Raw genomic sequence first — 57,671 nt, 5'->3', positions numbered from 1 at the left:
TCGTCACGCCATCGAAACGTCGAAAGCCCGCGTCGGGAGTCCGACGATCAGGTACCTCAACGCCGAGAACTCGCTCGAGGAGGCCTCCCGGCTGGTGGGCGCCTTGCCCGACGGGGCGAACCTCATCATCGACACGGTGGACGTGTTAGAACAGGCTGAACGCAGCCGCTACGTCTCGTTTCTCAACGAACTGAAGATGCAGATGCTCGAGACCGGCAGCATCGCCATCTTACACTGTCTGAAAGACGACCGGCCGGCGAACCGGTCGGCGACGACCCACCTCGCGGACATCGTCTTCGACCTGCGAACGACCGTCGGGGCGACCGAACTCGAGAACCACCTCACGATTCCGAAGTTCCGCGGGGGTGGCGCACCGACCGAAGCGATCAAACTCGAGCTCTCGAACGCCGTCGAGATCGACACCAGCCGAGACATCGCCTGAGACGGCCACCGCTCGGCCAGGATCGGAAACGTGACGCCAGTCAGAATCCCGATCAGACAGATCAAACGGCGGGACCGCTCGAAGCGAGCGCTCGTGAGCCGAGACCGGTGAAAGAACGGACAGACGTTCCGCGCGATTACTCGTCGTCGCCGATGTCCGCCTCGAGTTCCTCGACGATCTCGTCGGCGTCGATGTCTGCGTCCTCGAGTGCGTCCTCGAGACCAGCGCCACCTGCACCGCCCATGCCGCCCATCATGCCAGGCATGCCAGCGGGCATTCCCTCGATGACTTCCTGGACGATGACGCGCTCGACGTCGACCTTGCCCATGATGTCCTGGGCGATCTGCTGTTTCGAGAACATCCACTGCTGGTTCATCGCCAGCTGTGGCGTCGACTCGATGTAGAGCGTCTCCTTGTCGACGGTGACGGTCTCGTACTCGGGTTCTGCGTCCTCGTCCTCGGCGTCAGCGTCCGCCTCCTCGCTCTCGTCATCTTCCTCGTCGTTCTCGACGAGGACTTCCTCTTCGACCTGGTCGGTCTGGATCCACAGCTCCGGTTCGACGTCGAGGTACATGCCGAGTAAGCCGGCGGCGCGCTCTTCACGGTCGTCGACGATGTCGAGAACTTCGTAGTCGTACTCGACGTCTTCGCCGGCGAGCGGGTGGTTGAAGTCGACGCGGGCACGGCTGCCCAGGATGGTGACGATGTTGCCGTGCTGGCCGTTGACGTGGACGTGTGCACCGGGGTAGCGGTCGTCCTCGTCGATCTTCTCGACGCTGATCGTCTCGACGGCACTCGAGTCGTACTCGCCGAAGGCCTCGGCGGCGGGAATCGTCACCGATCCCGACTCGCCGACCTCCGTCCCGGAGATGTCCTCCTCGACGGCGGCGAAGATGTGACCCTCGCCCAGCACGACCGTCCGGGGGGCGAACTCGCGGTCGCCCGTGTCGACGCCCTCCTCTTCGGCGACCGCTGGGTCGGTCGTGTCGACTAACTGCTCGCCCTCGACGGTCCGGGCGGTGTAATCGAGTTTGACGAAGTCGCCCGCACCGAGTCCCTCTTCTTCTTCCGTCTCGGTCTCGTCGGCGTCGCTCTCCGGTGCGTCCGTTGGTTCTTCATCGGCGTCATCGGCCTGTGCCTCGAGTTCGGCCTCTTGTTCCTCGGTCATACATTGAACGTCCCGCTGTCTACATTTAAGGACGACGTTTTGGGGCCGACGGAACGACCGATTCTTACCGCTCGCTGACGTTCACGCTCACATGTACGAGGTCGAAGTGAAAGTGCGAGCGAGTCTCGCGGGGGTTCGTCGTCATCTCGAGGACCTCGAGGCGACCCCGCTCGGGACCGTCGTCCAGGCCGACACCTACTACGACGCCCCGCACCGGTCGTTCGCCGAGACGGACGAAGCGCTCCGCATTCGCCGCGAACGAGCGGCAGACGAGGACGACGAACAGGCCCGGCTCACCTACAAGGGACCGCTGGTCGACGAGCAGTCGAAGACGCGCGAGGAGTTCGAAACCGGCGTCGAACGCGGAGCGGTCCTCGCGGGCGCCCTCGAACAGCTCGGGTTCGATCCGGCCGCGACGGTGACGAAGCGACGCGAACGCTTCGCGCTCGAGGGCTACACCGTGACGCTCGACGCCGTCGAGGGCGTCGGCGAGTTCGTCGAGGTCGAGACCGAGGCGGACGAAGAGACGCTCGAGGAGGCCAGAGACGGCGCGCTCGCCGTCCTCGAGCGGCTCGGTCTCGACCCCGAGAGTCAGCTTCGCACCTCCTATCTCGAGTTACTGCTCGAGTCGTCGTGATATTACTACTAGGCATAATTTCGCGTTTTGTACTTTTCGCAAGTTATAGAAGAGCGCGTGGGTAAGCGGATACAATGACCGCGCGGAACATCCGGGTCGAACCGATCGACCGACGAGCAGTCGAGGACCAGGAGGTCGAAATCGTCGAGCGGAAAGGCATCGGCCACCCCGACTCGATCTGTGACGGCATCGCCGAGAGCGTCGCGGGGGCGCTCGCGCGAACGTATCTGGAGCGCGTCGGGAAGGTGCTCCACTTCAACACCGACGAGACCCAGCTCGTCGCCGGAGAGGCCGCACCCGCCTTCGGCGGCGGCGAGGTCGTCGACCCGATCTACATCCTGATCGTCGGCCGCGCCACCAAACACTACGAGGGGACGACCATCCCGACCGAGCGGATCGCACTCGAGGCCGCCCGCGAGTACCTCGCGACGAACCTCCCGGAACTCGAGTACGGCATGGACGTCGTCGTCGACGTCAAACTCGGCGAGGGCAGCGGCGACCTCCAGAGCGTCTTCGGCGAGGACGGCGCGACGGTGCCGATGGCCAACGACACGAGTTTCGGCGTCGGCCACGCCCCGCTCTCGGAGACCGAACGGATCGTCCTGGAGGCCGAGCGACGGCTCAACGGTGTCTACGGCGAGGACCACCCAGAACTCGGCTCCGACGTGAAGCTCATGGGCAAGCGCGAGGGCGACTCGATCGACGTCACCGTCGCCGCCGCGATGGTCGACGAACACGTCGAGGACATGGACGCCTACGTCGAGGCCGTCGAGTCGGTCCGCGAGTGCGTCGAGACGGTCGCCAGCGAGCACACAGACCGCGAGGTGACCGTCTACGTCAACACCGCCGACGACCTCGAGTCGGGGTCGATCTTCCTCACCGTCACCGGCACCTCCGCCGAACAGGGTGACGACGGCTCGGTCGGCCGTGGCAACCGCGCGAACGGACTCATCACGCCCAACCGCTCGATGTCGATGGAAGCCACCAGCGGGAAGAACCCCGTCAACCACATCGGCAAGATCTACAACCTCCTCTCGACGGACATCGCCGAGACCGTCGTCGACGAGGTCGACGGCATCCGCGACCTGCGCGTGCGCTTACTCAGCCAGATCGGCCGCCCCATCGACGAACCCCACGTCGCCGACGTCCACGTCGTCACCGCCGACGGCGTCGCACTCGAGGACGTCCGTGGCGAGATCGAGACCATCGTCGACGCCAAACTCGCCGACGTGACCGAGATCACCCGACGCGTGATCGACGGCGAACTCACGACCTTCTGAGCGCGACCGCTCGAGACCGGGGGCGACACACCGCCCGCGCGGTGCGTTCTTATACCTCGACGGTGAATCTCACGGCCAGTGACCGACGACACGCCCTCGTCTCGACACGACCGCGTCACCAGCCACCCGACACCCGGTGCGCGGAACTCGCTGGCCCACTGGACACGCGCGCGCCACCCCGCTCGCGTCGCGTTCAACTACGTGCTGGTCTGGCTCGTCAGGACCGTCCCCAGCCTCCGGCTCAGGCGCTGGCTACTGCGGAGACTCGGTGCGAGCGTCGGTCCCGGCGTCTCCTGGGGACTCGAGGCCACCCCCGACGTGTTCTGGCCCGACCTGCTCACCCTCGGCGAGGGGGCTATCGTCGGCTACGACGCGACCCTGCTCTGTCACGAGTTCCTCCAGGACGAGTACCGCACCGGCGAGGTGGTCGTCGGCGAGCGCGCGATGATCGGCGCGGGAGCGATCGTCCTCCCAGGGGTCGTCATCGGCGCTGAGGCGAGCGTCGCCGCGAACTCGCTCGTGACGCGCGACGTCCCGCCCGGGGAGACGGTCGCCGGTGTCCCCGCCGAGCCGATGGGCGAACGCGAGTGACCGGTCGGTGAGCCACCCTTTTTCTTCTCACGCACTCGAGGCGAGGGCATGAACCGACGCGCCTACCTCGCGGGGTTCGCCGCGGCCGCGGGGCTCGAGACCCTCGCCAGCGTTCGCCGGATTCGCGGCGTCGACACACGCTTCGAACTGGTCCGCCCCGAACTCGCCGTCGCCGACCCGCCCGCGGTCTCACTCGAGGGGCAGACGGCGCTCGCGCGCGGCACCGTCCAGTACGGCTCGAGTGCCTGTGGGAGCGTCGACCTGGCCCACGCAGCATACGAGCGCTCACAGGAACGGCTCGACCTGCTCGTCGTCGCGTCCGACGACACCGGATTCAGATTCGGCTGTACCGACGACCTCATCGAGACCGGCTACCGGCTCGAGGCGACGGTTCGCGGACGCCTGCGGCGGGTGACGGTGACCGAACACCACCTCTTCGGTGAGACCTACTCGACGACCGTCAGCGAGTGAGGACGCCGACCGACAGCGCCCCCTCGAGCAGCGAGAGCCCGGCCACCGAGGCGAGCGTAATCGCGACGGTCCAGCAGGCGATGCTCACGCTCATCCAGGCGAGCGTCGAGCGCGCGCGAGCGCCGAAGCCGAGCGCGAGGACCGCCGCCAGGTGGACGCCGGTCAGCACCGGAGCGAGCAGCGCGAGCCCGGGCATCCCGTAGGCGTTCCAGAGCCGGCGAGCGCGGGCGCGGCGTTTCGACTCGCTCGGCTCACCGTCACGTCGCCGCTCGAGCCACGCCGAGAGCCGGTCGTAGCCAGCGACGATGGCGTAGATCGGTGCCACGTTGCCCGCGAAGGCGAAGAGGGCGACGGGGGCGGGGTGTAAGCCGACGGCGACGGCGATCGGAATTACGGCGAGAATCTCGACGAAGGGGATCGCCGCGAAGACGAACACGAGGAGGTACTGGAGGACGACGTTCGACTCTTCGAGCCAGGTGCGGACGCCCGACCCGGACTCGAGGACGCCGGGAGCGAGGCTGAGACTCGGGAGCGCGTCGGCGGGCGCGACTGTCAGCGTGGGGTCCATCACCACCGAGTTCGTCGCCGAAGAGAAGAAAGGAGTCGATTTACGTTCGTCAGCCGCCGGTCAGTGAGAGCGCGCCGCGAGCGGCCGGATCCGCGATTAGAGCGTCGACCAGGCCGTTCGCGCCCGGCCCCAGGAGGTGAGCTTGGCGATCCAGCGGGCGGCGATGGCCTTCTTGAGCGTCTTCGCCGGGAACCCACCGAAGGTGTCGAACGGCAGCCCCTTCACGTCGTGGGCGACGGCCTTGTCGCCAACGGAGATGACGGTCCCTTTGTCGTCGAACTCCCAGGTCTTGAGTGGGCGGTTGGCGATGGCTCGAGCGATGTTTTCGCCGGCAACTTCGGCGGCCTGCCAGGCGGCCTGTGCGGTCGGTGGCGCGGGCATCTCGCCCTGGTCGATGATCGCCGAGTCGCCGATGGCGAAGACGCGCTCGTTCGAGGTCTGGAAGTTCGCCCCCGCGTTGACGCGGTTGTGCTGGTTCTCGAGGTCGACGCCGTCGAGTGCCTCGCGGCCGGTGATGCCGCCGGTCCAGACGAAGACGTCGTACTCGAGTGGCTCGCCCTCGTCGAAGTGGATGACGCCGTCTTCGGCCTCGGTGATCGGGTCGTCGGTGTGGATCGTCACGCCCGCTTCTTCGAGGAGTTTGCGCAACGCCCCCTGGATCTCGGGGTCGTTGCCGGGGAAGATCTCGTCGAGCGCCTCGACGATGTGAATCTCGAGCGGGGCGCGGTGGTTGTCGCGGAACTCGGCGATCTCACCGGCAGTCTGAATACCGGAGAGACCGGCACCGCCGACGACGATCTGGGCGGGTTCGCCGCGGGTGGCCTCCTCGCTCGCGGCCGTGATCGCGGCGTTGATCTCGAGGGCATCCTCGAGGCTCTTGAGGGTGAGCGAGTGCTCCTCGAGACCGGGAATGCCGTAGTAGGCGGTGCCGCTGCCGAGGGCAACGAGGACGTAGTCGTAGGCGACGTCGTCGCCGTCTTCGAGGTGGACGACGCGCTCGTCGACGTCGAGACCGGTGATGCGGTCTTCGATGAACGTCGTCGACGGGCCCGCAACGTCCCGGACCGGGACGGTGATGTCGGTGCGGGCGCTCGGGTCGCGGATGACGCGGTGGACTTCGTGGAGCACCAGGTGGTAGTCCGTCTCCGAGATCCACGTAATATGTGCGTTATCGTCGAGTTCCGACTGCAGCGAAGCGACCGTTCCGGCACCGGCGTATCCAGCCCCGAGAACGACGACGTTTTGGGTCATACCTCACAGTCGGAAACACTCCGATACAAAGGTGTTGAAAGCCGTATCGGTGTGCGTATCTATCACACACGGCCGGCTTTGCCACTATCTCCCGAACTCGCGGAAAGGATTGCTGGATGCGCGTACAGATCACAAGATCCGGTCGCCGAACGCGCTCGCCGTGAGTTCGCTCGCGAGTGTGGCCGTCTCGTTGTGCTGGTCGACGATCGGGTTCACCTCGACGACGTCCATCGACCGGAGGACGTTGCTGGAGTCGTCGTAGGCGGAGACCGTCTCGAGCGCCGAGTGGGCTTCCCGGTAGGTGACGCCGCCTCTGACCGGTGTGCCGACACCGGGGGCCTCCTTCGGATCGAGCCAGTCTAAGTCGAGGCTGACGTGGACGCCGTCGGTGCCGTCGGTCACGACCTCGAGTGCATCTTCGACGACGGCCGTGATGCCGCGCTGGTCGATGTCCGACATGGTGAACGCGGTCAGATCGCGCTCTCTGAGGAGATCACGCTCGTGGTCGTCGAGACTCCGCAGGCCGACGTAGGCGATGGCCGACTCGCGGACGTTTGGCGCGTAGGCCCACGGCAGGTCCGCGAACGGGCCGTGGCCCAGGACTGCCGCCAGCGGCATCCCGTGGACGTTGCCGCTTGGAGAGGTTTCGGGCGTATTGATGTCGGCGTGGGCGTCGAACCAGAGCACGCCGAGGTCCACCCCGCGCGACGCGCCGCCGATGGTGCCGATGGCCACGGAGTGATCGCCGCCGAGTACGAGCGGCGTCGCCCCCTCCTCGAGCGTCTCCGCCACCCGGTCTGCGAGTCGGATACAGACGTCTTCGACCTCGAGGATGAACTTCGCGTCGGTGCGGTCGGCGTCCGGGTCGCGCTCTTCGGCTCTCGGGACCCAGAGGTCGCCCTCGTCGGTGGGCTCGACGCCAGCACGCTCGAGTGCGTCGGCCAGTCCGGCGTAGCGGATCGCCGACGGCCCCATGTCGACGCCGCGACGGTTCGCCCCGTGGTCCATCGGTGCGCCGATGATCCGGACAGATCGCGTCATGCGTGTGGGTTCGGACGCGGGGTGCTTAACGTCCGCCGTCGATGCCGGACCCGATAGCCGTCTCCGTATCCGACGTTTGCGGGCCAAATCCAGAGACACGGTGACGGAAGGTTTAGGCGTAGACGCACCGAAACTTCGGTACTAATGATGCTGAGTGACGTGATGGAAGACTATCTCAAGGTCATCTACCAGCTTCAGCGCGGCACTGACGAGCGGATCAAGACCTCGGAGATCGCCGCCCAGCTCGAGGTCACGTCGCCGACGGTCACCAGCATGGTCGAAAAACTCGAGGAGCGAGGTCTCGTCGACCGCAAGAAGTACCACGGCGTCACCCTCACCGCCGAGGGTGAAACCGTCGCTATCGAAGTCGTACGCCACCACCGCTTGCTCGAGGCCTACCTGACCGAGCACCTCGACTACGACTGGTCGGAGGTCCACGAGGAGGCCGACCGGCTCGAACACCACATCAGCGAGGACTTCGAGGCGCGCGTCGCCGCTGCGCTCGACGACCCGGCGGTCGACCCACACGGCTCGCCCATCCCCGGCGCGGACCTACAGCCACCCGAGCCGCCGGTCGGCGACGCCGTCACAGAGTTCGAAGCGGGCGACCAGGTCGTCGTCAGAGAGGTCGCCGACCGCGACGCCGACGTGCTCTCGTACCTGGCCGACCACGGCGTCGAACCCGGCGTCGAACTCGAGATTACCGAAGTCGCCCCCTTCGGCATGGTGACCGCGCAGGCGGCAGGCCACGACGAGTCGGTCTCGCTCCCGACTGAGGTCGCGAGGCACGTCCGCGTCTCGAGTGTGACTGAAGTCGAGAGCTGAGCAGAGCAGACGGCCAGCAGACCACCAGTTCCACCGGCCGCGACGGAACAAACGTGCTGACGAACGTGGATATCTCGACCCGAAGAGCGGACAGATTGGGCCGGATCGGTACCGAGAGTGGGAAAGCCCACCGGGATTAGTTTTCGACTCGATCTAACACTCGAGAGGAAACAATTATATTTAGATGGGGCTAAAGATCCCCAATGAAGACGATACAGCCCGAATCGACGCGAGGTGGCAGTACGTGAGCGACGACCATCCACTCACGGAATCGGTCCCGAAGTGGCTGCTCGCGATCGGCCCGGTCCTGATCATCGGGATCGTCGCCATCGGTCTCTACCTGACGTGGCCGTTCAGTGATCTGGACGGCATCTCTGAGGCGAGCACGCTCGAGATTCTCTGGCTGCTGACGGTCGTTGGCGCGGTCGCCGGTATTATTCCCGTGACGATCGGGATGCTCTGGTTTCCGTACCTCAGACGGCTGGACGTGCGGGTCATCCACGGGTTCGTCGCACTCGGTGCCGGTGTCCTCGCGTTCATCGCCTTCGAGATGACCGAGGACATGTTCGAGTACGCAGGCGAGGTCGAGGGACTCTCCGTGACCGTCGGTGCCGGTGTTGGGATCGCCGTCGTCGGGGTGACGTTCGGTCTGATGTACGTCCTCAGCAACTGGCGGGAGTCGATGACCGCGCGTTCCGAAAAGAGCGGTCTCCAGATCGCCTACCTGGTGGCGTTCGCACTCGGTCTCCACAGCATCGGCGAGGGGCTGGCGATCGGTGTCTCCCTGATCAACGAGCAAGCGACGATGGTAATGTTGCTCGTCATCGGCTTCGTCATCCACAACGTCCTCGAGGGGCTGACTTGCATCGCCGCGATGGCGCGCGATCAGGTGCCGCCGCGGCTGATTCACTTCGGGGCGATCGCCGCCCTCGCTGGCGGTCCCGTCATCCTCGGTGGCTGGATCGGCAGCTTCGGCGAGACGCCACTGCTCGCGTTGGTCTTCTTCGCGGTCGCCGTCGGTGCCATCCTCCAGGCGATCGTCGAGATGGTCGGTCTCGTCAGACTCGACACCGACACACCCATCACTCGAGTCACTGCGTCGACGTTCGTCGCGGGGTTCTTCCTCATGTTCCTCTTAGAGGACGTGATCGTCGGTGGATACATCGTCCCCTGAGCGCTCGAGAGAGCGCTGTAGCGGGGGCGGGACGTACCAATGAGAAACGTTTACTACGTAGGCGGCAAATGAAAAAATCGACGGGAGTAGTCGGTCAACCCATCGGATTTAAGGAAATCTATTACGAAGCATTCCCCATGTCATCAATCGAACTCACCCCTAGCCAGAAGAAAATTTTGCGCGCCCTGACGAACTTACACAAGGCCTCCGAAGACGCCATCAAAGGCGAAGACATCGCAGAACAGGTCGACCGCAACCCCGGGACCATCCGCAACCAGATGCAGAGCCTGAAAGCCCTCCAACTGGTCGAAGGTGTCCCCGGTCCCAAAGGCGGCTACAAACCGACCGCGACCGCCTACGAAGCACTCGAGATCCAGCAGATGGACGACCCCGCGGCCGTCCCCATCCGACACGAGGGCGAGGACGTCGAGGACGTCATCGTCGAGGAGATCGACCTCTCGAGCGTCCACCACCCCGAACTCTGCCGCGCGGAGATCCACATCCAGGGCTCGATCGGCGACATCCACGAGGACGACTCGATCACCGTCGGCCCGACACCGCTGTCGAAACTCCGCATCAAAGGCAGCGTCGACGGCAAAGACGACACGAACAACATCCTCATCCTGCGCATCGACGAGATGGTCGCGCCGGCAGAAGAACCCGAGCACTGATCTCTTCGGTCTCTCGACTCAGCGGTTCGTCTCGAACCACTCGACGGCGAAGTCGACGAGCGCGCGCTGGTCGATCAGTCGCGCCGTCGCCGCACCCACCGTCCCGACGGTGACCGCCTCCGCACACTCGCGCTCGAACGCCGCACCCAGCGCGGCGAAGTCGTCGGTCGACCCGCGCGTACTCTCGTACTCGACCCAGACACGCTCGCCGTCGACCAGCACCGGCCCGCCGTCCCGGTCGGTTCCAGCCACCGAGGGGGCACGAACCTCCGCCAAGTGCAGCGACGTGTTGGTCTCGTAGCCGACACCCAGGAGGAGGATACTTCCCTCGAGGTCGAAGACGCGCGCCAGCGGCGAGCGCTCGCCGAAACGCTCCTCGAGGCTGTGGTCGGCGACGACGGATTCCGCATCGTGGCCCCACGCGGCGAACGAGACTGCCGGATGGGCGCTGCGGACCGTCTCGGGATAGGTCCTGAAACACTCGGGAACCCGGCCCATCCCGCGCGTCGGCGTGACCTCGGGGCGGTACGGCGGCATCGTCTCGCGGACGCGCTCGTGCCACGACTCGGGAATCGGTGGTTCGGCCCAGTCACCCGGATCGGTGTAGTCACTCGAGTGTGTCGGCATCACCAGCGTCCCCGACTCGGTGAGTGCGGCCTGCAGGGCGTCGACGACCGCGGGCGCACCTCCACAGACCCACCCCAGCGCGCTCAGCGAGGAGTGGACCAGGAGGGTATCGCCCACACGCACGCCCAGCGCCTCGAGGTCCTCGGTGATCGACGCGACCGTCACCGGTTCCTCGACGCGCTCGACGGCTTCGCGTTCGCTCATACACACTCCTCGCACATCACCGCTACAACGGTTTCGACTCGCTCGAGCGGACAACCCCGGCGAGTCACCGACTCCGGACAGAAATCGCCCTCGGCGGTCAGTCGCCGCTGTCGTCCGTCGCGTCGTCGTCTGCCGTCGCCTCGTCCGCTGCGTCACCGTCCGTCGAATCCGCCGACGCTTCGTCGTCGGTCTCCTCGTCCGTCGGTTCGGCGTCGCCTTCGGGTGTGCCCGCCGGAACCACGTCGACGCTCGCGACGGCGTCACCCTCGGCGACGTCCATGACGGTGACGCCCATGGTGTTGCGGCCGACGGCCGAGATCTCGCCCGCCCGCGTGCGCATGATCTGACCGCGCTCGCTCATCATGACGAGGTGGTCGTCTTCGGTGACCGCCTTGATCGCCGTGACGGGACCGTTGCGGTCGTTGGTCTTGATGTCGATCAGCCCCTTGCCGTAGCGCGACTGGGTGCGGTACGCAGAGAGGAGTGTCCGCTTGCCGTAGCCGTTTCGCGTCACCGTCAACAGCGCGCGGTCGTCGCCGCCGTCGGTCGCGACCAGACCCGCGACCGCGTCGTCGTCCTCGAGTTTGATCCCGCGGACGCCACGGGCGTTTCGCCCCATCGCGCGGACTTCGTCCTCGTCGAAACGGATGGTCATCCCGCCTTCGGTCGCGACGACGAGATCTTTCGTCCCGTCGGTGACCTCCACGTCGACGAGTTCGTCACCCTCCTCGAGACTCGCAGCGATCTTGCCGTTCGACTGGATGTTGGTGAACTCCGTCCCGGCGGTGCGTTTGACGTAGCCGTCTCTGGTGACCATCGTCACCCGCTCGTTCGGGGCGAACTCGTCGGTGTCGACGACCGCCGTGATGTTCTCGCCGTTCTCGAGGTCGAGGATGTTGACCGCGGATTTGCCGCGGGCGGTCCGGCTCATTTCCGGAATCTCGTAGGTCTTGAGCCGGTAGACCTTGCCGTGGTTCGTAAAGCACAGCAGGTAGTCGTGGGTGTTCGCCCGGAAGACGGCGGCGACGCGGTCGTCGTCTTTGACGTCCGCGCCGATGATCCCCTTCCCGCCGCGGCCCTGGGCGTCGAATGCGTCGACCGGCATCCGCTTGACGTAGTCGTCTTCGGTCATGACGACGAAGACGTCCTCCTGGGGAATGAGGTCCTCGTGGGTGACCGTCCCGTCGTCCTCGAGAATCGAGGTCCGCCGGTCGTCCCCGTACTCGGCTTTGATCTCGAGTAACTCCTCGGTGATGACCTCGAGCAGTCGCTCCTCGCTGCCGAGGATGGTCTCGAGACGGTCGATTTCGGCGGTGACCTCCTCGTACTCGGCTTCGATTTCGGCCGACTCCATCGAGGTGAGGCTGCCGAGTTGCATCCGGACGATGTGTTCGGCCTGTGGCGCAGAGAAGTCGAACGTCTCCGACAGTGCCTCTTTCGCCGCGTCGCGGTCCTCGGAGTTGCGAATGAGGTCGACGACCTCGTCGACGTTCTCGAGCGCCTTGAGACGGCCCTCTAAGATGTGTGCGCGCTCTTCGGCCTCGTTCAGGTCGTACTCGCTGCGTCTGCGGACGACTTCGCGCCGGTGGGCGAGGTACTCCTCTAGGGTCTCTTTGAGCGTGAGCACTTTCGGCTGGCCGTCGACCAGCGAGAGGTTGATGACGCCGAAGGTCCGCTCTAGGTGGTTCTCGAGCAGTTTGTTCTCGACGACGTCGGTGTTCGCACCGCGTTTGAGGTCGATGACGACGCGGACGCCGTCTCTGTCGGATTCGTCCCGGAGGTCGCTGATTCCCTCGAGGTCGCCGTCGTTGACGTCGTCGGCGATGCGCTCGACCATGCGAGCCTTGTTCGCCTGGTAGGGAACCTCGGTGATGACGATGCGGTCGCGGTCGGGTTTCCACTCTTCGACCTCGTACTCGGCGCGGACGCGGATGCGCCCGCGGCCGGTGGCGTAGGCGGAGTAGATGGCGTCACGGCCGACGATGTTCGCTCCGGTCGGGAAGTCGGGACCCTTGACGTGTTCCATCAGCCCTTCGACGGCGATGTCGGGGTCTTCGATGAGCGCGACCGTCGCGTCGATGATCTCACCCAGATTGTGCGGCGGGATGTTCGTCGACATGCCGACGGCGATGCCCGAGGAGCCGTTGACCAGCAGGTTCGGAAACGCCGCGGGGAGGACTGCTGGCTCCTGGAGGCGGTCGTCGTAGTTCGACGCGAAGTCGACGGTGTCTCTCTCGATGTCCTCGAGTAACTCCTCGGCGATGGAGGCCATGCGCGCCTCGGTGTATCGCATCGCCGCGGCGGGGTCACCGTCCATCGAACCGAAGTTGCCCTGGCTGTCGATCAGCGGATAGCGCATCGAGAAGTCCTGGGCCATCCGGACGAGCGTGTCGTAGATCGCCTGGTCGCCGTGTGGGTGGTAGTCACCCATCGTCTCGCCGACGATCGAGGAACACTTGCGGTGGCTCGTATTCGACGTGATGCCCATCTCGTTCATCGCGTAGAGGATGCGCCGGTGGACGGGTTTGAGACCGTCACGAACGTCGGGCAGGGCGCGCCCCGCGATGACGCTCATCGCGTAGTCGATGTAGGACTGTTCCATCTCGTCTTCGATGCGGACGGTCTCGACCGACCGCGCCTGGATGTCTGTCGGGTCTGGTATCTCTGAACTCATGTATCTGCGATCACTGCTGTCGTCTCGTCGGTCAGGTCGTCTGCCAGTGCTCGAGCCATCAGATGTCGATCCACTCCGCCTCGGGTGCGTGGTCCTGGATGAACTGTTTGCGTGGCTCGACGGCGTCGCCCATCAACACGGAGAACATCTTGTCGGCCGCCGCCGCGTCCTCGACGGTGATCTGCTTGAGAATGCGGTTCTCGGGATTCATCGTCGTATCCCACAACTGCTGGGGGTTCATCTCGCCGAGTCCCTTGAAGCGCTGGATCTGGGAGGGGTTGCCGTTGCACTGCTCTTCGACGATCTCGTCGCGTTCTGCGTCGGTCATCGCGTCGTAGGTCTCGCCACGGTAGCGGATACGGTACAGCGGCGGCTGAGTCGCGTAGACGTAGCCACCCTCGAGCAGCGGGCGCATGTGTCGGTAGAAGAACGTCAGCAAGAGGGTACGGATGTGTGCCCCGTCGACGTCGGCGTCAGTCGCGATGATGATCTTCTTGTAGCGGATCGACTCGACGTCGAACTCGTCGCCGATGCCCGCGCCGATGGCCGTGATCATATTTCGAATCTGCTCGTTCTCGAGGATCCGGTCGAGGCGGTGTTTCTCGACGTTGAGTACCTTCCCGCGAATGGGGAGGACGGCCTGAAACTCGGGGTTTCTGGCCTGTTTGGCGCTGCCGCCTGCGGAGTCACCCTCGGCGATGAATAGCTCTGCGTCCTCGGGATCTTTGGTCTGGCAGTCGGCGAGTTTGCCGGGCAGCGACGTCGAGTCGAGTGCGGACTTCCGGCGGGTCAGCTCCTCGGCCTTCTTCGCGGCCTTGCGCGCCTTCGCCGCCTCGACGGCCTTCATGACGACGGCCTGTGCGGTTCCGGGGTTCTCCTCGAAGTAGGTGCTGAGTCCGCGGTGGACGGTGCTCTCGGTGATTCCCCGTACTTCGGAGTTGCCGAGTTTCGTCTTCGTCTGGCCCTCGAACTGCGGATCGGGGTGTTTGATCGAGATGACCGCCGTCAGCCCCTCGCGGATGTCCTCACCGCGGAGATTCTCGTCGATGTCCGAGAGGAGGTCGTTCTCGTTGGCGTAGTCGTTTACCACGCGCGTGAGAGCGGTCTTGAACCCGGTGAGGTGGGTGCCGCCCTCGCGCGTGTTGATGTTGTTCGCGAAGGCGTGAATCGACCCCTGGAGTTCTTCGGTCGCCTGCATCGCGACCTCGACCTGGATGTTCTGGTCTTCGCCCTCGAAGTAGACGATGCCGTCGTGCATCGCCGCCCGCGTCTCGTTCAGGTACTCGACGAACTCGCGGATGCCGCCTTCGTACTCGTAGGTCTCCGCGGTCACCTCCTCGCCGCGCTCGTCACGCAGCGTGATGCGAACGCCCGAGTTGAGAAAGGCGAGTTCGCGCAGGCGGTTCGAGAGCGTCGAGAACGCGAAGTCGGTCGTCTCGAAGATGTCGGCGTCGGGCCAGAACGTGATCTGGGTTCCCGACGACTCACCCTCGAGGTCCCGGAGCCGTTCCATGTCGCCGACCGGTTCGCCGTACTCGAAGGCGTGGGAGAAGACGCCGCCGTCGCGGGCGACTTCGACCTCGAGTCGGCTCGAGAGGGCGTTGACGACGCTGACGCCGACGCCGTGGAGACCGCCGGAGACCTGGTAGGATTTGTTGTCGAACTTGCCACCAGCGTGGAGCACCGTCAAGATCACCTCGAGTGCGGGGCGGTCGTACTCGGCGTGTGTGTCGACGGGAATGCCGCGGCCATCGTCGGCGACGGTCACCGACCCATCGTCGCCGATGGTGACGGTGATGTCGTCGCAGTGGCCTGCGAGCGCTTCGTCGATGGAGTTGTCGACCACTTCGTAGACGAGGTGGTGTAACCCTCGGGAGTCTGTAGAACCGATGTACATCGCCGGACGCTTCCGAACCGCTTCCAGACCCTCGAGGACCTGGATCTGTCCGGCGCCGTACTCACTATCCTGGGACATGAGAAACCTATCTCGGGGTAGCAGATGCACCCCTATAAAACTCACGTGTACGCGCTAGCGCGCGAGCGCGTGAGCGAAGCCGTCCGTCGCTCCGTGGTACCACTTCGCAACAGACGCGGTCGGACACGCGAATTCCATCTCGTCGTGTGGTTAAATTATTTATGGTGTGATTGATTAGAAATTAGTACATGTGTCCAAACGGTCCCCCACCGACCGGCACCGACGAACGAACTCACCGGAGGCGAACCCGGACGGACCGCACCGCTCGAGGCGAGCAGCCAACCCGGCGGTCCGTTCTCGCGTCGCTCGCGGCGGGCGGTGCGCTCGCGGCCTCGCTCACACCGTCGGGAGTGGGCGCGGAGCCTGCGGCCGACGACGAGCGGCCGGCTGCACCGACGGGACTCGAGTCGGTCGCCCCCACCGTCGCCGACGGCATCGATCTCCGCTGGGACGTCCCGTCCGATCCCTGTCAGACAGATATCGATCACTACCTCGTCACCAGAGCAGGCGACGAGGTGGCGCAGGTTCCCGTCGGCATTAGTCGGGCGCGAATCGACCCGGCGACGGCGGGCGAAGAACCCGCCGAGTACGGCGTCATCGCCGTCGACGAGCAGGGGCGGGCGTCGTCACCAGCGACGACAGAAGCCGCCGCCGAGTCGAGTGATGCACCCGTCCGACTCGAGCCCGTGCCCCGGGTCGACGGCTCGGCCGTCTCGACGGTCGAACCGGCACAGGAGGTCTCGGTCGACCTCGTCGTGCGAGCGGAATCGGAAGACCTGACGTCGCTCGAGGAGCTCGATTGGCTCTTCGAGCTCTCGGCACCGTGTGCCGTCCAACTCCTCGACGTCTCGTACGGTGAGGCGGTGACTGGATACCACGAAGCAGATATCGGCCGCGATGGCGAAATCTTCTTCTACGCGTGGGAGTTCGCCGACGACGTCGGCGACGAGTTCGTCATCGCGACCATCGACCTGGCGACTCGCCAGGCGGGTGCGACCGAACTGCGTATCGACCACGCCGAGGGTATCGACGAGACACACGAGTACCTCGTCGATGTCGGCGACTGGCAGCCACTCACGATCGAGCCAGCGTCTTCGGACGGGCCACCGGCACCCACGAACTTCCGGGCCGGAGGCGGTGTCAGTAGCTCGCTCGAGCTTCGCTGGGATAGCGTCGAGAATCCGTGTGAGACCGACGTCTCACACTATTCGGTCTCGGTCGACGGCACCGAAGAGCGGACGGTTCCAGTCGGCGTCGACGCCGCAAGGGTCTCTCCTGTCACGGACGACCCGCACCCGATCACCGTCCGCGCCGTCGATCACGACGGCGTCGAGTCGCCACCGGCACTCGAGTACATCGGCGGCACCCTCGTCTCGGACCCGGGTCTGCTACTCAACGCGGAGCCGTCAGCCGACGAGATTCTGACCGGTGAGCGAGTCGAAGTGTCACTGGAACTGTCGTCGCTGATGGTCCAGATACCACACCGGTTCGAGTACGAGGTGCGCGTCTCTATCTCGTCACCCTGTGCGGCGCAAATCACGGATGTCTCCGCCCCCGATTTGACACCGGTCTACGACCTGTACGACCAAACGACATCGATCGCGGCGGATGGGTCGTCGGCGACGATCACCAATGGTGTGTTCAAAGATGATGAACAATCGTGGCTCAGGATCGCCACCGTCGAACTGACCGGGGTCGAGCCCGGCCACACCAGAATCAGCGCCTCACTACCACACACAGAGAACGACGACATCCGTGCCATGCCACAGTGGAACACACTCGAGGTCGTCGAACGGCCCGACCTCCCACCGGTCGGGGTGAGCGACGAGCCGCCTCAGGACTTCGACGGCGACGGACTGTACCGCGATATCGACGGCACGGGACGCGTCGGCTTCAACGACGTGACGACCCTCTTCGAGAACCTCGAGGAGCCGGAGATTACGGAGTACGCGACGTACTACGACTTCTCCGGCAGTGGTGAGGTCGGCTTCGACGACGTGATCGCGCTCTTCGAGTCGCTCTGATCGAAACGCACACAGCGGTACCTGAGGTCCCACGCTGGCCACCGACGCAACAGTTCACTTTCACTCCGGTAACGCACACCTTTTAGCCCTCCCATTAGTAGTAGAGGCGATGACGTCGCTCCAGTCGACACTCGGCGACGAGCCGGGGATCGCCGAAGAGCTCGCTTCGAATCAGCGAGCGATCTCCATCGCCGAGTTCTTCGAGAAGAACAAACACATGCTCGGCTTCGACAGCGGCGCTCGAGGCCTCGTGACGGCCGTCAAAGAGGCCGTCGACAACGCCCTGGACGCCGCCGAAGAGGCCGGCATTCTCCCGGATATCTACGTCGAAATCAGAGAGGAGGGAGACTACTACCGGCTGATCGTCGAGGACAATGGTCCCGGTCTCACGAAAGAATCGCTGCCGAAGGTCTTCGGGAAACTGCTCTACGGCTCTCGCTTTCACCGGCGCGAACAGGCCCGGGGTCAGCAGGGGATCGGTATCTCGGCGGCCGTCCTCTACTCGCAGCTGACCAGCGGGAAACCCGCGAAGATCACCAGCCGAACCCAGGGGGCCGCCCAGGCCGAGTACTTCGAACTCATCATCGACACCGACGAGAACGAACCCGAGATCAGCGTCGAGAAGGCGACCCGCTGGGACCGCCCCCACGGAACGCGCATCGACCTCGAGATGGAGGCCAACATGCGCGCCCGCCAGCAGCTCCACGATTACATCAAGCACACGGCGGTCGTCAACCCTCACGCGCGTCTGGAACTCAGAGAGCCACAGGAACACTTCAAATTCGAGCGCGCGACCGACCAGCTCCCCGAGGAGACCGAAGAGATTCGGCCCCACCCACACGGCGTCGAACTCGGCACCGTGATCAAGATGTTGAACGCGACCGACTCCCACTCGGTCTCGGGCTTCCTCCAGAACGAGTTCACCCGCGTGGGCAAGAAGACCGCCGAGAGCGTCATCGACGCCTTCCGCGACCGCCACTTCGGCCGCGAGATGACCTGGCGACCGCCGGCGGGCCACGAGAGAAGCGTCTCGAGCGCCGTCACCGAAGCCACCGTCAACAAGGGCCAGGAGGCGACCGCCGCCTTCGCCGACGGCATCGACGACGACCTCTCGAGTCGCGAGCGAGTCAGTCACCACGAACTGGTGGCGGCCGTCGACGCGAGCGCCGACGCGGTCGAAGCCGACACCGGAACGACCTTCGGCACGACGGTCCGGGAGAACGCCGTCGAGGCCGCCTGGGGAGCGACCTGCGGGCTCGAGGAGGAAGCCGACGACGCTCTCGAGGAGAGTCGCCTCGTCGGGGACCTCTACGACCTGGTCGACGGCGCGACGAGTACGCGCAAGGACGACGAGGTCGTCCACGCCTTCGCCGTCCGCCTCGCGGGGAAGTTCGCCGACGAGGAGGATCAGCGACACCGACTCACCGAGAAGACGCTCGAGGCGTTCGTCGACCGGGCGGCGGAGCTCACCGAGGAGTACGACGACGTCACCTTCGGAGAGACTGCGCGTGAGAACGTCGTCGAGGCGGTCTGGGCGGTAATGGTCACCGTCCCCGACGACCCGCCGCTCGTGCGCGAACTCGCCGACGACCGCGACGGCGCGAGCGACCTCGTCGAGGGGATGCGCGCGACGGACATCATGGCACCGCCGACGCGCTGTCTCTCGCCCATCTCGGCCGACCTCATCGAGGCGGGGCTCAGAAAGGAGTTCGACGCGGACTTCTACGCCGCGGCGACCAGGGACGCAGGCGTCTCCGGTGGCGATCCGTTCGTCGTCGAGGCGGGCATCGCCTACGGCGGCGAGTTGGAGGCGGAAGGGAGCGCGAACATCCTCCGTTTCGCCAACCGCGTCCCGCTGGTCTACCAGCGCGGGGCGTGTGCGACGACCGACGTCGTCAAACGGATCGGCTGGCGCAACTACGGTCTCGACCAGCCAGGTGGCAGCGGCGTCCCGAACGGACCCGTCGTCATCATGGTCCACGTCGCCTCGACGAACGTCCCCTTCACGAGCGAGTCGAAAGACGCGGTCGCGAACGTCCCCGAGATCGAAGACGAGATCGAACTCGCGATCCGCGAGGCGTCCAGAGAGCTGAAACGCTACCTGAACAAGCGCCGCTCGATGCAAAAGCGCCGACAGAAACAGACCGTCCTCGGGGCGATCCTCCCCGAGATGGCGACGAAAGTCGCCGAGGTGACCGGCAATCCGGAGCCGAACATCGACGACGCCATCGCCCGCATCATGAACAACGTCCTCGTCGAGCGCCACGTAGAGACCAACGGCGACGGCCAGGCCGTCAAACTCGTCGTCGAGAACCACTCGAGTACGAACGAGTCACTCGAGATCACCGACATCGTCACCGCCGAACCGACGAACCTGAGCGACGGCGCGAGCGTCGTCGAGATGGACGGCGAGTGGTTCGTCTCCTGGAACCCGACCGTCGGCGGCGGCGAGGAGAGTGCGCTCAGCTACGACGTCTCGAGCGACGCTGCGTTCGACGTCGACGTCAAGGGTGTCGAGAGCGAGAAACTGACGGTGACGGAGAACTAATATGAGCACAGAGACAGACCAGCAGGCACGCGAGCAACTGATCGACCTCGCTGCACAGTTTTACGACCAGTTCCAGCTGGGGGAGATTCCCCACATGGACGTCCCGACGCGAACCAAGAGCAACATCGAACTCGACGAGGACCTCGGCGTGTGGGTCTACGGCGACCGCACCTCGAGACGCTCTGCGAACTCCGTTGCCGGGGCGAGAAAGCTCCTGAAGGCCGTCTACACCATCGAGTTCCTCGCCCACCAGCTCGAGGAGAACCGCTCGTCGACGCTGCGTGAACTCTACTACATCTCCGAGAGCTGGGACAACGAGAACGCCCACTTCAACGACCAGGACGAGTCGAACCAGCTGATCGAGGACTTAGAGATCGTCTCCGCGGTCACGCGCGAGGACTTCCACATGCGCCCCGAGGAGTCGGGGGCGACCGTCCTCGGCCCGCTCCACCTCCTCGAGCAGACCCGCCGTGGCGAGCGCGAAATCCACTGTCAGGAGGACGTCGGCGAGGGTGGCTACCAGATTCCGAACAATCCCGACACCATCGAGTTTCTCGACCACGACGCCGAGTTCATCTTGGCGGTCGAGACCGGCGGAATGCGCGACCGGCTGGTCGAGAACGGCTTCGACGAGGACTACGGCGCGCTCATCGTCCACCTCGGCGGCCAGCCAGCGCGCGCGACCCGACGGATCATCAAACGCCTCCACGACGAACTCGAGATTCCGGTCACGGTCTTCGCCGACGGCGACCCCTGGTCCTATCGCATCTACGGCTCGGTCGCCTACGGCTCGATCAAATCCGCCCACCTCTCGGAGTACCTCGCGACCCCCGAAGCCCAGTACATCGGCATCCAGCCCGAAGACATCGTCGAGTACGACCTGCCGACCGACCCGCTCAGCGACTCCGATACGAACGCCTTAGAGAGCGAACTCGAGGACCCCCGCTTCCAGACCGACTACTGGGAAGAGCAGATCGAACTCCAGCTCGAAATCGAGAAGAAGGCAGAACAGCAGGCGCTCGCCTCCTACGGTCTGGACTTCGTCACCGACACCTACCTCCCCGAACGGCTCTCGGCGATGGGCATCATCTGATCACTCGCGTTCGGGTTCTGCATCCGTTTCGGTCGACTCGCGAGCCGTTGCAGCGTCGAGCGACGGTTCGGTTGTCGACTCGAGTGAGGCCGAATCGGTGAGGCCAGGCGTCTCGTCGGCCACCGTCGACGGCTCGAACTCGGCCTGGAGACAGCGCCGACAGTAGTGGTTCGTCCCCCCTCGGTCAGTCGTGAGCGGGACGCCGAAGAGGGCGAACTCCTTCTGGTAGGTGCGGGCGACGCCCTCCTCGATGGCACAGCCACAGCTCGTACACGGCTCGTCGGGTGCGGTGATCGCCTCCTCTTCGACCGAGCGAACCCAGCCGAAGTCCGTGAGCGAGCGCCGGTTCGCCAGTCTCGCACGTACCGGTGGCAGGAGACCGACGGCGGTGAGCGCGAGCGCGAACGCGACGCCGTAGAGCAACCCGGCGACGAGTGGCGAGGAAACCAGCAGCGAGACGCCGATGGCGAAGGCGATGGCGAGCCAGAGGAGCAGGACGCTGGCGATCGTCTGCGAGTGTGACCCGCTACTGGAACGGGCACTCGAGGAGGTGCCAGCGGTGTCGACGTAGTCGGGCCAGAGGACGATGCGCTCGGCGGCGACGTAGTAACAGTAGAGCGCCAGCAGTGCGTTGCCAGCGCCCAGGGTGAGCGCGAACGTAAACAGCGCGGTGAAGAAGTGAGCACCCATCGTACCGAAGTCACGTCTGACCATCACCGCGTGGTCGCCCTCGTCGGTCTCGAGTTCCCAGCCTGCCGCGAGTGCCTTCTCGATGCGGTACTCGAGGACCTCGCGGTCGGAGACGGAGGTGCGTTTCGGGCGGTGCATCGCCGAGCAGTCGGCCCCGCAGTTCGGACAGAAGTTCATCGACGCCGTGAGCGCCTCGCCGCAGTTCGTACAGTACGATGGCGAGGCGTCCCCGGTGGAGGAGTCGGGGCGGTCACGGCTCATATCCGAGAACAGGACAACGACACAACTAATACTTTCGGCATCTGGCTTCGGGCGCGACGAAAACCGGACGGCACACTTCCGGGCGTGACGTGCCTACTGTTCGGGCGTCTCGAGGGCGACCGGAATCCCGCGCGTCGCCACGTCGACGGCGAACGCCTCGGCGTCGGCCTCGAGCGCCTCGAATGTGTCGTAGTGGACGGGGACGACCAGCCGTGGGTCGAGCGTCTCGGCGAGGTCGGCGGCCTCGTGGCGGTTCATCGTGTAGTTGCTGGCGATCGAGGGCACGAAGAGGTCGACCTCCATCTCCGTGTGGTACTCGAGGACGTCCGAGTCGCCGGGCCAGAAGGCGGTGACGCCGTCCATCGTCACCGCGAAGCCACAGCCGAAGCCTTCGGGATGGATCGGCTCACCGTCGCGGACGTTTCGCCCGTCGGGATGATTGTACGCGGGCGTGGTGAACAGGTCGAGCGCGCCGACGGCGAACACCTCGTCGGTCCCGACGCGTTCGACGGTGTACGGGAGGTCCTCCGGTGGCTCGACGTCGCGGTCGATCCGGTCTGCGTCGACTTCCTCGTACACCACGACGAGCGCGTCCTCGCGGGCGACGCGGCGAATCCCGTCAGGGTCGTAGTGGTGGTCGTGCGTGACGAGCACCAGGTCGCCGTCACGGGCATCGTAGTCGTCGAGGACGCCGTAGCGTCCGGGGTCCATGTAGACGACCGCCCCCGTCTGGGCCTCGAGGCGGACGGTCGCGTAGCCGAGCCAGTCGACGGTGAGCGGGTCGAATCTGACGGTCATGCCCCTCGCTTGGGCGACGAGGTCGAAAAGGGTTCGCCTCGCGGTAGCGACGGGACCCCAGGGTGTCAGTCCCTGGCACCGTCCGGCACGGAACGGAACGCTTTTTACTAGCCCGAGACAACGGATGGTTGTTAGCCCCCTCGGGTTCGGCCCCTCACCCACCATGGAGGGTGCTGGGTGGGACTCGAGGGATAGCTCCGTTGGTGTAGTCCGGCCAATCATTTCGGCCTTTCGAGCCGATGACCTGGGTTCAAATCCCAGACGGAGCATTTTACTGCGAGCAACTCGCGAGCAGTGAATGCGACCCTGGATTTGAATGACGGAAGTCGCAGCCCGCGCAGCGAACGAAGTGAGCGAGCAGGACCGTCTTCAGGTGGTTCAAATCCCAGACGGAGCATTTTACTGCGAGCGAACTGTTGTGAGCGAGAGAGACCTTGACAGCGTGAACCGGTTCTCGAGCGAGCGGTCACACCCCGGCTGGTGGAAGCGTAAACGAGAACGTCGAGCCGTGGCCCGGGGTCGACTCGAGCCAGATTTTGCCGCCGTGACAGTCGACGATTCGCTTACAGACTGCGAGACCGATCCCCGTCCCTTCGTACTCCTCGTGGCTGTGGAGGCGCTGGAACATCTCGAATACCTGGTCTGCGTCTGCGTCGTCGATACCGATCCCTTCGTCACTGACCGAAACGAGCCACTCGTCGGCCGCACGCGTCGCGGTGATCGATACCTGGGGTTGTTGCTCGCCGCTGTACTGGAGCGCGTTCTCCAACAGGTTCTGGAAGAGTTGGGAGAGTTGGCCGGCGTCACCGCGCACCGTCGGTAGCGAGTCGACGGTGATGTGGGCACCGGTTTCGTGGATCTGTAGGTCGAGGTTCGTCAACACGCCGTCTAGCACCGCCTCCAGATCGACCGCATCGACGGACCGCTCCTGTGTTTCGACCCTGGAGTACGTGAGCAACCCGTCGATCATGGCCTTCATCCGCTCGCTACCGTCGACGGCGAACTGGATGAACTCGCTGGCGTCTTCGTCGAGGTCGTCGCCGTACCGTCTCTCGAGCAATTGCAGGTAGCTCGTGACCATCCGGAGCGGTTCTTGTAAGTCGTGAGAGGCCACGTAGGCGAACTGCTGGAGGTGCTCGTTCGATGCTTCCAGCCGACGCTGGTACGTGTACCGGTCGGTGATGTCGAAATGTGCAACAGCGACGTATCGGTGCCCGCCGTGGGCGAACGCCGCTGCCCGCATGAGAAACCACCGGTATGTATCGGGGGAGTGACACGGGTATTCGAACTCGAAGAGGTCCCGTCCGCCCGCTAAAATCTCGGCGAGTCCGGTGGCAGCCGTCTGTGCCGTCTCCGTCTCCGCTCGTTCGGTGATTGTGAGATAGTTGGCGCCGACGGTGTCCGGTCGGCTCTCGATCGCGTTCGCTTTGCCGAACTCTTGCCATGCACGGTTCGTGTACAGGATTGTCCCATCGCCGTCGAGGATTGCAACGTTGATCGGGAGGGTCCCTACAGCAGCGGGAATGAGAGCCTCTGGCTCCCGGCGATTCATACCCGTTCCCAGTTGACTGACGGACATAACGTTGTTCCCATTCTGGAGACAGGTTCTGTGACAGTCTCTGAATCTAATACGTATATTCGGAGACCGCCGGAGCACTCGAGCGACGTGTGAGAACACCACGATTGGTGGCCGTCTGACGAACTGTCATCGACGAACGCGCCGACGAGCGGGCACGACCTCGAGTAGTCTCGCACGGTGGGACGAGCGTCACCGTTTATCCACGATCAGTGACCGAATGCACAGTGGATCGTGTTATCGGGTGTCGATCGGGCAGTGGACGGGTGTTCACTCTCGAGCGCTACATCCACCTCGCTAGTTAACATTAGTGAAATACAGGAGCAAAATATTGAAGATGTTCCAGTGTGTACCGTGTTACACAGAACCATGAGTCCACACATCAACCTGCGACGAGTAGACGACGTCCCACGCGAATCGAGCGTCCGCCACTACGACGAACTCGAGGAGAGCGTCAAAGAGCAGTTCCCGACGCTCGCGGCGGCGGATGCACGGATTTCGGTCGATTCAGCACTCGCGCGTGAACTCGGCGACTGCGACCTCGTCAAGTACACCGACTACTACGAGGTCTCGCTCAGTTAGGTGAGCGGGAGGGACGGTCGCTCGAGGAACAACTAGTTGGGCGTAGTCGTCGAATCTGAGACCGACATGAGCGTCCTCGCTACGTTTAGCATTCCGTCCGAATCGTTCGTCCTCGGTGACGTGCTCCGGGTAGACGGTGTCGACTGCGTCGAGTTCGAGCGCGTCGTCCCCTCGAGACGGGAGATCATGCCCTACTTCTGGGTGTGGGGAGAGGCGCCCGACTCCGTCGAGGAGGCGATCGTCTGTGACACCGCGATCGACGAGGTGACGACGGTCGATTCCGTCGACAGTGGAACGCTGTACAAGGCGACGTGGAACGGCGTCGTGAGCGGCTTCATCTCGTGTATTCAGTCGACGAGCGCGATGTTGGTCGACGGCCACGGAACCGACCGACTCGACGGCGACGAGTGGACGTTCGAGTTGCGGTTTCCGGACCGGTCACACGTCGAATCGTTTCACACCGTCTGTGACGAGAGTGATCTCGGCTTTCGGCTCGTTCGGCTCTTTTCGATCAGCGACGACACTCGGAGGCGTGGGTACGGACTCACCGAGACACAGCGTGAAACGCTCCAGGTCGCGGCGGAAAACGGCTACTTCGAGCAGCCACGGGAGATTTCCTCGACGGAACTCGCAGAACACTTCGACGTCACGTCGGCGGCGATCAGCGGGCGACTCAGACGGGCTGAACGCAGACTGATCGAACACACACTTCTCGAGTGATCGGGCGGGCCAACGGTGGTGATACGTCCACCACTACTTAAACAGATTAACGGATCAACGCGAACATGTACCCCGATGGGCTACTTCAGTAGACTGTAGGTATACGTCGGGAGAGAGTGGCCGACTGATGGGAAACCACCGATGAGCCGACCGCCACGCACCCGAGAGACGGCCGACGAATCCAGACGATGACAAGAGAGATTTTACTCGAGACGGACGGGGGAGAGTATCAGACGATTACGGAGGCAGTGGTTCGGGCGGTCGCCGCCGTCACGAATCAGAAGGTGACCCAGATGGAACCGCTCTACTACGCGATCGATACGGACGCGCTCGAGCGGCTGTTCACGTCGTCGACACCCCGGCTGGTGACCGTCGAGTTCGAGTACGCAGAGCACACCATCTCGGTCGATGGTACCGGTGCCGTCCGAGTGGAGAGCGTGACCGAGACCGACCACCGGCGTCCCGGTTCGGAGTCGAACCCCTGAGCGGACGAGCGGTGCCGGGAGCGCGAGCGCCGTCGGCCGTGCTTACCTTCGCGTGTCGAGCGGTTATGATCGTGAGTGCGGTATCGCGGGTATGACGTCACCGACGGTCCTCGTCACCGGCTGTGCAACGGGAATCGGGAACGAGACGGCTCGAGCGTTCGCAGAGCGCGACTGGACGGTGTACGCGACCGATCCGGACGAAGACGCGCTCGAGGACCTCGCTCGAGCGGGGTGTGAGACGGCGACGCTCGACGTGCGCGAGGGCGACGACGCCTCTCGAGTCGTCGAGCGGATCGAAGACGAACAGGGACGACTCGACTGTCTGGTGAACAACGCGGGGTACGGCCAGGTCGGTCCGGTCGAGGAGATTCCGACCGACCAGGTCGAAGCGCAGTTTCAGGTCAACTTCTTCGGCCAACACCGCCTCCTCAGAGCCGTCCTCCCGGTGATGCGTGAACAGGGCTACGGACGGCTCATCAACGTCTCGAGCGTCTACGGCCGGACGGTGTTTCCCGGACAGGGAATCTACGCGGCCTCGAAGTACGCCGTCGAGGCGATGAGCGACACCCTCAGAGCCGAAGTCGGAGCGTTCGACATCGACGTCGTCCTGATCGAACCGGGACCGGTCGAGACGAACTTCGGCGAGCGCGCACAGGCACAGCTCGCGGAACTCGAGCCGACGGGTGCCTACGAGTGGATCCACGACCTCTACGATCCCGACGTGTTCGGCCGCCGGTTCGTGGACCGTGGTCCCGGCTACGTCCAGCCCGAGGAGGTGGCGACGGCTATCGTCGAGGCGGCGTACGCTCGAGCGCCAGCCGACCGAATTCCGGTCGGCCCGTGGAAGTACCGCCTCTGGCTCGAGGAGATCACGCCAGCACCCGTTCGTGATCGGCTCAACCGACTCGTCAGGCACGTGCCATCGAGTCTAGCATGATGGTCGGGGCGGGCCAGGCCGAAGGAGACGGTGTCGAGAGGTGCCACCAAATATCCGGATTTTTCGCACAAATTGACACACAACTCCGGCAGAACCGTCGAATCGTCCGACTACGTTGGATGCCGGTGGCCGAACGGAACTGGCAGGATTTAAGCGGTGGGGAGGCCGCCTTTCGAGTGCGCAATGAAACTCCACGAATATCAGGCGAAGCAGGTCTTCGCCGACGCCGGAATCCCGACGCCGGATTCACAGCTCGCGTCGGACGTCGACGGTGTCTTGACCGCGGCCGACGAGATCGGCTACCCGGTCGCGATCAAGGCACAGGTACAGGTCGGCGGGCGCGGGAAAGCCGGGGGGATCAAACTCGCAGCCGACGCCGACGAAGCGCGCGAGGCTGCAGACGAGATCCTGGGGATGGACCTCAAGGGCTACCACGTCGAGCAGGTGCTGGTCGAGCAGGCCGTCGACTTCACCGACGAACTCTACGTCGGCATCACGCTGGACCGGGGCGCGGGCAAGCCCGTCGCCATGGTCTCGACGAAAGGCGGCGTCGACATCGAAGCCGTCGCCGAGGAGACGCCCGAGGCAATCGCCCAGGAACACATCGACCCCTCCTTCGGCATGCACCCCTACCAGGCCCGCAAGGCCGTCTACGACGCGGGCGTCGACAAAGCGCTCGCGCGTGACGTCTCGAGCGTGCTCTCGACGCTGTACGACCTCTGGGAGCGCAAGGACGGCTCCGACGCCGAGATCAACCCGCTGATGGTCACCGGGGACGGCGAGGTCATCGCGGCCGACGCCGTGATGAACATCGACGAGGACGCCCTCTTCCGCCAGCCGGAGCTCGCGGAGATGGAAGAGGATGCCGCAGGTGGCGACGAACTCGAGGCGAAGGCGTCCGAGTACGGCTTCGACTACGTCAGACTCGAGGGCAACGTCGGCATCATCGGCAACGGGGCAGGTCTCGTGATGACCACCCTCGACCTGGTCGACCACTACGGCGGCTCGCCCGCCAACTTCCTCGACGTCGGCGGCGGGGCGAAAGCCGCGCGCATCGCGAACGCCCTCGACATGGTGTTCGCAGACGAGAACGTCGACAGCGTCGTCTTCAACATCTTCGGCGGCATCACCCGCGGTGACGAGGTCGCGAAGGGGATCAACGAGGCGCTCGGCCAGTTCGACGAGATTCCGAAACCCGTCGTCGTCCGCCTGGCGGGCACCAACTGGGAGGAAGGCATGGAGATTCTGAACGAAGACCTCGTGACGGTCGAAGCGACCCTCGAGGATGCGGTGAAGCGTGCCGTCGAGTACGCTTCGGAGGTAAACCAATGAGCGTACTCGTCGACGACGACACCCGCGTCGTGGTACAGGGAATCACCGGCGGTGAAGGGAAGTTCCACACCGAACAGATGCTGGCCTACGGCACCAACGTGGTCGCCGGAGCGGTCCCCGGCAAGGGCGGCCAGGAGGTAAACGGCGTGCCGGTCTACGACACCGTCGCCGAGGCCGTCGAAGCGGAAGACGCCACCGCCTCCGTCGTCTTCGTCCCGCCCGCCTTCGCGGGTGACGCGATGTTCGAGGCGCTCGACACCGATCTCGACCTCGTCGTCGCGATCACCGAGGGCGTCCCGACCCAGGACATGGCGCGCGTCAACAAGCGCCTCAGCGAGACTGATACCTACTTACTCGGTCCGAACTGTCCCGGACTCATCACGCCGGGTGAGGCCAAACTCGGCATCCTCCCCGGGAACATCTTCACCTCGGGCGAGGTCGGTCTCGTCTCCCGGTCGGGGACCCTCACCTACCAGGTCGTCGACAACCTCACCCAGCGCGGTATCGGCCAGACCACCGCCATCGGCATCGGCGGCGACCCGATCATCGGGACGACGTTCATCGACGCACTCGAACTCTTCGAGAACGACCCCGACACGAAAGCCATCGCCATGTGCGGTGAGATCGGTGGCGAGGACGAAGAGGAAGCCGCGGCCTACATCGACGAACACGTCGACACGCCCGTCGCCGGCTTCATCGCCGGGCGCACCGCCCCACCAGGAAAGCGGATGGGCCACGCCGGCGCGATCGTCTCCGGCTCGGGCACCGGCACCGCAGAGAGCAAGATCGACGCGCTCAACGACGCTGGCGTCCCCGTCGGCGACACGCCCGAAGAGGTCGCAGACCACATCGAGAGCTTCCTCTGAACGCGACTAGCTACGTCGATTTTTTCTTCTCGTCCGCCGCCGTCTGCCGTGCGTTCGCTGTGGCCACCGGCCGACGAGGGCGCGTCGCCGTCGACTCGAGCGGCCGTCGTGAGTCCACCGCCAACACCGTGTTCAGTTCCCGCCAGCGTGGCGGGCGACCACCGTCCGGAGTGCGTCTTCGGTCTGGAGACCGACGAGGCGCTCTGCAGGTTCGCCGCCGACGAACAACACGAGCGTCGGCAGGCCCCGTACGCCGTGGCGCTGTGCGAGTTTCGGGTGCGCTTCGGTGTCGATTTTGACGACCGTCGCCTGCGTGTCGGCGGCGATGGTCTCGAGTATGGGGGCGAGCATCTGACAGGGTCCGCACCAGTCGGCGTAGAAATCCGCGAGCACGACCTGGTGCGAGGAGAGCAACGAAGTGAAGTGCTCGGGAGTGTCGACCGAGACCGGTGTGGCTGCATCCGTCGTGTCAGCGTCACCACCGCCCTGGGTCTGTGCCTGTTCGCGGAGGCGTTCGCGTTTGGCCGCACGTATGCGCTCGAGTTCGTCCGGTTCGTCCATGCGTAGGCCAGGACCTGGAGAGTAAAAAACGGTTCTGGACGCTAGAGATACCGCCCGACGAACGATCCGAGTTTGTGGAAGACACCGGTAGAGCGCCGTTTCTTCTCCGTCTTCTTGGTCTGCTTAGCCTGCTTCGTCGTCTTCTTCGCGTTCTTCGTCTTCGCCGTCTTCTTAGCCTGCTTAGCCTGCTTCGTCTTCGCCGGCGAGGACTGTGCAGCGGCGTCCGCAGACGATGCGGTCGTCGATTGCTGGGCCTTCACCGTGTCCCCATTCGTACCCGCGGAGGATTCGGAGTTCGTACTCGAGGCGGCTGTTGGCTTCGAACTCGAGGACGCCTGAGGTGCTCGTTTCCGTGCGTTCGCCCGCGCCGTCGAGAGGTTCATCTCCGGCTTTTTCGAGCGGCGCTCGTCTTCGGCGGAGTGCTCGTCGGTCGCCCTGGTCGTCTCGGCGTCGTCGGCCTGCACCGCGGGCTGTGTCGACGTCTCGGAGCGGTCCGGAGTGTCCGAGTCGGCGGTGTCGGAGTCGGAGTCGGACTGCGGTGTGTCCGCCTCGGTCTCGTCCTCCTCGTTCAGACGCCGAATCATGTCCGCGGCCGATTCGTTCTCATCGCCGATGGAGGCGAGAATCGCCGCCGCGTCGTCCACCGTGGACGCGCTCTCCGACCCGGTCGACACCCCGGCGTCGTCGGCGGCCGAGTCGTCCCCGCCCGCGTCGACCCAGAGGAACTCGTCGGCCTCGGTCCGGCCGGTCAAGAGCAGGTCGTCGAGGGCGTCTGCGTCGACCAGCAGGTCGTCGTCGACTGCGGGTTCGTCGTCGGCGTCGTCGGCGCTCGCGATGATCTCCTCCGGCGACTCCCCCTCGAGTAAGTCCGTCGCGTCGGTCTCGTCGTCGGCCGCCTCGGATCGCAACTGCTCGAAGACGTCCGCGGCGGTTACGTCGCCGACACCGTCGCTCTCCCCCTCACCGCCTGTTTCAGTGGTACTGTCGCTCGAGACGCCCTCCGTCGGCTCCTCGAGATCCCCGAATAATTCGTCGACACTCGGGCCGAGGTCGAACGAGTCCCGCCCCGATTTGTCGTCGATCGTACTGTCGGTCATGGTCCCTTACATCCTATACATTATCACACGACTTTAACTTTTGGAATATGATTAGTCAGGGTAGCATGATATTCTGAACCGCCGGTCGCCGCGAGTCAGCGAATCTAACGCGGTCACCGGCCATCACGTCGCAGATATTACCAATACGTGTAGGGAGAACACCGGCTCTGGGGCCGGCGCTCGAGCTGGTGGAGGGTGAAATCTCGTGTTGGTCACGACTCGAGTGCGTCACCACAGCCGGGACACGAGCGATACTCCACCACGGCGGGCGTGCCACAGGAGGGGCAGGAGATGAGCGGACCCTCCTCGTCGGTCCCGCTCCGGGTCGGGAGAAACGGGATACCGAACGAGACGGTCGGGTCGATCCCGTGGGTAAAGCGCAGGTCGTCGATGAGGGCGTCGTCACGCAGGAACACCAGTCCGCGCCAGAAGAGACAGAACAGGAGCGCTGGCGTACTCGCGAGAGCGAGGATCAGTACGAGAGCGAACAGGACGTCAGCAGGCATACGCGCCAGTGTTCAGAGTGATTCCAAGTGAACCTGTCGCCAGTCGGAATCACTGGATGTTTCACTGACAGCCGCGGCGGACCTGTCCGATAGGCTGACGGACCAGAACGTTTATCGGTTCGTCAACCGGAGTTTTTGTTGTGGTTTACGAGACTGGAAACCGGACGGTCGACGAGGCGCTCAGGCGCGTCCTCGCCGGAGAGACGCTCGACAGGACCGACGGACTCGCCCTGCTCGCACAGCCGGTCGAGACGCTCGTCGAGGCCGGTGGATTCCTCCGCGACCGACTCGGCGACGGCACCGTCGACGCCTGTTCGATCGTGAACGCGAAGGCGGGAAACTGCGCCGAAGACTGTGGCTTCTGCGCCCAGTCCGTCCACTTCGACACCGGCATCGACACCTACGACTTTCTCGGTCCCGAGCGAATTCTCGAGGCCGCCAAACGCGCCGAGCGGGACGGCGCGCAGCGTTTCGGCATCGTCCTCGCAGAACGTGGCGTCTCGAAGAAACACCGCCCCGAGGAGTGGACCGAGGTGATCGAGTCGATTCGTCTGGTCCGCGAGGAGTGTGCACTCGAGGTCGACGCCTCCCTCGGCATCCTCACCGAAGAGGAAGCCGAGATTCTCGCCGCCGAGGGCATCTGCCACTACAATCACAACATCGAGACCTCACCACGGTACTTCCCCGAGGTCGTCGGCTCCCACGAGTTCGCAGACCGAGTCCACACGCTCGAGGTCGCGAAGGCGGCGGGGATGGACCTCTGTGCGGGCGTCATCCTCGGGATGGGTGAGACGCCGACCGACCGGGTCGACGCCGCGGTCGCCCTCCAGGAGATCGGCATCTCCTCGCTGCCGGTGAACGTGTTGAACCCCATCGCCGGCACCCCGCTCGGGGAGGACGGTGGGGCAGCGATCTCGACCGACGAACTGCTGGCGACGATCGCCGTCTATCGGTTCCTCCACCCCCACGCCCGCGTCCGTCTGACCGGCGGGCGCGAGGTGAACCTCACACCCGACGAACAGCACCTGCCGTTCGAGGCGGGTGCCGACGGCATCCTCACCGGCGACTACCTCACGACCGAGGGCCAGTCGCCAGCCGAGGACCTCGCGATCATCGAGCGCGCCGGACTCGAGCCGAACCGGTCGGTCAACGACTTCGATCCGGCGGCCGTCGGCGAGGGAGGCGGCTCGGACGCACCCGCGGACGGACCCTCGACCCGGCCGCTCGAGGGCGACGCCGACGACTGACGACGACGCATCCGAACAGCCAGCCGCTGCACGACTACGACGACCACTTGCGCGAACACACTGACACTACACATGGACGACACGGACACGACCTTCGCCGTCATCGGCACCGGTGGCATCGGCCGACGAGCACTCGAGGTAAGCCAGTACAAACCGGATCTCACCCCGGTCGCGGCGTGTGACAAACACGGCGTGGCGATCGACGAGACCGGTCTCGACGTCGAGGCGGTACTCGCGGCGATCGAGGACGGGCCGGAGCCAGCCGAGACGGACGGCGGGCAGGAGGTCAAGCGACACGGACCGGACGACGGCGTCGTCGCCGCCGAGGAAGGAACCGCGAGCGACGATCCCATCGGGGCAATCATCGAGGCGAGCGACGCGATCGACGCCGTCTTGCTCGCGGTGCCGAACTACGAACACGACTTCATCCCGCGGGTTGCAGACCGCTTCGTCGAGGGCGGCTTCTCGGGCGTGCTCGTCGACGTGCTCAAGCGCTCGCGCGTGATCGGCATGCTCGAAGAGCGAGCGACGGCGTTCGAGGAAGCCGGGATCACGTTCGTCTGCGGTGCAGGGGCGACGCCCGGCTTTCTCACCGGCGCGGCCGCCCTCGCGGCCCAGTCGTTCGTCGAGGTCGAGTCGGTCGACATCTGGTGGGGTGTCGGTCTCAAATCCGGTTACGAGGACAACCGGGGGACCGTCCGCGAGGACATCGCCCACCTCGAGGGCTACGACCTCGAGACCGCTCGCAACCTCTCCGCTGCGGAGGTCGAGGAGATCGTCGACGACCACGGCGGCGTCATCGAGTTCACCGACATGGAACACGCAGACGACGTCTTACTCGAGCGTGCGGGCATCTGTGCGGCCGACGCGGTCACCGTCGGCGGGGTGCTCGACGTGCGCAGCGACGAGAAGCCGACGACGACGACGGTGACGGTCACCGGGAAGACGTTCGACGGCGAGCGCGCGACCAACCGGTTCGAACTCGACGACGCGACGAGCATGGAGGCGAACGTCAACGGCCCTGCGCTGGGCTACCTGAAAGCCGCCGTGAGACGGAACCGGGCGGGTGAGTACGGCGTTCTCGGTCCGGCAGAGATCCTCCCGGCGTTCTGACCGTGGCGTGCGCGAGCGGGCGACAACGGCCGTGACTGTCACGTCCTTCGTTGCGAACGGAACCGTGAGAGTAAAATCGAGTGAGTGAGACGTTCCACCCAGATGGAAGACCGCGGGTTCGACCTCGAGACGCGGCTGGCAGCGCTCGAGGACGACGACCTCAGACGCACGCTCTCGCCAGCAGACCGGGTCGCAGAACGGGGCTACTTCGCCCAGCCCGTCAGTGGTGACCTGCCCGTTCTCGACTCGAGTGAGGAGCTGGTGTTCGCCTCGAACAACTATCTCGGGCTGACGAGCGACCAGCGCGTGCAGAACGCGGCCAGACAGGCGACGGCGACCGTCGGGACGAGCGCCGGGGCGAGTCGGCTGCTCACCGGCGATACGATGGTCCACCACGACTTCGAACGTCTCGTCGCGGAGGTCAAAGGAACCGACCGCGCGCTCACGTTCTCCTCTGGGTACGCCGCGAACGTCGGCACTATCACCGCACTCGAGCCGGACGTGATCTTCTCCGACGAGTTCAACCACGCGAGCATCATCGACGGCTGTCGGCTCTCGGACGCGGAGACCGTCGTCTACCGTCACTGCGACGTCGAGGACCTGCGGACGAAGTTAGCCGCCCACGAACGCGACGGAGCGGGCGGCTCCTGGCTGATCGTCACCGACACGGTGTTCAGTATGGACGCGAGCGTCGCCCCGCTCGAGCGCCTCTGTGCGGTCGCCGAGGAGTTCGGCGCGTGGGTGATGGTCGACGAAGCCCACGCGACCGGCCTGTACGCCGACGCAGGCGGCATCGTCCAGGCAGCGGGCGTCGAAGACCGCGTCCACATCCAGATGGGAACGCTCTCGAAAGCCCTCGCCAGCCAGGGCGGCTACGTCGCCGCGAGCGACGCCGTCGTCGAGTGTCTGATCAACGACGCGCGCTCGTTCGGCTTCTCGACCGGACTCGCCCCCGCCGCGGCCGCCGCCGCGAGCGAAGCCCTCCACATCGCCCGCCACAGCGACGTCCGCGAACACCTCTGGGAGAACGTCGCCCACCTCAGAGACGGACTCGAGTCGATGGGCTACACCGTCCTCGGCGACGCCCAGATTCTCCCCGTCTACGTCGGTGACCGCACGCAGGCGCTCGAGTTGGCCGCTGCGGTCCGCGAGGAGGGCATCGTCGCCCCAGCGATTCGCCCGCCGACGGTCCCCGAGGGCACCTGCCGGATCAGGCTGACACCGATGGCGACGCACAGCCAGGCGGACATCGTCGCCTGTCTCGAGGCGTTTCAGACAGCCGGCGAAGCCGTGGGTCTCCTCTGATGGCCGTGCGAGTCGCCGTCGTCGGCACCGACACCGGCGTCGGCAAGACCGTCGTCACCGCCGGGCTGACCGCCCTGCTTCGCCGACAGGGTGTCGACGCACGGGCGGTCAAACCCGCACAGACCGGTCACCCACCCGACGACGACGCCGCCTACGTTCGTCGCGTCTGTGAGAGCGTCGACGCGGCGACCTGTCCGCGCTACCTCGAGCCACCGCTCGCCCCGTCCGTCGCGGCCGAACTGGCCGGCGAGACGCTCACCTACGAGTCGCTCCGCGAGACCTGTGATCGCGAACTCGCGCGCGGCGAGGTCGGCGTCCTCGAGGGAGTCGGCGGACTCCGGGTGCCACTCGCCGAAGACCGGGAGGTGATCGACCTCGTCTCGGAACTGGGCTGTGAGACGATTCTCGTCGCGCGGGCCGGACTCGGGACGCTGAACCACACCGCACTCTCGGTCGAGGCGCTCGAGCGACGGGGAGTCGACGTGCGAGCGATCGTTCTCAACGAGTATCGCGGGGCGTCACGGGCCGAACGGACGAACCCGGCCGAACTCGAGCGGATGACCGGCGTGACAGTCGCCACGGTACCCCCGCTCGACGTCGATACCGCCGACGAGGTCGTCGATGCGGTTCGGAGCGCGCTCGGGAGCACCGCTCGAGCGTACGTCGGGCAAGTCGGCGGAGACGGTCACACCGGCGGTGTCGGGTGACGCTCCTCGACCGGGCGGTCCGACCCTCGACGACCGGCTTCGACGGCGAACCGTGCGAGTTCTGATTTTCGGTGCTCGACCTCGAGGTGGACACGTAAGTGACCCACCTCGTCGTAACGCTCCGTACATAGTGGACAGATGTGGGACGCGACCATCGTCGCTCACCAACTAGCGAGTCGAGCGCATCCGACGTAGTCCTATCGTCCTCAGGAGAAGTGAGGTGTCTCGAACGCCGGACTGTCTGCCCGCTCAGAAGAAATCGCTCAGGCCCGACTGGCCGTCGTCTTCGTCGTGAGCCGACGCTGAACCCGGGTCGTCGGTCTGGTTCGCCGACCCGTCACCCTCGCTGTCGGTCACCGTGTCCTCGCCGTCCGCCCCAGCGGCGTCCTCGAGCGTCGCCCCGAGTGTCACCTGTCCGTCCCCACTTTCGGCGGCCGTCTCGTCCGACTCGGCGGTCTCGGATCCGTCGCCGGTGTCGTCGGGACTCGGGTCACCAGCGTCGAAGAAGGCGTTGCCACCCTTCTCGACGGCCTGCTCGGCGACGAGGTCGGCGGCGTCCTCGACGATGGATCCGACCTTGTTGGTGTCCGCACCGGAGCCGGTGATAAACGAGAGTTCGCTCGCGTCGAGACCGTAGGCCGCGGCCATCCGCACCGTCAGGTCGCGGTTTCGACAGTGGTGGGTCATCGCCGAGAGGTAGGGGAGCAGTTCCCGGCGAGCGGTCGCGAGGCTCGTCCCCTCGGCGTCGGCGACCCGACGGGCGATCGAGTCGCGCCGGTCGCGCGTACTGCGTGTCTGGCCGAGTTTGCGCCAGTAACTCGGCGGGCCGTAGCGCGTCCAGCCACCCTTCGGTTCGCGTCTCGAGGCGGCCACCCCCGCCGTGAGGTTGTCGCTCGCGTAGCGCCAGTAGGTGTACTCCTGGGTGGCGCGGACGCGCCCGAGCCAGCGGTCGGCCTGGGAGAGGAACTCGTAGGCGTCGGCGAGTTCTCCGCCCGCGTACTCCTTGGGGACGTTGTCCTCGACCCAGTTGAGTAACTCGTCTGGCGTCTCGTCGACGTCGTAGGAGGCTTTCAGCGCCTCCTCGGCACTGGCGTTCTTGAGCAGGGTGTCGAGGTACTCGAAGATACCCTCCGTGCGGTCGCGCTCGCCGGTGACGACGTCCTCGACGGTCAGCCGGTCGGTCTCCTCGGCGACCGCCTGGAGGTCGTTGACCGCCGAGCGGAGGTCGCCGCTGGTCGAGTCGGCGATCGCCTCGAGTGCCGCCTCGTCGTACTCGACGCCCTCGCGCCGGCAGATGTCGCGTAAGACGGGGACGATCGAACGCTTCGAGACGTCGCGGAACTCGATCGTCTCGCAGGCGTTTCGGAGCGTGTTGCTCATGTCGTAGAACTCGTTGGCGACGAGAACCACCGGCTGGGTCGCCTCCTTGACGACGCGGGTGACCTCGCGTGCACCGCCGTAGTCGGCGTTGCCGTGGAAGTTGTCGGCCTCGTCGAGGATCACGAGCCGTCGCCCGGAGCCGCCAGCGGTGAGCGTCCCGGTCTTCGAGGCCTCACCGGCGACGCGCTTGATGACGTCGGCCTGGCGGTCGTCGCTCGCGTTGAGTTCCATCACCGGCCAGCCCATGTCAGCCGCCAGCGCGTGCGCGGCCGAGGTCTTGCCGACGCCGGGGCTGCCGTGGACGATGGCAGCCTTCCGGTGGTCCTCCCAGCGCTCCGCCCAGTTCCGGAGCGCGTCGCGGGCCTTGTCGTTCCCGCGGACCGCAGAGAGCGTCGTCGGACGGTACGTTTCGGTCCAGTCGGCCATTGGCGGTGGTTGGAGTGAGACGCGTTTAGTGGTTCCGGACGGTCGCGGTCAGCCGAGAGCGGTCTCGAGTCGGACACGAACGGAAGCGACTTTCGTCGGCGACGACGACGGAGGGGGTATGAGTGAGACACGGTTCTCGGTTCCGGTCGCGGCCGGTGCGCTCGCGGGAGCGGGTGCGTGGATCGTCGGCCTGCTCGTGAGCGCGGTCGTGACGCTCTCTGCGGTCCGTGAGGACCTGCGCGTGATCGTGATCGAAGAGGTGACCGGGAGTCGCATCGACTGGCAGGCGGTCGGCTGGCTCTTCTACAACGCCCACAACGTCGACACGGAGGTTCCACGCATTTCCCTCCTCTCCTCGGGCTACCAGAACTTCCTGACCGGCGGCGAGGAGACCCTCTGGTACCTCTTCTTGCTCCCACCAGTTGCGCTGGTCGCTGCCGGCGCACTCGTCGCCGTGCGAGCGCGCCACGAGAGCCGCTCACCCGCCGACACGGCCCTCGCCGGAGCGACCGTCGCCGTCGGCTACGCGCCGCTGTGTATCCTCGGCATCGTCCTCTTCGCCGTCGACGTGGGGAGTGCGACGATCCGGCCCGACCCGTTGATGGCAGTCCTCCTCGCCGGTGTCGCCTACCCGCTCGTCTTCGGCGGTCTCGGTGGACTGGCCGTGGGCGCGCTCTCGAGTCGGTGAGCCGGCGGTGACTCGAGCGACGAGCGCACCCGTGAGCGCGCTTCGGTAGCTACTTCACCGGACCGCCCGAGTCGGGCCACATGGGCGGTCGTGGACCCAAGCGAGAGCTCGCAGAGAAGATCGCCGGCGAGATCACCCTCAGTGACGACCCCGGGGCGACCTTGCGCAAGTGGCGAACCGACTTCGACATCTCCCAGACCGACCTGGCGGGAGAACTCGAGGTCTCCTCGTCGGTGATCTCAGACTACGAGAGCGGCCGGCGGGAGAGTCCGGGCATCGGCGTCGTCCGCCGACTCGTCGACGGCTTGCTCGCCATCGACGAACGCCGGGGCGGCGACCGCATCCGCCAGTACGGCCGGGTCCTCTCGGCGGGCTTCGAGAGCGACGTCGTCTACGACCTCCGCGAGTACGCGACCACGGTCGCGCTCTCGACGCTGTACGACGAAATCGGCGCGACCGAGATCACCGCCGGGACGAACGACCACGTCAGCGGCCACACCGTTATCGACAGCATCCAGGCGATCACCCGCCTCTCGAGTGAGGAGTTCTTCCGCCTCTACGGCCAGAGTACGAACCGCGCGCTCGTCTTCACCAACGTCACCCGCGGCGAGTCGCCACTGGTCGCCCTCCGGGTCGTCAACCCGACGCCGAACGCCGTGGTCCTCCACGGACTCGACGAGGAGATGCTGTGGGACCACGCGGCCGACCTCGCGCGCATCGACGGCTACTCCCTGGCGGTGACCACGACGCCGCTCGAGGAGGTTCTCGACGGGCTGATCGGACTCGAGTGATCGCCGGTGGCTCCCGAAGTCGCGGTGACGGCACTCGTCCTCGGGACGTTCGCGCTCCTGTTCGTCAGGCGGATCCGTGCCTATCCGGTGAGCCGGGCGGTCACGAGCGCGCTCGGAGCCGTCTGCGTCGTCGCCATCGGGGCGATCACGCTCGAAGAGGCGCTCGCGAGCGTCCACGTCGGGACGATTCTCCTGTTGTTCGGCATGCTCGCTCACGTCGACGCGCTCGCACGCAGTGGCTTCTACACCTGGGCGGCCGCGAGACTCGTCCAGTGGGCGGGAACAGGGCGACGGCTGACCTACGGGACGCTCTGTCTGGCCGCTGGCTCGAGTGCGTTCGCACTCAACGACGCGACCGTGCTCCTGATGACGCCGGTGCTAGTCGTCGCCCTCCACGGCTCGAGGGTCGACCCCGTCGCACCGCTGCTCGCGGTGATTCTCGGGGCGAACATCGGCAGCGTCGCGACGCCGCTCGGCAACCCACAGAACGCCTACATCCTGAGCCGGAGCGAGCTGACGACACTCGAGTTCGTCGCGGCGCTCGGTCCCGTCGCACTCGTGAGCCTCGCCGTCGCGGCCGCCTTTCTCTGGCCGCTGACGCGCGCGGACGCGCCGTTCTCGCCGGTCGAGGTTCCCGACCTCGACACGAGGTGGGCGCTCTCGAGTGCAGGGTTCTTACTCGTGACGTTCCTCGCGCTGGCGGCGTTTCCGGGTGTCGAGCCGGGATTCATCGCCGCCTCGCTCGGGATCGTCCACGTCGCGTGGCTCCAGTTCTACCGACGGGTCCCCGGAAACGACGTCCTCCAGGGCGTCGACTGGAGTATTCTCGTCCTCTTCGTCGGCATGTTCGTCCTGGTTGGCAGTCTCGAGGGAACGGCGCTGCTCGAGTTCCTCGGCGGATTCGACGGCGTGGCCGCCTTCGCGGGGGCGACGTTCGTGCTCTCGAACCTGGTGAGTAACGTCCCGGCGGTGCTCGTCCTCGCCGAGACGGTCGACGACGCGAGCGGGTGGCTGCTGCTCGCAGCAGTCAGTACGCTCGCGGGAAATGCAACGCCGATCGCCAGCGCCGCGACGCTGATCGTCCTCGACCAAGCGGCCAGAAGCGGCGTCGACGTCCCGATCCGTCGCCTGATCGCGATCGGATTCCCGGTCGCACTCCTCACGAGTGCGCTCGCGGTCGTGATGCTCGTCTCGATGGGGTAGACGGGTCGTGGCGGCTCGAACATCACCGGTGACGGGAGCATCTGTCGGACGAAACGAGAAACCGACCGGACCTAAGTGTCCACGCGCCCTCGAGTGAACCATGTCGATCTACACCGGCCGTGGTGACGAGGGACAGACCGACCTGCGCGACATGACGCGCGTCTCGAAGGCGAGCGAGCGCATCGAGTCCTACGGGACGGTCGACGAACTCAACGCGCTCGTCGGCACGATTCGACCGGCCGGCTACGACGACGTCGACGACCACCTCGAACGGATCCAGAACCACCTCCACATTCTCCAGGCAGAACTCGCCGCACCGGGCGAGACGGACGCAGAGAGCCACGAGGGTGGCGAGTCGGGAGCGAGTGCTGCGGACGGCCCGACGCTCGCCGCCGAGCACGTCGCCGCACTCGAGTCGTGGATCGACGGCTACGACGAAGAACTCGAGCCGCTGCGCTCGTTCGTCCTGCCCGGCGGCAGCGAGCACGGCGCGCGAACCCACCACGCACGGGCCGTCTGCCGACGGGCCGAGCGACGCGTCGTCGCCCTGGCTGCGGTCGAACCGGTGAGTCCGGTCGCAGTCGAGTACCTCAACCGGCTCTCGGACGCCCTGTTCACCATCGCCCGCGTCCTGAACCAGCGTGACGGGGTGCCCGAGACACCGCCGTCGTACTCCTGAGCAGGGACGGCCACACAGAAACGGGTGACGGAGACCGGAGGCGAAACGACCATGTGTAGTGGCTGTGACAACACCGGTAGTGGTACGCCCCGCTCGAGTCGGTCGTCGAACGTTCCATCAGAACGGCCACGACACTCAAATAACTCGTCGCAGTAGTAGCAGGGAGACCAACAGGTGAGGACATGGGGGAATTAGATCACACCGGGCTCGAAGGGGGAGACCCGACGGGGGACGGTGAGTCTCCGTGAGTCGTAACTACCCGTCGCCGGACGTCGGCCACGTCGACGACTTACACTTCGCCGTCGATGCGGGGTGGCGGTTCACTCACTGTAACGGCCGGGCGGCGGCCGTGTTCGAACGCCCACGCGAGGACCTCCTCGGACGCGTCGTCTGGGACGTCCTCCCACACGCGATCGAGAACCAGTTTCCCGACGGATTCTACGAGTCGATGACCGACCGCACCGCAGTCTCGTTCGACGTCTACCACACCACCTTCGAAACCTGGTTCGAGACCCGCGCGTTCCCGTTCGACGACGGACTCGCCGTCTACATGCGCGACGTGACCCACCGAAAGGAGCGCGAAGCGAAACTCGCCCAGCACGACGCCGTGGTCGAAGCGACGCGAGACGGCATCGTCATCCTCGACCGGCACAACCACGTCGCCTCGATCAACAGCACGCTCGAGCGGACGCTCGGGGTCGAGCGCGAAGCGGTCATCGGCGAGCACATCGAGACCGTCTTCGACCTGGCGGCCATCGACGCCGACGACGCCGTCGAAATCGGCCACGCCATCAACGATATCGACCTCGGACGGGCACGCTACCGGGAACTCGAGGTCCCGTTCACCGACGCGAACGGGACCGAACGCGTGAGCGAGGTGCGTCTCGTCCCGATCGACGAAGGGGAGGCGAAACTCGCGAGTATCGTCCGCGACGTCACCGAACGCCACGACCACGAGCGGATCGTGACCTCACTCCACGAGGTGACGCGGTGGTTGCTCGGCTCCAACGACCGCGAAGAGATCTGTGCCATCGCCGTCCACGCCGGGAGCGACCTCCTCGACCTGCCGATCAGCGGCATCTGGCTGCTCGACGACGAACACGGCTCGCTCGATCCCGTCGCTGGCACCGCCGGCGCACACGACGAGTTCGGCGGTCTCCCCCGCTTCAGTCAGGGCGAGGGACTCGTCTGGGACGTCTTCGAGTCGGGCGAATCTCGACTCTACGACGACCTCCACGACGTCGACGGACTCTACAACCCCGAGACCACCATCCGCTCCGAGATCATCGCCCCCATCGGCACCCACGGCGTCCTCATCACCGGCTCGAAAGAACCGAAGCGCTTCGACGAGACCGACCTCGAACTCGTCTCGACGCTCGTCGAGAACACCCGGGCGGCGCTCGACCGAACCGACCGCGAGCGCGTCCTCGAGGAACGAACCGAGCGCCTCGAACGCCAGACCGAACGCCTCGAGGCGGTCGCGACCGTCCTCTCGAAAGACCTCACGCGAGAACTCGAGACCATCGCCGACGCGCTCGAGACCGACGAGACGCCCGCCGACGAGTGGGAGTTCCCGCTCGCAGAGGAAGGCGTCGAGCGCACGCTCGAGCGGACCGAACGGCTCGTCGACGACGTCCGCGAGTTCGCCCGCAACGCGAGCGGCGTCGGCCTGCGAACCCTCATCGACCTCGAGACGGCGGTCGAAGCGGCGGTCGAGGCGTCGCGCATCGACGAGTCGACCGTCATCGTCGAGGAGTCGGCGACGCTCCGCGCCGACCCCGAACGGTTCTCGCGGATGCTCGAGACCGTGTTCGACGACGCGGCCGCGCGCGCCGAGCGGGCGGTCACCGTCCAGGTCGGACTCCTCGGCTTCGAGACGCCGGGGGTCGCGACCAGCCAGCGCGGCTTCTTCCTCCTCGACGACGCCTCCGAGATTCCACCGAACGCCCACGACCGGGTCCTCGACCCCGCGGCCGACGTCGGCGGCGACATCGACGGTCTCGGTCTCGCCGTCGCGCGAGCGATCGCCGACGCTCACGGCTGGCAGGTCTCGGTCGCCAACGGCGAAAACGGCGGAACCCGCTTCGAAGTGACCGACGTGACGACGCTCGAGCGCCGCTGAACGTCGGCGCTACTCCCGGAGGATCGATTCGCGGACGATGTCCTGACACAGCCGACGGTAGACGTCGCGCTCGAGCAGTTCCGTCATCGTCTCGTCGACCTGCACCCGACGGACCGCGAGTTTGTCCTCGAGTGCGGCGTACTCGCGACTCGAGCGCAGTTCCGCCTCGCTCTTCTGGGCGTCGAGGAGGGCCTTCTTCGAGGCGAGCGCGAAGAACTCCTGTAGCTGGCCGTCGTAGGTCGAGCGCAACAGCAACTGGTCGATGACCGAGAGCAACTCGTCTTTCGAGACCGGCTTGACGAGGTAGTCGTCGAAGCCCATCCCGATGATGTCGAAGTCCGGTTCGACGGCGGTGACCATCGCGATCCGGCAGTCGAGTTTGCGCTCGCGGATCGTATCGAGGACGGTGTCCCCCGAGAGGCGCGGCATCCGCCGGTCCAGTAACACGATGTCGATCTCCTCGTCGATCGCCTCGAGCGCCTGGGTGCCGTCGTAGGCGATTTCGACCGTACACGAGTCCTGTAGCCAGGCGGCGTAGAGGTTCGCGAGGTCGGGTTCGTCTTCGACGATCAGTACGTGGGGTTGCTGGACCATCTGGAAGGCCTCCGAAGGGCTGTTCGTAGTACGACTTGTAGTGAAGGTATATCAAGATACCGGAGGGTAGATTCACACGGCCCGTCCGGTGAAAGTCAACGGGTTCAGTCAGCTTTTCTACGCACGTCTAATCGATACTTTCCTCCCTTCAGCACAGTATTGAACGTGGGGGAAACGGGGCGTCCGGCCATCGGAGACCCGCTCGCAGCCGACGACAGCGCCGAAGAAGCCGCGGTTTCAACAGCTGCCTACTCGAGTGCAGCCTCGATACACGAACGGAAATGACCGATTTCCGCGGCCGTCGCGGCGAGCTGTTCGTCACCGGCGTCGATCACGAGTCGGCCGTCGCCGGTCGCCTCGCCCAGTTCGACGACCGGGGCGACGCCGTCGAACGCCTCGGCGACGCCCTCGGGGTCGGTCGTCTGGACCAGCGCGCGACCGGTCCCCTCGTGGAAGAGCGCTCCCGCCGGGTCGACACCCTCGGGCAGGGAAACGGCGAGACCGGCCGACTCGGTGACCATCTCGGCGAGCGAGACGGCGAGACCGCCGTGGCTCACGTCGTGAGTCGCGAGGGTCGACTCGTCGTCCGCGACCGCGGCGAGCGTCTCGACGAACGCCGCCGGCTCGTCGGGCAGGCCGGGGAAGCGGTCACTGCCGCCGACGCGCGCGAGGTACTCCGACCCGCCGAGCGCGAACGACCCCGACTCGAGGGCGTCGTCACCGACGAGCAGGAGCGTTCCCGCAGGTTCGACGGCCGCCGGCGGGGCGTCGTAGCCCGCCTTCGTGCCGACCATCGCGAGCGTCGGCGTCGGCGGAATCGGCCCCGAGACCGAGTCGTTGTACAGCGAGACGTTGCCGCCGACGACCGGCACCGAGAGCCGTTCGCACATCGCGGCGAGACCGTCGACGATGCCCTTGAACCCGCCGTAGACCGCTGGCTTCTCGGGGTTACCGCCGTTCAGACAGTCGACCGCCGCGAGCGGCGTCGCCCCCTTCGCCGCCAGATTGGTCGCGTTCTCGAGGGCGACCGCCTGCGCACCCGCCTCCGGAGCAACGGCCGTCCAGTTCGGCGCGGCACCCGCGGAGATGGCGAGTCCGGTCCCACACTCACGGATCGCGATGACGGCCGCGTCGTCACCCGGCCCGACACTCGTGCGGACGCCGACCTCGTGGTCGTACTGACGGTAGACCCACCGCTTCGAAGCCGTGTTCGGACTCGAGACGACCGCCTCGAACGCCGTCTCGAGGTCCGTCTCCGGGAGGTCCACGTCCGGCTCCGGACCCGGCGCGGTCTCGAGGTCGTTCATCGGTGCGCCCTCGCCGAGGAAGTGAGCGTCGACGTCGACGACCGTCTCGTCCTCGAACGTACAGACGTAGTTGCCGTCGGTCACCTCGCCGATGACCGAACAGCCCAGGTCGAAGCGCTCGGCGATCTCGCGTACGCGCTCGACGTTCTCGGGGTCGACCTCGTAACACATCCGCTCCTGGCTCTCGGCCAGCAGGATCTCGAGGGCGATCATGTTCGGCTCGCGCTGGTGGACCCGCTCGAGTTCGATGTGCGCACCCAGACCGCCTTTGGCGACCATCTCACTCGAGGCACCCCCGAGACCGGCCGCGCCGAGGTCGCGTGCGGACTCGATCAGGCCCTCCTCGACGAGACACTCGTTGGCCTCGATGAGCAGTTTCTCGGCGTAGGGGTCACCCACCTGTACGGCGGGGCGGTCTTCGGTTTCTGCGTCCTCGGCGAGGTCCTCGCTCGCGAAGGAGGCCCCACCCAGGCCGTCGCGTCCCGTCGCGTTCCCGACGAGGACGAGTTTGTTCCCCGGCTGCTGGGCGACGGCGGTGACAAGTCGGTCCGCGGCGAGCAGTCCCACACAGGAGACGTTCACCAGCGGGTTGCCCTCGTAGTCGGGGTGGAAGTCGACGCTGCCACCCACCGTCGGGACGCCGATACAGTTGCCGTAGTGGCTGATCCCCTCGACGACACCCTCGAAGAGGTACTTCGAGTGCTCACGGTCGAACTCGCCGAAGTAGAGCGAGTCGGTCAGCGCGATCGGATACGCCCCCATCGAGAGCGTGTCACGGACGATGCCGCCGACGCCCGTCGCCGCCCCGTCGAACGGATCGACGTAGGAGGGGTGGTTGTGGCTCTCGATCCCCATCGTGATGTAAATCTCCTCCTCGGTCTCCTCGTACGACGGGAGGGAGACGACCGCCGCGTCGTCACCCGGCCCGATCACGACCTGCTCGCCCCCGGACTCGAACGCAGAGAGCAGCGGTCTCGAGGAGCGGTACGCACAGTGTTCACTCCAGAGGTTCTCGAACAGCGTCTCCTCGGCCGGGGTGGGCTCGCGACCCAGTTCCTCGACGACGAGTTCGCGATCCGACTCGGCTAAACTCATTCAGTTAGGTGGTGAAAGTGGGCGGGTAAAGGGGTTTCTATGTACACGTTCGTGCGTATCTCGAAAAGAATCGTGATACCACGAGGAGTGGCTACAGTTGCAATTCTACCGGAGTGGACAGGAGTGTTCATCAGAACCATCGCGAACAGCGTACCGCGGCTGGAAGATGGCAGTTCGTCCGACGAAAACTGACCGGCCAAACCACTGCAGCGTGGGGTCGAAAGGGGGGGACGCCGTTGAGGAGCGAGATCGTTCGAAACGGCGCAGCCGTTTCGTGATGAGGAGAGACCGAAGGTCTCTCCAACCACGATGTAAGAACCGCAGGACGAAGTCCGAGGATCGTGGTTCGAAAGACGCCGCGCGTCTTTCGTCATCACGAGAGAGCGTCGCTCTCTCGAACGACAGCGAGTCGCAGCCCTCAACGGCGTCGGGGCTTTCTGGGTGTTCTCCACCGCAGACAGACACACAACTTGACTGGGTGGTGTTTAGTTTAGCTTGACCTGCCGATCCGTTGGCCGCGAACACCCAGAAAGCCCCGCCCAGCGGCGGTTGGTCGGCTGTTTTTCGCCTAACTAAACATGACCGCTCGACTGGAGAGAAAGATATATACACCCGGCAGTGAATGAGAAGAGTATACTCTAAGTGAGAAAGAAGAGAAAGTACAAGGGAAGGAGATGGGACACACAACGGTCCGCCAAGACTAACGTTGTGTGACCAATACCAACCACTCCGTCTAGATAGCGATTGGTGCTGGCGTAGTTGTCCGCACCGGTCATAATCCTTATGGAGTGAATCGATTCCAATGATATGACGAAAGAAAAGCTACACTTGCCGGTGCAATCGAAGGGAAAAGGAAGCAAGCACAACGAGTCAGAGATGGTTCCTGACCCAACTATTAGTTGGATTAAGTACGGTCATACTCAGGCCTGGAGGAAGAGAAGGTAACCGAATACCTAAGCACAGAAGGCAACATAGTATGAGTGCGCTATATCAAAGTCAGTTACAGCCGAACCACAGATGGGTTGAAGCTCTTCCTTCTCACTTAGCAGGTGAGGTAGCGCACACTTCCAGCCGAACCCTTGTGGGGTTCCTCTATTATTTACTCATTTTGGAAAAACATTTTTATATCACCAATTCGACTGACAATGAGTGAAATGGTAATCAGCAACAGAGGTGACGATCGCTAGTGCGAATCATGGTACATATGTCCGCTCGAGCGGACGCCGCGTACGACAACGCCTACCACCACAAGTTGCGTGGGCGGCTGTGGCGAGCGCTCGAGGGGACGGCTTACGACGAGTTGCACGACTCGGGGGAGCCACCGGGGTTCTGTATGTCGAATCCGTTCCCGCCGCGAGATATGCGCGAGGGTGACGAGCGGAAACTCCTGGTGGCCTCTCACGACGAGGAACTGCTCGCCAACGTGGCGGCGGATCTGTTCGACGAGTCGGAGTTGAACGTCGGCTCGATGCCCTTCTCCGTCGAGGACGTTCGCGCACTCGCCCCCGACGTCGGCGAACCGGGGACTCGAGGGACGCTCGAGACGGGGACTGGTCTCCTCGTTCGGATTCCGCCGTGGCAGTGTGACGAGTACGGTATCGACCACCCCGGCGGGGAGACGGCGGTCTACTGGCGTCCGGAGCACACGACGGAGCCGCTGGTGCGCCAGCTCGAGGCGAACCTCGATCAGAAACACGACCTGTTCGCACCCGAGTACTTGCCGGGTCCGAGCGACGTCGACGGGTCGCTGTTCGACGGCTACGAGTTGCTCAAGACGTTCGCGGTGCCAGTGACGGTAACTGAGGGGCAGACGATGACCTACGTGTTGAGCAAGTGGAAACTCGAGTACACGGTTCGAGACGACCACCACCGCCGCCACCTGAATCTGGCGCTCGACGTGGGTCTCGGCGAGCGCAACTCGCTGGGACTCGGGTTCGTGAACGTCGCCGAACGAACGCGGCCGGACGAGACGGAACTCGAGGGAGAGAATGCTTTCGCCTGAGGCGTTTCGCGATACGTATCCGCCCGAAAAGCTGCGTGCGGAGCTACCGGAGACGCCGATCGGGTCGTTACGGGACGTGCAGTTCCTCTACGGAAAGCTCTACACACTCGCGACGACCGGCGGCGGCGAGTACGCCTCCTACCTGACGCCCGACGCTGCGGACGGTCTCGTCGATACCGACGACAGCCTGCTCGTCGTCCGTGTCGACGTCTCGAGCGAGCCAGCGCTCGCCGATGATGCCGTCGGACCCGTCCAGTTGACGCGATACACGGCGGACCTGGTGCAGCCGGTCGGCCACTGCAAGTACGCTGCTGCTCGCGGCATCGACCACAGCATCACCCACCAGGCGGGTCAGAACAGCGACCCGGAGAAACTCGCCCGCTACGCGAAGGAACGGCTGACGAAGTGGCCGACCGACGACGTCGTCTCCGACGTCGCCGAAACCCATCCCGAGGGGTGGATCATCGACCGCCTGGCAGAACTCGGTGCAGAGGAGCAAACACTCGAGCGGATCGAAGCCGAGGTCATCGACGAACTGGGCGGTGAGTCGGCGACCGCCCTGTTGACGGTACAGGTGAAGACCGAACGAGACGGCGAGTATCGCTGGCCCGGAGAGATCGACGTCTTTCTCGAGGCGATGCGACAGCGAAAGCTGTCGAAACTCGTCACGAAGAACAAGGCCAACGACTCCTCGGGCGAGGCGACCGACCTCGTGACGGAGACACCTGCGCGCACCGTCGGGACGGCAGAGGACCCGCAGAACTACTATCTCGGCAAACAACTCGAGAAGTTCCCCGGTCTCGACATCGAGCACGCGTGGCGTTCTCATCCGATTTCGGAAGATGCCGCCGTCACGGTGATGAACGCAGAGACGTTCGTCGAAGCCTGCACGTACCGGACGTTTGGGGCGAAGGTGTACTGCTTGCCGTACTTCTTCGGGCGGTCCACCGTGGAGAAGGCCTACAAGCTGTACAACATGCTCTATCGCGTCACGACGGAAGACGACGAGCAGACACCCATCGAAGACGCGTACAAGCGGGAGAGAGACGAGAATGGATACGAGGAGAACACCCTCCGCTTCTACGTCGCGGCGGTAATGCCCCACCAGATGTCTCGCTACGACGTATTCGGCGAGACGCTGAACGGTCGGCTGCACTACCCGAAGGAACTCGCGATCGAACACGGTCGAATCGTCGAGCACACCAGCGCGTTCAATACGGACACCGAGTGGTCACCACCGCTCCCGACGAACGAGAAGTGGAACCTGTTGTCGGAGAACCGTGACCGCCTCAACGCAATCACGACTGGCTGGTACTTCCACCAGACGTTCGCCGAGCGAGACGATGCCGAAGCCGAGGCCGACGACCCGCGAATCGAGGTCCTCATCAACGTGCTGAGTGGCGAGCCGACCGCCGTCGAGTTGCTACTCGAAGAGTACGTCGAGCGCATAATCACCGAACAGACGAGCGACGAGTTCGACGGCTTCCCCTCGTTGCTTGTCGCCAGTCAGTTCGCACAACTGTGTGCGATGGCGGATGACGAACTTGAGCTGTTGACGATGAACGACCCACAGAAACGATCGATCACGGACGAACCCACGTACGAGGAATACACGATGTCAGCACCCGAAGAAATTCTGATCGCCGATGGGGGCCATCCCGCGGCGGCGAAACTCGAATCGTTTATCGAACAGACACCCGCTCTCGTCAGCGACCCGGACGACGAGGAGCGAGTCAACGACCAGCGCCGCGGAGCCTTCTTACTCGGCGCACTGGTCGGTGACATCGGCAGCTACCAGGAGTACAGCGAGAACCGGTCGACGACGCTCGTCGATCAGTATCCGGTCAAGTCGATTAGCCGTTCACGCATCAAGAAGGTCACACAGGAGACCATCGCGAAGACGCTCACCTACACGCGGGCCGAGAAGAAGGCCGGAAAATCGTATCCGGGAACGAAAGCCGAACACATCGTCGAACGACTGCGCGAGACGATTCTCAACCCCGACCCGGGTGAGTGGACGCTCGACACCGACGACCTGCGTTTCTACTACGCACTCGGCGTGACCTACGGCATCAACGACCACCCGGACTGGGACCAGATAGAGACCGACGACGAACCCGAACTCGAGGAGGAACACTAATATGTCCACTACTACCGACACCGTGACGAACCGCTCAGAAATCGTCTTCCTGTACGACGCCGTCGACGCGAACCCGAACGGGAATCCGCTCAGCGGCTCAAATCGTCCCCGAATCGACCCGCAAACCCAACAGGCGATCGTGACCGATGTTCGCCTGAAGCGCTACCTTCGTGACCAGCTCGACGACGACGGCCACGGCGTCTACATTCGCAACGTCCAGGAAGACGGCGACCGGTTCACGCGAGGGCAGTTACTCGAGGACCGCCTGAAAGCGGTCGAGCCAGACGAGTACGACCTGGAAGACGGCGATGACGAGGAGGCCGCACGCTTCCGTGAAGACGTGTTCGGGACGTTCCTCGAGAACAGCGTGGACGTTCGCTACTTCGGCGCGACGATGGCCGTCGATGCAGATGACAAGTACGTCAAACACCTCCCGGACCACTTCACTGGGCCAGTGCAATTCTCACCGGGGAAGACCATCCACGCCGTCAACGAGAACGAGGAGTACGACAGCCTGACGAGCGTTATCGCGACTCAGGAGGACAAAAAACAGGGCGGGTTCGATCTCGACGACCACCGCATCCAGTACGGACTCATCCGCTTCCACGGTCTCGTCGACGAACACGGTGCGGAAGATACCGGGCTGACGAACGAGGACGTAAAGCGGCTGGATACGCTCTGCTGGCGTGCGATCAAGAACCAGACGATCAGTCGGAGCAAGGTCGGCCAGGAACCCCGACTCTACTGTCGCGTCGAGTACGCAGACGAGAGTTTCCACCTCGGTGGACTCGATAAGGACCTCGTCCTCGACACCGACCGATCCAAACCGGAGAAAGAACTCAGAGACGTGCGCGACCTGGCACTCGAGACCGACGCGTTCGTCTCCCGTCTCGAGAACGCGAGCGAGCAGATCGAACGCATCAGGGTGGCTGCGAGCGACGTGCTACGACTCACCTACGGTGGCGAGGTTGGCGGCCCTGACCTCCTGTACGACGCGCTGAGCGAGGCGGTCGGTGAGGAGACCGTCGAAGTCGTCGACGTTTACGGCGAGCACGCAGAAACGCTCCCGGACGAGACGGACGCGGAGTGACGATGGCGACAGAATCGACCGGTGAGCAGACCGACGGCGACGCCGCGTTCGAGCCCGAGCGCTGTCTCTCGTTGACGGTTCGTGGGCCATGGGGGCACTTTCGCCGAATCGAGGGAAACGTCGTCAAGCAAACCTACCGAATACTGCCCAGAACGACCGCAGCAGGGTTGCTCGCAGCGATCCTCGGTATCGAGCGAGACGGCTACTACGACCTATTCGCCCGAGGGCAGTCTGCACTCGCAACCCAACCCGTACGCGAGGTTCGCACGATCAATATGCCGATGAACACCCTCTCGACGGCGAGTGGGAACCTACAGTCGCTCAACGGCCGTGGGAAACTCAGCGTAAAACTCCCGGATCCAACGGCACTCAGACAGCAGCACAACTACGAGGTACTGGTAGACCCGGCCTACCGCATCGACGTCGCGCTCGCAGACGACGAACGCTACCGCGAGTTACGGTCGATGCTCGAGACCGGCAAGTCCCACTACGTACCCAGTCTCGGTCTCTCGGAGTACCTCGCTGAGATCGAGTACCACGGCGAGTTCGACGTCGAAGCCGGGCCGGAAACCGAGACAGTCGAGGTCGACTCCGCCGTACCCAACGCGTCCGAGCGAGTCATCCTCGAGCAAGGGGTCCGCTGTCAGGTCGAGGAGTCGCCCGCGTTCATGGAACGGGACGCTGGCGGACGGACCACGACCGGGTTCACGACGTACACGTACAACCCCGACGCCGACCCGCTCAGGGTGCGTGACATCGACGCTTCGCGGGTCGACAGCCGGACAGTGGTGTTCGTCTGAGATGCCCGTCCGGTACTCGCATCCGCCGGAAGATGGCCACGACGGTGTGATGCTGTTCGAGCACCTCGAGGACGTCGCGAAACGGAGCGGATACATCGTGCCCTCGGAGGCACAGACACCCGCAGGCGAGTCGCTACAGTCGGTGATCGAAACGCTCGGGTTCGCACACGACTTCGGAAAAGCGACGACCTACTTCCAGCAGCACATCGGCGTCGAAGCTGGAAGCCCGCCGAAAGACCGGTTTCGCCATCACGCACCGATCAGTTCGTTCGTTGCCTACTACGCGCTCGAGGCACGAGGGTTCGAACCGGAAACCTGTCTGGCCGGGTTCGTCGCCGTTGCGAAGCACCACGGTCGCTTACCCGACGTATCGACGTACGTCTTCAAACGAACGGACTTCACAGAAGGGGTAGAGGAGACGCGACGGGAGAGAGAGGAGAAACAGTTACTCGCGATCGCACAACAGATCGCAGACATCGACGAATCGGTGCCACAACTGGCAGACGATATTCTCCGCGAAGCGAGCGCCGGAAACAGTTCCTGGCGCGAGTTCGTCGAAGGGTTCGGCGCTCTCCGAGAGACGATCCAGTCGAACGTCACCGTGCGTACGGATGACGGCGAAAGTGTGTCAACTCGAGAGACGTTATCCGACGCGTTCTATTCGCTGGTGCTCGAGTGCTGGGGTGCGCTCGTCTTCGCCGACAAGACGAGCGCGGCACAGGCGAGAGACGACGTGGAGACGAGCGCTGATCAGTACGCGGCGATACCCCCGTCGCTCGAGCGCCTGAACGAGTACGTCGACGACCTCGAAAGGAAGGCCGACGCAGACGAGCACGGAACTCGAGCGCAGCGACTGAATTACTATCGCGCCCAGGCACGCAAATCGGTACTCGAAAACGCAGAGACGTTCGCAGATACCGGTGGTGTCGCGACGCTTACGCTCCCGACAGGGATGGGAAAAACGCTCTCAGGTCTCTCAGCGGCAAATACCGTCCGAATCCAGCGGGACGGTGAGCGAATCATCTACGCGCTCCCGTTTACGAGCATCATCGACCAAGTGGTCGACGACATCGAGACCATCTACGAAGCCGATACTGCTGGCCGACTCCTGAGCGCCCACCACCACTTATCAGAGACGGCCATCAGAGACGAGAGTGACGAGGACGCCGACGACGCCGACCGGAACGACGACGTTGCAGGGATGCTGGGAACCGGGTGGCGTGCCGGAATCACCGTCACGACCTTCGTCCAACTGTTCGAAAGTCTCGCCGGGAGTTCGAACGCCCAGTCGATGAAGATACCCGCACTCAGAAACAGCGTCGTCGTTCTCGACGAACCCCAGAGCCTCCCGCTCGAGTGGTGGAAACTCGTTCCACGCCTCACGAAGCTGTTGACCGAACGGTACGGGGCGACCGTCATCGCGATGACGGCCACACAGCCGAGACTGTTCGACGACGCCGTCGAACTGGTCGAAGATTCCCACACCTACTTCGAAGCCACGGAACGAATCGAGTACGAACTCGACGAATCCGTCATCGGCTACATCACAGATCGAGACGGGGCGAAGTCACACGACGACGCTGCGCGCACACTCTTCGAGACGGTCGATTCGGACGAGTCCGCGCTCGCGATCTGTAACACCATCGATAGCGCGAAAACGCTCACAAAGCTCGTCTCCGAGTCACGCCCAGGCCTCGTTTCCGTGGGTGAAGTGTACGGCGAAGTGCTCGAGACGGCGGGTGAACCGGACGAGGTAGATGCGACAACGGTAGCAGACCGAGTCGTCGAAAACGGGGACTGCGCCCTGTTACACCTTTCGACTCGGCTTCGTCCAGCCGACCGGCTTCGGCTCATCGAAACGGCGAAGGAACTCACCAAAGGAGGACACACCCTCGTCGCAATCTCCACCCAGCTCGTCGAAGCGGGCGTCGACATTAGCTTCGATACCGTCTACCGTGATCTCGCACCCATCGACAGTATCGTCCAGGCGGCAGGCCGGTGTAACCGCTCGTTCGAACGAGAGCGTGGCCGCGTTACCGTCTGGTGGCTCGATGTTCCCGAAGAGCAACAGAAGACGCCCGCAGAAGCGGTGTACAACCGTGGGGTGCGGCTGTTACCAGCCACTGTGAGAGCGCTCGAGGAGGTTCGAGGAGGCAGCCGCACGCTCTCAGAGACCGCCGTGTCACAGACTGCCGTCGAGAGGTACTATTCTCAGCTCCACGAGGAGAAGAACGTCGGGCGAGATGAGTACGCCACCTACGTCGACGAGTCGCGAGGCGACAAACTCGCCGCGTTGTCGCTGATCAACCAGCGAAACACGTTCGAGGTCGCCATCCTCCGGACGGAGACCGAGAAAGAGCTTCCTCGGGAGATCGAGACGGCTGTAGACCAGTACGAGTTCAAGCGGACGAACGCCCTCCTGCGAGAACTCCGTGCAACGCAGGTTTCCGTGCCAATCTACCGGACAGACTCGAGAGAGGCACGCAAGTTGGCGAGTCTCAATCCGATTCATGGCGAGAGCGAGATTCGATGGATCGATCCATCGAGTCCAGAGTTCGGAAAATTTTTCGACGCAACGACCGGCTTCGTCGTTCCCGACTCGACGGTTGAACGGAGGTTCCTGTGAGCGATACCGACCCGATCGAGCGCCTGCTCGAGACCGCTCGCGGCACCCCCACCGGCGACCCGTTCCGCGTCACCGGCGTGATGATGCAGTACTACCACGTCTGTACGCGCGAACTCTGGTTCGAGAGCCGCAACCTCGAGATCGACCGCGAGAACTCGAGCGTCGCCCGCGGGACGCGCGTCGACGAGACCGCCTACAGCGACCGGCGCGAGCACCTCCGCCTCGGGATGATCTCGCTCGACCTCCTCGAAGACGGGCGCGTCATCGAGGTCAAACCCTCGTCGGCGCTGACCGAGCCCGCCGAGATGCAACTCTCGTACTACCTGTGGTACCTCGAGTGCGTCGCAGGTATCGAGCGAGAGGGCGTGCTGGCTCACCCGAGAGAGCGCAGGCGTGAGCCGATCGAACTCACCGACGAGCGCCGGGAACGGGTCGAAGCGGCGATCCGCGCCATCCACGAGGTCGTCACCGAAGAGACACCGCCACCCGCCGAAGAGAAGCCGTTCTGCTCGTCGTGTGCCTACCACGACCTCTGCTGGTGTTGACAATGGATAAGAACTACCACATCGTCTCGAACGGTCGCATCGAACGCCAGGACGACACCATCAGACTGGTCACCGAAGACGACGAGAAGAAGTACATCCCCATCGAGCACGCCGAAGCGATCTACCTCCACGGCCAGGTCGACTTCAACACCCGGCTGATGTCATTCTGTAACCGCCAGGGAATCGCCATCCACGTCTTCGGCTGGGAGGACTACTACGCCGGGTCGATCATGCCGAAACGGGGCCAGACCTCGGGGCGAACCGTCGTCGAACAGGTCCGCGCCTACGACGACGAGGCTCACCGACGGCGACTCGCCGCCGCGTTCGTCCGTGGAAGCATCCACAACATGCGCACCAACATCGTCTACTACGACGGCCGCGGACGCGACCTGAGCGAGATTCGCGACGAACTCGAGACCATCGAAACACGCGTGGGCGACGACCGCCCCATCGACGAACTGATGGGCGTCGAAGCGACCGCACGCAAGGCCTACTACCGAGCCTTCGACGAGATTCTCCCCGCCGAGTTCCGCCTCGGAGCGCGCGAGTACAACCCACCACCGAACGAGGTCAACAGCCTGATCTCCTTCGGCAACTCGCTCGTCTACGCGAACTGCGTCTCGGCGATCCGCGCCACCGCACTCGACCCGGCGATCAGCTACCTCCACGAACCCGGCGAACGACGCTACTCGCTCTCGCTCGACCTCGCCGATCTGTTCAAACCCGTCCTCGCAGACCGCGTCCTCTTCCGCCTCCTCAACCGCTCACAGCTCAGCCACGACGACTTCGAGACCGACCTCGGCTCGTGCCTGCTGACCGAACGCGGACGGCAGACGTACACGATGGCGTTCGAAGAGACCCTCGAGCGAACCGTCGACCACCCACGGCTCAAGCGCAAGGTGAGCTACCAGTACCTGCTGCGACTCGAGGCGTACAAACTCAAGAAACACCTCATCGCAGGCGAGCCCTACGAGCCGTTCCGGCGGTGGTGGTGATGTACGTCGTCATGGTCTACGACCTCCGAGCGGACCGAACACACAAGGCGCTGAAGATCGGCCGCCGCTACCTGACCCACGTCCAGAACTCCGTCCTCGAGGGCGAGATCAGCGAGGGCGACCTCACCCGACTCCGCGGCGAACTCGAGGACCTGCTCGAGCCCGGCGAGTCGACGATCGTCTACGAACTCTCCTCGGAAGCCCTGCTCAACCGAACCGTCTACGGCGACGACCCCACTGACGGCCAGCGCTTTCTCTGACCGTCCGTCGACCCCCACCCCCACAGCGGGTATCGAGGGTCGACGGAAACACTTAGTGCACATCGCTCGAGAGAGTACCTGTGGCCCAGAAATTGGGCACGGTTTCAGACGAACCCTTGTGGGGTTGAAGTACGAATCTCGTCTCCCGCCTCGGTTGACGGCGACTCGTTTCAGACGAACCCTTGTGGGGTTGAAGTTCAGCTACGCGACCCCGGTATAAAAACGTGTCGAAAGGTTTCAGACGAACCCTTGTGGGGTTGAAGTATCAACGACGAGCTGGAATACGTTCTCGACGACCAGAGTTTCAGACGAACCCTTGTGGGGTTGAAGTAGCGGGAAGCGGAGACAACTTGCAGTACAGCCATGGTTTCAGACGAACCCTTGTGGGGTTGAAGTTCGACGACCAGACGCACTACATGGACTGGGGCGTTGTTTCAGACGAACCCTTGTGGGGTTGAAGTCGGACTCGGCAGAGCATATAGAACGCCGATCCGTCGTTTCAGACGAACCCTTGTGGGGTTGAAGTACGGTAACATCCGTCTATCTCGCACCGTTCTGGGCGCGTTTCAGACGAACCCTTGTGGGGTTGAAGTGTCGTCCATGCCGTGAGCCTCGTAGAAGTTCTCCGGTTTCAGACGAACCCTTGTGGGGTTGAAGTCGGTCTCTCGTCCTCCGGCTCCGACGAATCTGTGTAGTTTCAGACGAACCCTTGTGGGGTTGAAGTACGGATCTCGTCGCCCGTCTCGGTTGACGGCGACTCTGTTTCAGACGAACCCTTGTGGGGTTGAAGTGTTTACGCTGACATCCGTGATGACGCCAACGAGCCGAGTTTCAGACGAACCCTTGTGGGGTTGAAGTCTCGTCAGACACTTCGGTGTCGA

50 protein-coding genes, 1 tRNA gene and 1 CRISPR repeat array (2 of these 52 running past the window's edge) are annotated in these 57,671 nt (G+C 64.7%); of the genes, 35 read left to right on the top strand and 16 right to left on the bottom strand.

From position 1 onward, the window contains the following. Window positions 1-442, top strand: partial view of an RAD55 family ATPase gene (locus tag N0B15_RS15165; protein ID WP_263020558.1) — the 3' portion only. The gene continues 182 nt to the left of window position 1, outside the view; the window shows 442 of its 624 coding nt (coding positions 183-624); the start codon falls outside the window, past its left edge; its stop codon occupies window positions 440-442. 136 nt (window positions 443-578) lie between these two features. Here N0B15_RS15165 and N0B15_RS15160 read toward each other — a convergent pair whose 3' ends face one another. Then, window positions 579-1,610, bottom strand: coding sequence for an FKBP-type peptidyl-prolyl cis-trans isomerase (locus N0B15_RS15160; protein ID WP_263020557.1), 1,032 nt, complete (start codon window positions 1,608-1,610; stop codon window positions 579-581). A 91-nt stretch (window positions 1,611-1,701) separates the two neighbouring features. Here N0B15_RS15160 and cyaB point away from each other — a divergent pair, with 91 nt between their 5' ends. From cyaB to N0B15_RS15140, 4 genes are all read left to right on the top strand, one after another. Next, on the top strand, window positions 1,702-2,247 hold the full coding sequence (gene cyaB / locus N0B15_RS15155; protein ID WP_263020556.1) for a class IV adenylate cyclase: 546 nt from the start codon (window positions 1,702-1,704) through the stop codon (window positions 2,245-2,247). Between the two features lie 74 nt (window positions 2,248-2,321). Beyond that, on the top strand, window positions 2,322-3,527 hold the full coding sequence (locus tag N0B15_RS15150) for a methionine adenosyltransferase (RefSeq protein WP_263020555.1): 1,206 nt from the start codon (window positions 2,322-2,324) through the stop codon (window positions 3,525-3,527). A 78-nt stretch (window positions 3,528-3,605) separates the two neighbouring features. After that, the gene (locus N0B15_RS15145) at window positions 3,606-4,118 is read left to right on the top strand and encodes an acyltransferase (protein ID WP_263020554.1); all 513 of its coding nucleotides are present in this window, start codon (window positions 3,606-3,608) and stop codon (window positions 4,116-4,118) included. 48 nt (window positions 4,119-4,166) lie between these two features. Then, window positions 4,167-4,589: a hypothetical protein gene (locus tag N0B15_RS15140; RefSeq protein ID WP_263020553.1), complete on the top strand. Its 423-nt coding sequence runs from the start codon at window positions 4,167-4,169 to the stop codon at window positions 4,587-4,589. Here N0B15_RS15140 and N0B15_RS15135 read toward each other — a convergent pair. The 3 genes from N0B15_RS15135 to rocF all read right to left on the bottom strand — a co-directional run bounded on the left by N0B15_RS15135 (window position 4,579) and on the right by rocF (window position 7,449). Continuing rightward, window positions 4,579-5,157, bottom strand: coding sequence for a small multi-drug export protein (locus tag N0B15_RS15135; RefSeq protein ID WP_263020552.1), 579 nt, complete (start codon window positions 5,155-5,157; stop codon window positions 4,579-4,581). The genes N0B15_RS15140 and N0B15_RS15135 overlap by 11 nt on opposite strands. 96 nt (window positions 5,158-5,253) lie before the next feature. Continuing rightward, window positions 5,254-6,408, bottom strand: coding sequence for an NAD(P)/FAD-dependent oxidoreductase (locus N0B15_RS15130; RefSeq protein WP_263020551.1), 1,155 nt, complete (start codon window positions 6,406-6,408; stop codon window positions 5,254-5,256). Between the two features lie 129 nt (window positions 6,409-6,537). Continuing rightward, on the bottom strand, window positions 6,538-7,449 hold the full coding sequence (gene rocF / locus N0B15_RS15125; protein ID WP_263020550.1) for an arginase: 912 nt from the start codon (window positions 7,447-7,449) through the stop codon (window positions 6,538-6,540). Window positions 7,450-7,593: 144 nt separating this feature from the next. On the opposite strand from rocF, the gene N0B15_RS15120 reads away from it, so the two are divergent. From N0B15_RS15120 to N0B15_RS15110, 3 genes are all read left to right on the top strand, one after another. Beyond that, window positions 7,594-8,274, top strand: coding sequence for a metal-dependent transcriptional regulator (locus N0B15_RS15120; RefSeq protein ID WP_263020549.1), 681 nt, complete (start codon window positions 7,594-7,596; stop codon window positions 8,272-8,274). A gap of 244 nt (window positions 8,275-8,518) precedes the next feature. Then, a complete protein-coding gene (locus N0B15_RS15115; RefSeq protein WP_263020605.1) occupies window positions 8,519-9,448 on the top strand; it encodes a ZIP family metal transporter in 930 nt (309 codons plus the stop codon). Window positions 9,449-9,585: 137 nt separating this feature from the next. Beyond that, window positions 9,586-10,119, top strand: coding sequence for an Rrf2 family transcriptional regulator (locus tag N0B15_RS15110; protein WP_263020548.1), 534 nt, complete (start codon window positions 9,586-9,588; stop codon window positions 10,117-10,119). An 18-nt stretch (window positions 10,120-10,137) separates the two neighbouring features. On the opposite strand, the gene N0B15_RS15105 is transcribed toward N0B15_RS15110, so the two are convergent. The 3 genes from N0B15_RS15105 to gyrB form a co-directional block, all read right to left on the bottom strand. Beyond that, the gene (locus tag N0B15_RS15105) at window positions 10,138-10,950 is read right to left on the bottom strand and encodes an AAC(3) family N-acetyltransferase (protein WP_263020547.1); all 813 of its coding nucleotides are present in this window, start codon (window positions 10,948-10,950) and stop codon (window positions 10,138-10,140) included. Between the two features lie 97 nt (window positions 10,951-11,047). Further along, entirely contained in the window at window positions 11,048-13,624 is a 2,577-nt protein-coding gene (gene gyrA, locus N0B15_RS15100; protein ID WP_263020546.1) for a DNA gyrase subunit A, read from the bottom strand. A gap of 58 nt (window positions 13,625-13,682) precedes the next feature. Next, window positions 13,683-15,599, bottom strand: a complete 1,917-nt coding sequence (gene gyrB, locus N0B15_RS15095) for a DNA topoisomerase (ATP-hydrolyzing) subunit B (protein ID WP_263020545.1) — start codon at window positions 15,597-15,599, stop codon at window positions 13,683-13,685. A 188-nt stretch (window positions 15,600-15,787) separates the two neighbouring features. Between gyrB and N0B15_RS15090 the strand changes: the two genes are divergently transcribed. The 3 genes from N0B15_RS15090 (at window position 15,788) to N0B15_RS15080 (ending at window position 21,264) form a co-directional block, all read left to right on the top strand. Next, on the top strand, window positions 15,788-17,623 hold the full coding sequence (locus tag N0B15_RS15090; RefSeq protein ID WP_263020544.1) for a fibronectin type III domain-containing protein: 1,836 nt from the start codon (window positions 15,788-15,790) through the stop codon (window positions 17,621-17,623). 109 nt (window positions 17,624-17,732) lie between these two features. Continuing rightward, window positions 17,733-20,171 carry a DNA topoisomerase VI subunit B gene (locus N0B15_RS15085; RefSeq protein ID WP_263020543.1) on the top strand — a complete coding sequence of 813 codons (2,439 nt, stop codon included), beginning with the start codon at window positions 17,733-17,735 and terminating at the stop codon, window positions 20,169-20,171. Window position 20,172: 1 nt separating this feature from the next. Continuing rightward, window positions 20,173-21,264: a DNA topoisomerase IV subunit A gene (locus tag N0B15_RS15080; protein WP_263020542.1), complete on the top strand. Its 1,092-nt coding sequence runs from the start codon at window positions 20,173-20,175 to the stop codon at window positions 21,262-21,264. Here the strand turns inward: N0B15_RS15080 and N0B15_RS15075 are convergent, their stop codons facing one another. After that, the gene (locus N0B15_RS15075; protein WP_263020541.1) at window positions 21,265-22,215 is read right to left on the bottom strand and encodes a zinc ribbon domain-containing protein; all 951 of its coding nucleotides are present in this window, start codon (window positions 22,213-22,215) and stop codon (window positions 21,265-21,267) included. A 93-nt stretch (window positions 22,216-22,308) separates the two neighbouring features. Next, on the bottom strand, window positions 22,309-23,013 hold the full coding sequence (locus tag N0B15_RS15070) for an MBL fold metallo-hydrolase (protein ID WP_263020540.1): 705 nt from the start codon (window positions 23,011-23,013) through the stop codon (window positions 22,309-22,311). A gap of 194 nt (window positions 23,014-23,207) precedes the next feature. On the opposite strand from N0B15_RS15070, the gene N0B15_RS15065 reads away from it, so the two are divergent. Further along, a tRNA-Glu gene (locus N0B15_RS15065) sits at window positions 23,208-23,282 on the top strand. 197 nt (window positions 23,283-23,479) lie between these two features. Here N0B15_RS15065 and N0B15_RS15060 read toward each other — a convergent pair. Then, window positions 23,480-24,565: a PAS domain-containing sensor histidine kinase gene (locus tag N0B15_RS15060; RefSeq protein WP_263020539.1), complete on the bottom strand. Its 1,086-nt coding sequence runs from the start codon at window positions 24,563-24,565 to the stop codon at window positions 23,480-23,482. 393 nt (window positions 24,566-24,958) lie between these two features. Between N0B15_RS15060 and N0B15_RS15055 the strand changes: the two genes are divergently transcribed. From N0B15_RS15055 to sucD, 6 genes are all read left to right on the top strand, one after another. Further along, window positions 24,959-25,171, top strand: a complete 213-nt coding sequence (locus N0B15_RS15055) for a DUF7979 domain-containing protein (RefSeq protein WP_263020538.1) — start codon at window positions 24,959-24,961, stop codon at window positions 25,169-25,171. A gap of 66 nt (window positions 25,172-25,237) precedes the next feature. Next, the gene (locus N0B15_RS15050; RefSeq protein ID WP_263020537.1) at window positions 25,238-25,891 is read left to right on the top strand and encodes a helix-turn-helix domain-containing protein; all 654 of its coding nucleotides are present in this window, start codon (window positions 25,238-25,240) and stop codon (window positions 25,889-25,891) included. A 188-nt stretch (window positions 25,892-26,079) separates the two neighbouring features. Next, window positions 26,080-26,376: a HalOD1 output domain-containing protein gene (locus tag N0B15_RS15045; RefSeq protein WP_263020536.1), complete on the top strand. Its 297-nt coding sequence runs from the start codon at window positions 26,080-26,082 to the stop codon at window positions 26,374-26,376. Between the two features lie 91 nt (window positions 26,377-26,467). Next, the gene (locus N0B15_RS15040; RefSeq protein ID WP_263020535.1) at window positions 26,468-27,313 is read left to right on the top strand and encodes an SDR family oxidoreductase; all 846 of its coding nucleotides are present in this window, start codon (window positions 26,468-26,470) and stop codon (window positions 27,311-27,313) included. Between the two features lie 183 nt (window positions 27,314-27,496). Further along, the gene (sucC, locus tag N0B15_RS15035) at window positions 27,497-28,645 is read left to right on the top strand and encodes an ADP-forming succinate--CoA ligase subunit beta (RefSeq protein ID WP_263020534.1); all 1,149 of its coding nucleotides are present in this window, start codon (window positions 27,497-27,499) and stop codon (window positions 28,643-28,645) included. Next, window positions 28,642-29,511: a succinate--CoA ligase subunit alpha gene (sucD, locus tag N0B15_RS15030; protein WP_263020533.1), complete on the top strand. Its 870-nt coding sequence runs from the start codon at window positions 28,642-28,644 to the stop codon at window positions 29,509-29,511. Before sucC ends, sucD begins: the two co-directional genes overlap by 4 nt. Window positions 29,512-29,643: 132 nt before the next feature. On the opposite strand, the gene trxA is transcribed toward sucD, so the two are convergent. From trxA to N0B15_RS15015, 3 genes are all read right to left on the bottom strand, one after another. Next, entirely contained in the window at window positions 29,644-30,072 is a 429-nt protein-coding gene (gene trxA / locus N0B15_RS15025; protein ID WP_263020532.1) for a thioredoxin, read from the bottom strand. Between the two features lie 41 nt (window positions 30,073-30,113). Then, a complete protein-coding gene (locus N0B15_RS15020; protein WP_263020531.1) occupies window positions 30,114-31,169 on the bottom strand; it encodes a hypothetical protein in 1,056 nt (351 codons plus the stop codon). Between the two features lie 212 nt (window positions 31,170-31,381). Next, a complete protein-coding gene (locus N0B15_RS15015; protein WP_263020530.1) occupies window positions 31,382-31,675 on the bottom strand; it encodes a hypothetical protein in 294 nt (97 codons plus the stop codon). Window positions 31,676-31,815: 140 nt separating this feature from the next. On the opposite strand from N0B15_RS15015, the gene bioB reads away from it, so the two are divergent. The 4 genes from bioB to bioD all read left to right on the top strand — a co-directional run bounded on the left by bioB (window position 31,816) and on the right by bioD (window position 36,047). Beyond that, on the top strand, window positions 31,816-32,922 hold the full coding sequence (gene bioB / locus N0B15_RS15010; RefSeq protein ID WP_263020529.1) for a biotin synthase BioB: 1,107 nt from the start codon (window positions 31,816-31,818) through the stop codon (window positions 32,920-32,922). 72 nt (window positions 32,923-32,994) lie between these two features. Then, entirely contained in the window at window positions 32,995-34,035 is a 1,041-nt protein-coding gene (gene bioU, locus N0B15_RS15005; RefSeq protein WP_263020528.1) for a (S)-8-amino-7-oxononanoate synthase BioU, read from the top strand. Between the two features lie 102 nt (window positions 34,036-34,137). Next, window positions 34,138-35,340, top strand: coding sequence for an aminotransferase class I/II-fold pyridoxal phosphate-dependent enzyme (locus N0B15_RS15000; RefSeq protein ID WP_263020527.1), 1,203 nt, complete (start codon window positions 34,138-34,140; stop codon window positions 35,338-35,340). Continuing rightward, on the top strand, window positions 35,340-36,047 hold the full coding sequence (gene bioD, locus N0B15_RS14995) for a dethiobiotin synthase (protein ID WP_263020526.1): 708 nt from the start codon (window positions 35,340-35,342) through the stop codon (window positions 36,045-36,047). Before N0B15_RS15000 ends, bioD begins: the two co-directional genes overlap by 1 nt. Window positions 36,048-36,296: 249 nt before the next feature. On the opposite strand, the gene N0B15_RS14990 is transcribed toward bioD, so the two are convergent. Further along, window positions 36,297-37,853, bottom strand: a complete 1,557-nt coding sequence (locus N0B15_RS14990; RefSeq protein WP_263020525.1) for a replication factor C large subunit — start codon at window positions 37,851-37,853, stop codon at window positions 36,297-36,299. Between the two features lie 118 nt (window positions 37,854-37,971). Between N0B15_RS14990 and N0B15_RS14985 the strand changes: the two genes are divergently transcribed. From N0B15_RS14985 to N0B15_RS14965, 5 genes are all read left to right on the top strand, one after another. Continuing rightward, entirely contained in the window at window positions 37,972-38,541 is a 570-nt protein-coding gene (locus tag N0B15_RS14985; RefSeq protein WP_263020524.1) for a DUF7978 family protein, read from the top strand. A gap of 80 nt (window positions 38,542-38,621) precedes the next feature. Further along, the gene (locus N0B15_RS14980) at window positions 38,622-39,332 is read left to right on the top strand and encodes a helix-turn-helix domain-containing protein (RefSeq protein ID WP_263020523.1); all 711 of its coding nucleotides are present in this window, start codon (window positions 38,622-38,624) and stop codon (window positions 39,330-39,332) included. 6 nt (window positions 39,333-39,338) lie between these two features. After that, on the top strand, window positions 39,339-40,535 hold the full coding sequence (locus N0B15_RS14975) for an ArsB/NhaD family transporter (protein ID WP_263020522.1): 1,197 nt from the start codon (window positions 39,339-39,341) through the stop codon (window positions 40,533-40,535). A gap of 100 nt (window positions 40,536-40,635) precedes the next feature. Next, complete coding sequence (locus tag N0B15_RS14970; protein ID WP_263020521.1) at window positions 40,636-41,214, top strand: cob(I)yrinic acid a,c-diamide adenosyltransferase; 579 nt, start codon at window positions 40,636-40,638, stop codon at window positions 41,212-41,214. Window positions 41,215-41,458: 244 nt separating this feature from the next. Next, entirely contained in the window at window positions 41,459-43,336 is a 1,878-nt protein-coding gene (locus tag N0B15_RS14965; protein WP_263020520.1) for a PAS domain-containing protein, read from the top strand. Window positions 43,337-43,345: 9 nt separating this feature from the next. Here N0B15_RS14965 and N0B15_RS14960 read toward each other — a convergent pair whose 3' ends face one another. Together N0B15_RS14960 and purL are read right to left on the bottom strand one after the other, a co-directional pair. Next, window positions 43,346-43,930, bottom strand: coding sequence for a response regulator transcription factor (locus N0B15_RS14960; protein ID WP_263020519.1), 585 nt, complete (start codon window positions 43,928-43,930; stop codon window positions 43,346-43,348). A gap of 248 nt (window positions 43,931-44,178) precedes the next feature. After that, entirely contained in the window at window positions 44,179-46,332 is a 2,154-nt protein-coding gene (gene purL, locus N0B15_RS14955) for a phosphoribosylformylglycinamidine synthase subunit PurL (protein WP_263020518.1), read from the bottom strand. Between the two features lie 1,195 nt (window positions 46,333-47,527). Between purL and cas6 the strand changes: the two genes are divergently transcribed. From cas6 to cas2, 8 genes are read left to right on the top strand one after another with little or no spacing between them, the layout of a single operon-like run. Continuing rightward, a complete protein-coding gene (cas6, locus tag N0B15_RS14950) occupies window positions 47,528-48,334 on the top strand; it encodes a CRISPR-associated endoribonuclease Cas6 (RefSeq protein ID WP_263020517.1) in 807 nt (268 codons plus the stop codon). Beyond that, window positions 48,321-50,474, top strand: a complete 2,154-nt coding sequence (gene cas8b, locus N0B15_RS14945) for a type I-B CRISPR-associated protein Cas8b/Csh1 (protein ID WP_263020516.1) — start codon at window positions 48,321-48,323, stop codon at window positions 50,472-50,474. The genes cas6 and cas8b overlap by 14 nt, the downstream gene beginning before the upstream one ends. Before the next feature lies 1 nt (window position 50,475). Then, complete coding sequence (gene cas7b, locus N0B15_RS14940) at window positions 50,476-51,564, top strand: type I-B CRISPR-associated protein Cas7/Csh2 (RefSeq protein WP_263020515.1); 1,089 nt, start codon at window positions 50,476-50,478, stop codon at window positions 51,562-51,564. A 2-nt stretch (window positions 51,565-51,566) separates the two neighbouring features. Further along, complete coding sequence (gene cas5b, locus N0B15_RS14935; protein WP_263020514.1) at window positions 51,567-52,364, top strand: type I-B CRISPR-associated protein Cas5b; 798 nt, start codon at window positions 51,567-51,569, stop codon at window positions 52,362-52,364. Window position 52,365: 1 nt separating this feature from the next. Continuing rightward, complete coding sequence (locus tag N0B15_RS14930; RefSeq protein ID WP_263020513.1) at window positions 52,366-54,990, top strand: CRISPR-associated endonuclease Cas3''; 2,625 nt, start codon at window positions 52,366-52,368, stop codon at window positions 54,988-54,990. After that, a complete protein-coding gene (gene cas4, locus N0B15_RS14925; RefSeq protein WP_263020512.1) occupies window positions 54,987-55,535 on the top strand; it encodes a CRISPR-associated protein Cas4 in 549 nt (182 codons plus the stop codon). Before N0B15_RS14930 ends, cas4 begins: the two co-directional genes overlap by 4 nt. 2 nt (window positions 55,536-55,537) lie before the next feature. After that, entirely contained in the window at window positions 55,538-56,530 is a 993-nt protein-coding gene (gene cas1b / locus N0B15_RS14920) for a type I-B CRISPR-associated endonuclease Cas1b (RefSeq protein ID WP_263020511.1), read from the top strand. Beyond that, complete coding sequence (cas2, locus tag N0B15_RS14915; protein ID WP_263020510.1) at window positions 56,530-56,790, top strand: CRISPR-associated endonuclease Cas2; 261 nt, start codon at window positions 56,530-56,532, stop codon at window positions 56,788-56,790. Before cas1b ends, cas2 begins: the two co-directional genes overlap by 1 nt. A gap of 101 nt (window positions 56,791-56,891) precedes the next feature. Then, window positions 56,892-57,671: direct repeats of the CRISPR family, unit length 30 nt; unit sequence GTTTCAGACGAACCCTTGTGGGGTTGAAGT (it continues 2,669 nt past the right edge of the window).

The sequence above is a fragment of the Natronobiforma cellulositropha genome, assembly GCF_025629245.1.
GTDB classification, from domain to species: domain Archaea; phylum Halobacteriota; class Halobacteria; order Halobacteriales; family Natrialbaceae; genus Natronobiforma; species Natronobiforma cellulositropha.
The sequence above is the reverse complement of the archived record's forward strand: the minus strand, read 5'-3'. Positions and strand labels throughout refer to the sequence as shown.

Coding starts and splice junctions, on each gene's coding strand:
- N0B15_RS15130 (WP_263020551.1), bottom strand. CDS start 6,408: ATGACCCAAAACGTCGTCGTTCTCGGGGCTGGATACGCCGGTGCCGGA.
- N0B15_RS14980 (WP_263020523.1), top strand. CDS start 38,622: ATGGGCGGTCGTGGACCCAAGCGAGAGCTCGCAGAGAAGATCGCCGGC.
- cas5b (WP_263020514.1), top strand. CDS start 51,567: ATGGCGACAGAATCGACCGGTGAGCAGACCGACGGCGACGCCGCGTTC.
- N0B15_RS14930 (WP_263020513.1), top strand. CDS start 52,366: ATGCCCGTCCGGTACTCGCATCCGCCGGAAGATGGCCACGACGGTGTG.
- N0B15_RS15120 (WP_263020549.1), top strand. CDS start 7,594: ATGATGCTGAGTGACGTGATGGAAGACTATCTCAAGGTCATCTACCAG.
- N0B15_RS15105 (WP_263020547.1), bottom strand. CDS start 10,950: ATGAGCGAACGCGAAGCCGTCGAGCGCGTCGAGGAACCGGTGACGGTC.
- N0B15_RS15020 (WP_263020531.1), bottom strand. CDS start 31,169: ATGACCGACAGTACGATCGACGACAAATCGGGGCGGGACTCGTTCGAC.
- purL (WP_263020518.1), bottom strand. CDS start 46,332: ATGAGTTTAGCCGAGTCGGATCGCGAACTCGTCGTCGAGGAACTGGGT.
- gyrA (WP_263020546.1), bottom strand. CDS start 13,624: ATGAGTTCAGAGATACCAGACCCGACAGACATCCAGGCGCGGTCGGTC.
- sucD (WP_263020533.1), top strand. CDS start 28,642: ATGAGCGTACTCGTCGACGACGACACCCGCGTCGTGGTACAGGGAATC.
- trxA (WP_263020532.1), bottom strand. CDS start 30,072: ATGGACGAACCGGACGAACTCGAGCGCATACGTGCGGCCAAACGCGAA.
- cas8b (WP_263020516.1), top strand. CDS start 48,321: ATGCTTTCGCCTGAGGCGTTTCGCGATACGTATCCGCCCGAAAAGCTG.
- bioU (WP_263020528.1), top strand. CDS start 32,995: ATGGACGACACGGACACGACCTTCGCCGTCATCGGCACCGGTGGCATC.
- cas7b (WP_263020515.1), top strand. CDS start 50,476: ATGTCCACTACTACCGACACCGTGACGAACCGCTCAGAAATCGTCTTC.
- N0B15_RS15060 (WP_263020539.1), bottom strand. CDS start 24,565: ATGAATCGCCGGGAGCCAGAGGCTCTCATTCCCGCTGCTGTAGGGACC.
- gyrB (WP_263020545.1), bottom strand. CDS start 15,599: ATGTCCCAGGATAGTGAGTACGGCGCCGGACAGATCCAGGTCCTCGAG.
- rocF (WP_263020550.1), bottom strand. CDS start 7,449: ATGACGCGATCTGTCCGGATCATCGGCGCACCGATGGACCACGGGGCG.
- N0B15_RS15150 (WP_263020555.1), top strand. CDS start 2,322: ATGACCGCGCGGAACATCCGGGTCGAACCGATCGACCGACGAGCAGTC.
- cas6 (WP_263020517.1), top strand. CDS start 47,528: ATGGTACATATGTCCGCTCGAGCGGACGCCGCGTACGACAACGCCTAC.
- N0B15_RS15000 (WP_263020527.1), top strand. CDS start 34,138: ATGGAAGACCGCGGGTTCGACCTCGAGACGCGGCTGGCAGCGCTCGAG.
- N0B15_RS15090 (WP_263020544.1), top strand. CDS start 15,788: ATGTGTCCAAACGGTCCCCCACCGACCGGCACCGACGAACGAACTCAC.
- N0B15_RS15110 (WP_263020548.1), top strand. CDS start 9,586: ATGTCATCAATCGAACTCACCCCTAGCCAGAAGAAAATTTTGCGCGCC.
- bioD (WP_263020526.1), top strand. CDS start 35,340: ATGGCCGTGCGAGTCGCCGTCGTCGGCACCGACACCGGCGTCGGCAAG.
- N0B15_RS14970 (WP_263020521.1), top strand. CDS start 40,636: ATGTCGATCTACACCGGCCGTGGTGACGAGGGACAGACCGACCTGCGC.
- N0B15_RS15015 (WP_263020530.1), bottom strand. CDS start 31,675: ATGCCTGCTGACGTCCTGTTCGCTCTCGTACTGATCCTCGCTCTCGCG.
- N0B15_RS14985 (WP_263020524.1), top strand. CDS start 37,972: ATGAGTGAGACACGGTTCTCGGTTCCGGTCGCGGCCGGTGCGCTCGCG.
- N0B15_RS15045 (WP_263020536.1), top strand. CDS start 26,080: ATGACAAGAGAGATTTTACTCGAGACGGACGGGGGAGAGTATCAGACG.
- N0B15_RS14960 (WP_263020519.1), bottom strand. CDS start 43,930: ATGGTCCAGCAACCCCACGTACTGATCGTCGAAGACGAACCCGACCTC.
- cyaB (WP_263020556.1), top strand. CDS start 1,702: ATGTACGAGGTCGAAGTGAAAGTGCGAGCGAGTCTCGCGGGGGTTCGT.
- cas1b (WP_263020511.1), top strand. CDS start 55,538: ATGGATAAGAACTACCACATCGTCTCGAACGGTCGCATCGAACGCCAG.
- sucC (WP_263020534.1), top strand. CDS start 27,497: ATGAAACTCCACGAATATCAGGCGAAGCAGGTCTTCGCCGACGCCGGA.
- N0B15_RS15040 (WP_263020535.1), top strand. CDS start 26,468: ATGACGTCACCGACGGTCCTCGTCACCGGCTGTGCAACGGGAATCGGG.
- N0B15_RS15050 (WP_263020537.1), top strand. CDS start 25,238: ATGAGCGTCCTCGCTACGTTTAGCATTCCGTCCGAATCGTTCGTCCTC.
- N0B15_RS15080 (WP_263020542.1), top strand. CDS start 20,173: ATGAGCACAGAGACAGACCAGCAGGCACGCGAGCAACTGATCGACCTC.
- N0B15_RS15085 (WP_263020543.1), top strand. CDS start 17,733: ATGACGTCGCTCCAGTCGACACTCGGCGACGAGCCGGGGATCGCCGAA.
- N0B15_RS15140 (WP_263020553.1), top strand. CDS start 4,167: ATGAACCGACGCGCCTACCTCGCGGGGTTCGCCGCGGCCGCGGGGCTC.
- N0B15_RS15075 (WP_263020541.1), bottom strand. CDS start 22,215: ATGAGCCGTGACCGCCCCGACTCCTCCACCGGGGACGCCTCGCCATCG.
- N0B15_RS14990 (WP_263020525.1), bottom strand. CDS start 37,853: ATGGCCGACTGGACCGAAACGTACCGTCCGACGACGCTCTCTGCGGTC.
- N0B15_RS15135 (WP_263020552.1), bottom strand. CDS start 5,157: ATGGACCCCACGCTGACAGTCGCGCCCGCCGACGCGCTCCCGAGTCTC.
- N0B15_RS15160 (WP_263020557.1), bottom strand. CDS start 1,610: ATGACCGAGGAACAAGAGGCCGAACTCGAGGCACAGGCCGATGACGCC.
- cas2 (WP_263020510.1), top strand. CDS start 56,530: ATGTACGTCGTCATGGTCTACGACCTCCGAGCGGACCGAACACACAAG.
- N0B15_RS15055 (WP_263020538.1), top strand. CDS start 24,959: ATGAGTCCACACATCAACCTGCGACGAGTAGACGACGTCCCACGCGAA.
- N0B15_RS15070 (WP_263020540.1), bottom strand. CDS start 23,013: ATGACCGTCAGATTCGACCCGCTCACCGTCGACTGGCTCGGCTACGCG.